At 44.5% G+C, this 52187-nt stretch carries 45 protein-coding genes; 21 read left to right on the forward strand and 24 right to left on the reverse strand.

Annotated elements, in window-relative coordinates; all coding sequences use genetic code 11:
• Positions 1–180: 180 nt before the first annotated feature.
• From Q4592_RS20290 to ubiE, 13 genes are all read right to left on the reverse strand, one after another.
• Positions 181–2406 carry an alkaline phosphatase gene (locus Q4592_RS20290; protein WP_303516522.1) on the reverse strand — a complete coding sequence of 742 codons (2226 nt, stop codon included), beginning with the start codon at positions 2404–2406 and terminating at the stop codon, positions 181–183.
• 381 nt (positions 2407–2787) lie between these two features.
• Complete coding sequence (locus Q4592_RS20295; RefSeq protein ID WP_303516524.1) at positions 2788–3636, reverse strand: hypothetical protein; 849 nt, start codon at positions 3634–3636, stop codon at positions 2788–2790.
• Between the two features lie 12 nt (positions 3637–3648).
• Positions 3649–5091: a GIY-YIG nuclease family protein gene (locus Q4592_RS20300; protein ID WP_303516526.1), complete on the reverse strand. Its 1443-nt coding sequence runs from the start codon at positions 5089–5091 to the stop codon at positions 3649–3651.
• A gap of 36 nt (positions 5092–5127) precedes the next feature.
• Positions 5128–6141 carry a YafY family protein gene (locus Q4592_RS20305; RefSeq protein WP_303516527.1) on the reverse strand — a complete coding sequence of 338 codons (1014 nt, stop codon included), beginning with the start codon at positions 6139–6141 and terminating at the stop codon, positions 5128–5130.
• 206 nt (positions 6142–6347) lie between these two features.
• Positions 6348–8291 carry a methyl-accepting chemotaxis protein gene (locus Q4592_RS20310; protein WP_303516528.1) on the reverse strand — a complete coding sequence of 648 codons (1944 nt, stop codon included), beginning with the start codon at positions 8289–8291 and terminating at the stop codon, positions 6348–6350.
• Positions 8288–9205 (reverse strand): hypothetical protein, encoded by a 918-nt coding sequence (locus Q4592_RS20315; protein WP_303516529.1) that lies wholly within the window; start codon positions 9203–9205, stop codon positions 8288–8290. The genes Q4592_RS20310 and Q4592_RS20315 overlap by 4 nt, the downstream gene beginning before the upstream one ends.
• Before the next feature lie 178 nt (positions 9206–9383).
• On the reverse strand, positions 9384–10163 hold the full coding sequence (locus Q4592_RS20320; protein WP_303516530.1) for a TatD family hydrolase: 780 nt from the start codon (positions 10161–10163) through the stop codon (positions 9384–9386).
• 11 nt (positions 10164–10174) lie between these two features.
• A complete protein-coding gene (gene tatC / locus Q4592_RS20325; protein WP_137672552.1) occupies positions 10175–10918 on the reverse strand; it encodes a twin-arginine translocase subunit TatC in 744 nt (247 codons plus the stop codon).
• A gap of 3 nt (positions 10919–10921) precedes the next feature.
• Positions 10922–11335, reverse strand: a complete 414-nt coding sequence (gene tatB / locus Q4592_RS20330) for a Sec-independent protein translocase protein TatB (protein WP_303516533.1) — start codon at positions 11333–11335, stop codon at positions 10922–10924.
• 2 nt (positions 11336–11337) lie between these two features.
• Positions 11338–11574: a twin-arginine translocase subunit TatE gene (gene tatE / locus Q4592_RS20335; RefSeq protein ID WP_137672554.1), complete on the reverse strand. Its 237-nt coding sequence runs from the start codon at positions 11572–11574 to the stop codon at positions 11338–11340.
• 45 nt (positions 11575–11619) lie between these two features.
• Positions 11620–13248 (reverse strand): ubiquinone biosynthesis regulatory protein kinase UbiB, encoded by a 1629-nt coding sequence (ubiB, locus tag Q4592_RS20340; protein WP_303516535.1) that lies wholly within the window; start codon positions 13246–13248, stop codon positions 11620–11622.
• Positions 13245–13844 carry an SCP2 domain-containing protein gene (locus tag Q4592_RS20345; protein ID WP_303516537.1) on the reverse strand — a complete coding sequence of 200 codons (600 nt, stop codon included), beginning with the start codon at positions 13842–13844 and terminating at the stop codon, positions 13245–13247. The genes ubiB and Q4592_RS20345 overlap by 4 nt, the downstream gene beginning before the upstream one ends.
• A 9-nt stretch (positions 13845–13853) precedes the next feature.
• Positions 13854–14606 (reverse strand): bifunctional demethylmenaquinone methyltransferase/2-methoxy-6-polyprenyl-1,4-benzoquinol methylase UbiE, encoded by a 753-nt coding sequence (ubiE, locus tag Q4592_RS20350; RefSeq protein ID WP_303516539.1) that lies wholly within the window; start codon positions 14604–14606, stop codon positions 13854–13856.
• A 306-nt stretch (positions 14607–14912) separates the two neighbouring features.
• On the opposite strand from ubiE, the gene Q4592_RS20355 reads away from it, so the two are divergent.
• Positions 14913–17006, forward strand: coding sequence for a hypothetical protein (locus tag Q4592_RS20355; RefSeq protein WP_303516540.1), 2094 nt, complete (start codon positions 14913–14915; stop codon positions 17004–17006).
• 79 nt (positions 17007–17085) lie between these two features.
• On the opposite strand, the gene Q4592_RS20360 is transcribed toward Q4592_RS20355, so the two are convergent.
• Complete coding sequence (locus Q4592_RS20360; RefSeq protein WP_303516542.1) at positions 17086–17370, reverse strand: hypothetical protein; 285 nt, start codon at positions 17368–17370, stop codon at positions 17086–17088.
• Between the two features lie 520 nt (positions 17371–17890).
• On the opposite strand from Q4592_RS20360, the gene Q4592_RS20365 reads away from it, so the two are divergent.
• The 7 genes from Q4592_RS20365 (at position 17891) to Q4592_RS20395 (ending at position 27267) form a co-directional block, all read left to right on the forward strand.
• Positions 17891–18325 (forward strand): hypothetical protein, encoded by a 435-nt coding sequence (locus Q4592_RS20365; RefSeq protein ID WP_303516544.1) that lies wholly within the window; start codon positions 17891–17893, stop codon positions 18323–18325.
• A 194-nt stretch (positions 18326–18519) separates the two neighbouring features.
• Positions 18520–19266 carry a GntR family transcriptional regulator gene (locus Q4592_RS20370; RefSeq protein ID WP_303516546.1) on the forward strand — a complete coding sequence of 249 codons (747 nt, stop codon included), beginning with the start codon at positions 18520–18522 and terminating at the stop codon, positions 19264–19266.
• Positions 19263–20147, forward strand: coding sequence for a methylisocitrate lyase (prpB, locus tag Q4592_RS20375; protein ID WP_303516547.1), 885 nt, complete (start codon positions 19263–19265; stop codon positions 20145–20147). The genes Q4592_RS20370 and prpB overlap by 4 nt, the downstream gene beginning before the upstream one ends.
• Positions 20148–20319: 172 nt before the next feature.
• Positions 20320–21447, forward strand: a complete 1128-nt coding sequence (prpC, locus tag Q4592_RS20380; protein ID WP_303516548.1) for a 2-methylcitrate synthase — start codon at positions 20320–20322, stop codon at positions 21445–21447.
• Between the two features lie 55 nt (positions 21448–21502).
• On the forward strand, positions 21503–24112 hold the full coding sequence (gene acnD / locus Q4592_RS20385; protein ID WP_303516550.1) for a Fe/S-dependent 2-methylisocitrate dehydratase AcnD: 2610 nt from the start codon (positions 21503–21505) through the stop codon (positions 24110–24112).
• A 9-nt stretch (positions 24113–24121) separates the two neighbouring features.
• Positions 24122–25300: a 2-methylaconitate cis-trans isomerase PrpF gene (prpF, locus tag Q4592_RS20390; protein ID WP_303516552.1), complete on the forward strand. Its 1179-nt coding sequence runs from the start codon at positions 24122–24124 to the stop codon at positions 25298–25300.
• Between the two features lie 80 nt (positions 25301–25380).
• The gene (locus Q4592_RS20395) at positions 25381–27267 is read left to right on the forward strand and encodes a propionyl-CoA synthetase (protein WP_303516554.1); all 1887 of its coding nucleotides are present in this window, start codon (positions 25381–25383) and stop codon (positions 27265–27267) included.
• Positions 27268–27369: 102 nt separating this feature from the next.
• On the opposite strand, the gene Q4592_RS20400 is transcribed toward Q4592_RS20395, so the two are convergent.
• Together Q4592_RS20400 and yeiP are read right to left on the reverse strand one after the other, a co-directional pair.
• Complete coding sequence (locus Q4592_RS20400) at positions 27370–29325, reverse strand: RNA-binding domain-containing protein (RefSeq protein WP_303516556.1); 1956 nt, start codon at positions 29323–29325, stop codon at positions 27370–27372.
• A 111-nt stretch (positions 29326–29436) separates the two neighbouring features.
• Positions 29437–30009, reverse strand: coding sequence for an elongation factor P-like protein YeiP (yeiP, locus tag Q4592_RS20405; protein WP_303516557.1), 573 nt, complete (start codon positions 30007–30009; stop codon positions 29437–29439).
• 261 nt (positions 30010–30270) lie between these two features.
• On the opposite strand from yeiP, the gene Q4592_RS20410 reads away from it, so the two are divergent.
• Both Q4592_RS20410 and Q4592_RS20415 read left to right on the forward strand, forming a co-directional pair.
• The gene (locus Q4592_RS20410) at positions 30271–30789 is read left to right on the forward strand and encodes a hypothetical protein (RefSeq protein WP_137672567.1); all 519 of its coding nucleotides are present in this window, start codon (positions 30271–30273) and stop codon (positions 30787–30789) included.
• A gap of 88 nt (positions 30790–30877) precedes the next feature.
• On the forward strand, positions 30878–31387 hold the full coding sequence (locus tag Q4592_RS20415) for a hypothetical protein (RefSeq protein WP_303516559.1): 510 nt from the start codon (positions 30878–30880) through the stop codon (positions 31385–31387).
• A 3-nt stretch (positions 31388–31390) separates the two neighbouring features.
• Here Q4592_RS20415 and Q4592_RS20420 read toward each other — a convergent pair whose 3' ends face one another.
• Positions 31391–32674 carry a leucine-rich repeat-containing protein kinase family protein gene (locus Q4592_RS20420; RefSeq protein WP_368509306.1) on the reverse strand — a complete coding sequence of 428 codons (1284 nt, stop codon included), beginning with the start codon at positions 32672–32674 and terminating at the stop codon, positions 31391–31393.
• Between the two features lie 214 nt (positions 32675–32888).
• Between Q4592_RS20420 and Q4592_RS20425 the strand changes: the two genes are divergently transcribed.
• Complete coding sequence (locus Q4592_RS20425) at positions 32889–34112, forward strand: dicarboxylate/amino acid:cation symporter (RefSeq protein ID WP_137672568.1); 1224 nt, start codon at positions 32889–32891, stop codon at positions 34110–34112.
• Here the strand turns inward: Q4592_RS20425 and Q4592_RS20430 are convergent.
• The 3 genes from Q4592_RS20430 to Q4592_RS20440 are packed head-to-tail and all read right to left on the reverse strand — an operon-like array spanning position 34109 to position 37398.
• Positions 34109–35470 (reverse strand): sigma 54-interacting transcriptional regulator, encoded by a 1362-nt coding sequence (locus tag Q4592_RS20430; protein ID WP_274595105.1) that lies wholly within the window; start codon positions 35468–35470, stop codon positions 34109–34111. The two genes, Q4592_RS20425 and Q4592_RS20430, sit on opposite strands and share 4 nt — an antisense overlap.
• Positions 35457–35972 (reverse strand): hypothetical protein, encoded by a 516-nt coding sequence (locus tag Q4592_RS20435; RefSeq protein WP_303516564.1) that lies wholly within the window; start codon positions 35970–35972, stop codon positions 35457–35459. The genes Q4592_RS20430 and Q4592_RS20435 overlap by 14 nt, the downstream gene beginning before the upstream one ends.
• Positions 35962–37398 carry a HAMP domain-containing sensor histidine kinase gene (locus Q4592_RS20440; RefSeq protein ID WP_303516566.1) on the reverse strand — a complete coding sequence of 479 codons (1437 nt, stop codon included), beginning with the start codon at positions 37396–37398 and terminating at the stop codon, positions 35962–35964. The genes Q4592_RS20435 and Q4592_RS20440 overlap by 11 nt, the downstream gene beginning before the upstream one ends.
• Before the next feature lie 347 nt (positions 37399–37745).
• Here Q4592_RS20440 and Q4592_RS20445 point away from each other — a divergent pair, with 347 nt between their 5' ends.
• The 10 genes from Q4592_RS20445 (at position 37746) to Q4592_RS20490 (ending at position 48393) form a co-directional block, all read left to right on the forward strand.
• The gene (locus tag Q4592_RS20445) at positions 37746–38090 is read left to right on the forward strand and encodes a hypothetical protein (RefSeq protein WP_303516568.1); all 345 of its coding nucleotides are present in this window, start codon (positions 37746–37748) and stop codon (positions 38088–38090) included.
• Positions 38091–38259: 169 nt separating this feature from the next.
• Positions 38260–39369 carry an aspartate-semialdehyde dehydrogenase gene (gene asd, locus Q4592_RS20450; protein ID WP_303516570.1) on the forward strand — a complete coding sequence of 370 codons (1110 nt, stop codon included), beginning with the start codon at positions 38260–38262 and terminating at the stop codon, positions 39367–39369.
• Positions 39370–39600: 231 nt separating this feature from the next.
• On the forward strand, positions 39601–39897 hold the full coding sequence (locus tag Q4592_RS20455; RefSeq protein ID WP_303516572.1) for a lipoprotein: 297 nt from the start codon (positions 39601–39603) through the stop codon (positions 39895–39897).
• 109 nt (positions 39898–40006) lie between these two features.
• Positions 40007–41032 carry a GGDEF domain-containing protein gene (locus Q4592_RS20460; protein WP_137672574.1) on the forward strand — a complete coding sequence of 342 codons (1026 nt, stop codon included), beginning with the start codon at positions 40007–40009 and terminating at the stop codon, positions 41030–41032.
• 145 nt (positions 41033–41177) lie between these two features.
• Positions 41178–43292, forward strand: a complete 2115-nt coding sequence (locus Q4592_RS20465) for a substrate-binding domain-containing protein (RefSeq protein WP_303516574.1) — start codon at positions 41178–41180, stop codon at positions 43290–43292.
• 285 nt (positions 43293–43577) lie between these two features.
• Positions 43578–44186 carry a TetR/AcrR family transcriptional regulator gene (locus Q4592_RS20470; RefSeq protein WP_303516577.1) on the forward strand — a complete coding sequence of 203 codons (609 nt, stop codon included), beginning with the start codon at positions 43578–43580 and terminating at the stop codon, positions 44184–44186.
• A gap of 46 nt (positions 44187–44232) precedes the next feature.
• Complete coding sequence (locus Q4592_RS20475) at positions 44233–45063, forward strand: hypothetical protein (protein WP_303516579.1); 831 nt, start codon at positions 44233–44235, stop codon at positions 45061–45063.
• A gap of 17 nt (positions 45064–45080) precedes the next feature.
• Complete coding sequence (locus tag Q4592_RS20480; protein ID WP_303516580.1) at positions 45081–46100, forward strand: Gfo/Idh/MocA family oxidoreductase; 1020 nt, start codon at positions 45081–45083, stop codon at positions 46098–46100.
• Positions 46101–46166: 66 nt separating this feature from the next.
• A complete protein-coding gene (locus Q4592_RS20485) occupies positions 46167–46880 on the forward strand; it encodes a sulfite exporter TauE/SafE family protein (protein ID WP_303516581.1) in 714 nt (237 codons plus the stop codon).
• Positions 46881–47034: 154 nt separating this feature from the next.
• A complete protein-coding gene (locus tag Q4592_RS20490) occupies positions 47035–48393 on the forward strand; it encodes an MATE family efflux transporter (protein WP_303516583.1) in 1359 nt (452 codons plus the stop codon).
• Between the two features lie 270 nt (positions 48394–48663).
• Here Q4592_RS20490 and Q4592_RS20495 read toward each other — a convergent pair whose 3' ends face one another.
• From Q4592_RS20495 to Q4592_RS20510, 4 genes are all read right to left on the reverse strand, one after another.
• Complete coding sequence (locus Q4592_RS20495; RefSeq protein WP_303516585.1) at positions 48664–49515, reverse strand: HNH endonuclease; 852 nt, start codon at positions 49513–49515, stop codon at positions 48664–48666.
• A gap of 148 nt (positions 49516–49663) precedes the next feature.
• A complete protein-coding gene (locus Q4592_RS20500) occupies positions 49664–50140 on the reverse strand; it encodes a hypothetical protein (RefSeq protein ID WP_303516586.1) in 477 nt (158 codons plus the stop codon).
• 116 nt (positions 50141–50256) lie between these two features.
• Positions 50257–51204, reverse strand: coding sequence for a DUF6602 domain-containing protein (locus Q4592_RS20505; RefSeq protein WP_303516587.1), 948 nt, complete (start codon positions 51202–51204; stop codon positions 50257–50259).
• 127 nt (positions 51205–51331) lie between these two features.
• Positions 51332–51859, reverse strand: coding sequence for a hypothetical protein (locus Q4592_RS20510; protein ID WP_303516589.1), 528 nt, complete (start codon positions 51857–51859; stop codon positions 51332–51334).
• Positions 51860–52187 lie beyond the last annotated feature (328 nt).

A 52187-nucleotide genomic window follows, 5' to 3' on the forward strand; every position in this document is an offset into this window, starting at 1 on the left:
AATAGGATTTTGGTTTGGCTGATCTCTTTCTAACTCTGGCACCAGCGATAACCAAGGGTTTGGAGTCGCCAATACTAATGGGCTAATTAAGCCAGCAAAGACAAAACATAATATTCGTAACATAGTTCACCTGAAGTCCTCTGAACTATGCCAAGGCACAGTTCAGAGGTAATAGCTTATTTACTCAGCGTCTAAAGCGCCGCGCATTACATTGTAAATCGCAGTGTTGTCTACCGAACGGCCAACAAAGGCATGTGAATTTAAGCCCCAAGAAGCAATAGGTACATCAACGTTAGTATGGCTTCCCCACTTCCAACTGACTTCTGGTACTACACCTACACCGTTGGTTTTCTCAAGCTTCAAACCACCCGTTTCGTGATCGGCAGTTACAATGACCATTGAGTCACTGCGTAAATCAGCCCAGTTAGCGACTTCTTCAACCGTGGTATCAAAGGCAATGGTTTCATGAATCAAACGCTCTTCATCGTTAAGGTGACCAGCAAAATCAATTTGCGAACCTTCTACCATTAAGACAAAGCCATTAGGATTTTTAGACAGAATATCTATGGCTACTTGAGTCATTTCATTCAGCTGGGGAATGTCTTGCTCTTCGTAACTTTTCTGATCGCCAAGCGGTAATACATAAGGGATTTCGTCTTCACCAAAAATACCGGCAAATAAAATTTCTGCATCAGGGTCTGTTGCAGGTAACGCAGCTACCGCCGGGATCATGTCAGTTTTGTTTTTAACGATGGTGTAACCACCTAGCGCAGCCTGCTGGCTAATCACGTCTACGTCATCAACTTGCTTACTGCCACATAAGGCAACGTTTGGCTTTACGTCGCCAAACATACTTTTTGACAAGGTAACAAAGTCATTTCGGTTCGGACCGTGTGAAGCAAAAGCTGCAGGTGTAGCATGCACACAGTGCGACGTAGCAACAATACCTACTGATTTACCCTGTTTTTGAGCATATTCCAAAATGGTTTCTAAATCAGAACCATCACCCGGACGCGCTTGAGCAATGGTGCCAGAGATAGCTTTACGGCCTGTCGAAATAGCGGTTGCCGCGGCGGCTGAGTCGGTATAGTAATTCATGCCTAGCTCGGCAAGATTTTCGTAACCTAGAGTATCAGCGCTGGCGGTTTTAATATCACCACGATGCTTGCCAGATTCTAGGAATAAGGATTCACCTTGATAAGCACGAGTAATATCAATTTGCCCATAACCCATACCATCGCCAATCATCATTACAATGTTGTTCGCAGATACGACCTCAATAACATCTATGTCTTGGCTGTCGCTAGCTTGGCCTTTGTTAATGCTAAGGTTTACTTGATAACGGCCTAGAGAATCGGCGGTAGCTAACTGACGAATACCCTCAATGGTTTGAGCCTCGTCGTTGGCTAAACCAACTGTAATATCACCTTCCGTTTCCCACGTATAACTTTGAGCAAAGGTACTGCCATCGGCGGTAACACTGGTGGCTAAATCAGGTACGGTGATGGTGTCGTGACCCACTACCGCGCGCATTTTAGACAAGGTTAGTGGCACCGCTTGCTGGCCATCGCCCAAGGTTGATAAAGAGAATACATAAGTACCCGCTTCAACCTGCGCAGACATTTTTCCGCCAGGGTAAGTCGTTAATGACGACTCACCTTCGCTTAGGCTAATTGGTTGGTTATCTAAAGAACCGTAAACCAAAGGTTTATCTATACCTTGATGCAGGTTAAAGCTAATGGTGCCAGCTTCAGCAAATTTTACCTGTAATTGGTAGTTACCGGCACCCGCGTAGCTAAACTCGCTGCTGTCATTAGCAGTCCAATCGTTAAAGGTACCCACTAAGTACATCGCTTGGCTTAAGTTATCTACGTCGGTATCGGTGATGTTTTCAATTAATAAGGTGGGGTTGTTAATCGTGGCCGACGAATCTAAGGTAAAGCGATACACTTGGTCTTCATCGCTGGAAACTGTGATATCCATATTTTGGTTACCAAAGTCGTCATACTTGCGTTGCAGCTCCATTGGAATATCAAATACCACTTCGGCATCAGCGTCTTCACCAATGGCTAAGTCACGCTCAGCGCTCCAGCTTGGATCAGAGATTTTAAATGAGTACTCACCGGGCTGCATGCTGAACAAAGCTATGTACTCGCCTTCTCCCTGGTAATGCAGTTGTGCTTCTGGGCGCGACGACCAGCTATTCATAGAACCTTTAATGTACAAACGGCAATCTTTGTTGGCGTCTTCAGCGATCTCTTCTTCGCTACATTTAAATGGCCCTAAATCGATGCTGTCTGCGATTGGCGGATCAACATACACATATTCTGTGTCGTCAGAACATCCTGCTAAAGCAGAAGCAATTGATACCCCAGCCACTACTTTTAATACTTTCCCTAATTGCATTAGATTTCCTCAATAAGTACTAATTAACTTGCGAATACATCGAAATAAATACCGCGGGAAAACTAGACCCGTAACATTAAACTTTTATTAACCCATTGATATATAGAAAATAAATATGGCAAAAAACTACCAACAAAGATCATTTAAAGATGAAAAATAGGGGGATAACACTAACGATTGTTTAAGAAAGCCTTTTCATGGGGCGGTGAAAACATTTTCAAAAAGCGAAAAATAAATAATAAGAAATATATGTGACAAGCATAAACGGGCTTGCCAAAGTGAGCCTATTTACCGGGTTCTTATTTCCTTTTAGTAAACAAACACAGAAACCGCTATGTGGCCGCGGCCTCTGCATGTGAAACTCACCGAATTAACTTAGCCCTAAATGACTAATAAAAGGGCTGATACACCTACAACTACCCCAACAATGCTGAGCACACCATAGATATGAGTGAGCTTTTTAGAGTTCTGCACTTTTCCCCCCAAATCTTGCTGTAAGCTTATAATTTGTTGCTCAAGCTTATGAACTCTTTGCTCATGCTCTGCCAGCTGAATCGTTTGCTCTGCATCTAGCTTCTCTTTCTCGCTTAAAGATGAACTTAGAGCAGACAGTTGGCTTTTATTCTCATCGATATTCTGGAGGTTTTCTTTAATCGAAGAAGCATTAGTTTGAATGCTAGAGAAGTTATCTACGATTTTAGTTTGATTCGACTTAATGCTCGTTGAGTTGCTTTGCACACCAGCAGCATTTGACTCAATGCCTTGCTCAATGGCTAAACGAAGTTCTACTTGTTCTTTGATTTTTTCGACAATTTTACGTTCATTTTTTTGAGACTGTCCTAAATCTCCGGTAATAGTTTCTTGCTCTTGATCTAGCTCCACTAACTTATCAACTAAAGCACCATAAAAGCCTCGTAACACCTCATTCTTCACATGATTTAGCTCAATCAAAAACATCACGACTTTTTGAGTGGCATGCAGGTTTAAACCCAGAGACTTCACCTGACTGGCAATTTGTGCATCAGTTTTTCCTCTTAGATTACTTAACAGGCCGGTTTTAATCTCTTCACCATTTATGTCTTCAACATTGCTCATAGAATGCTGAAGCTGTTCTTTAAATTCACCCAAACGAGAGACTAATTCTTGTACATGCGTTTGATCTTGACGAGTCAGCTGATTAGATTGTGGCAAACTTATTGTTGTATCTTGATTGGTACCTGAATTTGTCATTTTGTTCTCCTATTAAAACTCAATATCTTCTCGTACAGCAATCTTTCGCGATGATACTGTTGTTAGCCTTTCCGTGTGACTTTCTACTTCTGTAACCAGCAATACGCTTGACTGAACATAGCTTTCTAATGAATTAACCATTTGTATGTTCATTCTGGATGACTCTATTAGTTGAGTTGCAGATTCTTGTAAATGCTGCTTGGTTTCGGTGTAGCCACCCACAATAAAATCTACAATTTTTGGCACAAACTCATTCAGGTAGTGACCTGTTATACCAAAGCCCATAGCCGAAATTATTGCAGCAATAAAGGGCGCCATTGGCCCTGCGATGGGGGTTAGTTGAGCTTCAAACACAAGATCCATGCTTCCCCAAAAAACAGTATTCGCACTCAGTACGATGGTCTGGGTAGCTTTCTCAATTAACTGCTCTTTAGTCATCGTGTTTCTGTTTTTATATAGATCCCAAGCTGCAGAGCCCAAGTCATAGAGATTTTTAGCCAACTGATACATTTGACTAATGGCTTTGCTAAAGGCGTTTACGACAAATTCAAATACCCCCTTCAGCATCTCAGAGATGTTGGTCAGCTGGTTTTTAAGGATCTGAAATATCTTTTTCAGCAACCGCTTAAGCCGTTCGATAAACATATGTTCACCCGACAAAAAGAAGTCCACCAGTTCGTCCTTAAAGGCTTGAATACTCTCTGTAATAGCCTTCTCCACCATTGACCAACCACCATTTTTAAGCGCTTCTTTACCTGCTCCCATGGCCAGTTCGGCTCTGCTCTCTAAACTGTCTTTTACTTTTTTTGCTTCTATATTCGATCGAGAACCTTGCTGGTTTAAGAGCTCTTCCTTGGCATTAACGACATCATAATCTTCAGAGCTTCTGGCCTCCTGAATCAACGATGCTTCCAAGGCTGCAGCAGCCTCAGGACTCTCGCATTCAATCACCTTTACAGTACAGCCTTCATCAAACTCAGCTTGTAACTTATATTTCTCACCATTTTTTTCTTTTTGTTTATTCTCATTAAGATGACCAGCCTGCCAGCGCTTTTTAACATTAACCGCATCGCCGATATAACGAACATTGCCTTGCTTGTCATACACTACGTACACACCCGGTTTATCAGTAGTGCTTGCCAACCCCTCAGCTTGCCCATTTTTAACGGTAAATTCACTATCGAACTTTAGCGATGCTAGGGAGAGGATCCCGTGCGAAAAGCTTTTGCTTATGACTTCTTTCCACACAGAGCCACGTTGTGCCACTTCGATAGCGTCTTTCGCCGATGCAGCTTTAATCGTATTTTTAAACGTAGATTTAATCCCAGGCTGCTGCCCAGAAGTAGGAGTGCGACTGCGATTACGGTAACCCGCGATGAGCTTACGATTAATATTTTCTATCGCCTTATTCACAACTTGATCCTGAACAGGACTTAACTTTCTGAGCTCTTCCATAGATTCTCACTTAATGTTTTTTCAAATTTGGTAGTACTACACTGCATATGCATCAGCGAGTTCTTCGATTGTTTTTTTAATCTCATTTACCCAACAATCTGGCTCTAAAACGTGTATCCGTGAATTAAGGCTAAACAGCCACCAGAGGGTTTCTTTATTGTTAGGGACTTTAGCCATCAACCTGTAAGGGCGTGGTTCTTGTTTATCACGCTGTATTTTTTGACTATCGCTGATGGGTGCTTCTTTGAGAGTGATTGCCAACTCACTGCTAATGTTGGCAATGAGCATTACATGAGCTTGAGGCGATTCACTCCAACCCAGCGCGCCAGATTGCAAATACTCGTCTAAATTGAAATCTGCTGGTGACGCGCAACTTTCGGCCTGTACTTGAGCTTTACGGAAACGGTGAAGTGCGTAAATAGTAGGTGTTTCATAGCCCTCTACAATGGCTACGAGGTACGAACATTTGGATTTATTAACAATACCGAGAGGGTTAAGAATGAGCTCTCGCTCTTTAGATTTCTTGCGGCTGTAATAACTTACCTTGACCTGCTGCTCATGAAGCAACGCGTCACTTAGTTGCTGCCATACTTGCTGATTTATCTCCGGGAGCACAAACTGGAGGCCATCAGGAATAGTTCTCACCTTACTTCGCCATTTGCTTAATTCGTTCTGCTGTAGCGCATTTAAGTGGCGCTTAGCTTGATTGGTTTCCCTCGTAATTAGCGATAGCGCTGCATTGGGTAATTGACGTTTAAGAAAGGGCTCGGCCAATGCAAAAGCGAGTGATGTAGCAGTATCAATGGCAGGCAGTGAAGATGAGTATTCAGCAGTTAAGCTCCAACGATAAGGCTTGCTAGATTCATCTACTATTAGCGGGAATATACTAGAAAGTTTTTGTAAATCTCTTTGTATGGTTCGCTCTGATACCTCGAAGCCTCGTTCTAACAAGCGTTCCATCAATGTAGTGCTTGCAATACGTCCCGGTGGCTTTGGGATCATTTGCAACATACTGAGTTGCCTTAACAGCGGATCCTTGGCTAGCGACATACAAATTCCTTAAACTACTGAGGTGTATGCATACGCTACAACCAATCTGCGACAAATCATGTCGCAAGACATTATCATTTTAAATCATACGTTTATATTACATAAAGCCAAGAGAACGGAGTCACACTTCCTGGCTCATTTTCCCCTTTAAATAAAAAAGGGAAGCATATGCTTCCCCTTGTATTGATCAGTGATAGTAAACAGTTTTATACCTTAAAATTGGCAATACTGGCTTGTATCAATCCACTCAATTGACCCACTTTTTCAGCCTGTTGAGCTGTGTGCTCGGTACCTTCTAAACTGCGTTGCGCAGCCGATTCAATATCTTGCATCTCGTTGACGACTGTTTCCGAGGTATTTAACTGTGCATCACAAGCAGCCGTTACGTCATCCAGCAAGTTAGTAATATCGCTAACTAACTGGTGAGTCGTTGCTACTGATTGCTGCATTTCCGACATCAGTTCAAAACTAGCGCTAGCTTGGCTGCGCCCTTGCCGCATTTGCCCTTCGGTTTTTTCTGCACCTTTGACTAATTCTCCCATCATTTGCTCAATTTGATCGGTAGAACCACGGGTTTGCTTGGCTAAGTTCCTTACCTCATCAGCCACTACCGCAAAGCCGCGACCATGCTCTCCTGCGCGAGCCGATTCAATGGCGGCATTTAACGCCAGCAAATTAGTTTGCTCTGCAATGCCATTAATCACTTCTAAGATCTTACTGGCATCTTTACTATTTTGCGCCAGCTCTCGCATATCTTCAGATGCGCTATCCACCTGCCCCACTAGCTGCTTTATTTCAGAGGTGGCGGATTGAGTCAGCTGATTGCCGTGTTCGGAGGCTTCATCAATCGCAATCGCAGAGGTATCAGCACTGCGTACATGATCAGCCACTTCGCTAAAACCTTGCGATAACTGACCAATATGGTGGCTAACTTCGCCAACCACTTGCTGCTGTTGGCCCATTTGGTCTTTAGATTGCTGAGCCAAATCATTTAGCTGCCCTGCTGCCAAATTAAGCTCCACCACGTTAGTATTAATAGTGGTTACAGTGGTTTGCAGTAATGCAATAAACTGGTTAAAGGCTTCGGCTAGCTGCGCTAACTCATCCTTGCCTTTTACTTTAAGCCGCTGAGTTAAATCACCATCTCCTTGAGCAATCGCTTGCATCGCTTCAACCATGGTCACAATAGGTTGGCGAATCAAACGGGTAATTATCCAGCCCATGAGTAGCGATATCACCACAATAGACAAACCAAAGGCCATATTAGTCCAGGCGGTTTGTTGTAATTGTTGGCTAATGGCTCGGCTAGAATTACTGAGCACTTGCCATTGATGTTGCTGGCTGTCACTCGCACCCTGCACCACTTGCTCAGCGGCAGGGTTTAATAGGTCTTCCATTAGCAATTGACGCTCTTGCAGTAACTCAAATAACCGAGAGGCCGAGGTAGCCAGCTCGGCAACGTCTTTAGCCACAAGCTTAATCCAGGCTTTGTGGTGCTCTCGGTTTAGCCCTTTTTGTAAATCTAACAAGGCATTTTCTGCACCAAATAGCTCTAAATAGAATTGGTCTTTACTGCGATCATCTTGGCGGTTTAAATGGCTCATTAAAGCAATAGCAGCGGCTTGAATATGATTCGCTAAATTAACGGTTAATCCCGGTAAACGGCCAGAGTTCAGAGGATCTAAGGTGGCATGAATATCAGCGCTATTGGCCAGCGCATGTGGTACTAACTGGCGTAACACAGCATTTTCAAGACGGCTCACTTCTGCTAATAAAGGAACCAATTCAGCGGCAAAATGTTGGTCTAGCAACTGGGAGTTACTGGTAATCTGTTCGGCGTTATCAAAACCAGCAAGGTGAGGACTCCCTCCTAGTTGCTCCGCCTGTTGCGATAACTGTTGGTAGCGCTGTAATAACTGAGGGTCTTCGCTTTGGCTAAAGCGTGATTGCACCACTAAACGCTGTAAAGCATTTACCGACAACTCACCCGCTAAGCGGGCTCGTGGCTCAACTTTTTGCGAAAACTCAACGGTTTGTTGCTCAACATTTTTTAGCGCTAACATGCTGCTCCACAGCATAATGCCCAGCAGCACCACAATACCAACAGGAATCAGGGCGATTTTTTGACTAAGGCTCAATTTGCCCATCATAAGGCTGGCGCTCCTACCATCTGTAACAAACCACTACGCAGTTGCACCAACTGCGCGTATAGCAAGTTCGCATTGCTAAGGTCTGCCATTGGTTCTGCAGGGCTGTCTTGTTCGATTTGTAAGATGGTTTTAGCTCGATGTAACTCGGCACGTAAATTAACGGTGCTATCCACCACTTGATAGAGGCTGGATTCCCCGGTAGGTAAACGCCCTGGCTTGCTGGGTTCTATCGCCAATTGGCGGAATAAACGTTCTAATAAATACAAACACTGAAAAGCCACAATATTAGCGTCTGTTAACTCGCGGTTTTGAAAATTGTCTAGTGATGCAAAGTTCAGTGGTAAGTCTTTTAACTGGCTTATCTGTTGTAGATCGCCCTTAATGATCGCGAGGTTCTTGGCTAACGCGGTGTTCCCTTCTCGATCAACTAAATCAACAAATAAGGCCTCAATAATCACCAATTGTTGGTAAACATCATTCACTGATTTCCCTAAGGGACGCTCTACGTCTGCGGGCTTACTCGCCGCTATTTTAGTCGCCACAGCATCAAGTTGTTGCTCTAACAACTCCAGATAAGGCATAACGCTACGTGGCCGAATGACACGATAAGCCACGTTTTTATTAGCACTAACAGGCACGCCATGCTTGCTTTGCAGCTTGGCAGCAAACTCACTTAACTGCTGGCTCTTAAATACCAAATGGATAGCCAGCTTATCGGCAAAAATTTGCGGTTCGGTACTAAGTGCTGGAAGCTTTTGCTGTTCACGAATCGCCACCAGCTGTTGAGTGATGACTTGGGTTTTCTGATAAAGGTGGTTGTTGTTTACAATCGCCGCCACGCTAACAGGGCTAAACACCAGCAAACAGCCAATGGCAAAACCGTATCGTTGAAGAAATAACACTAATCTAATCAAAGTATAATCTCGTCCTTGAGGCGGCTTTTTAAAGCCGTTTTGAAGCCTATTCGGGTTTATTTCCAGACTTATCTTTCAAGCATAGGAATCTTTTAAGCATATAGCCAAGCAAGAACTACACCCAAGGTGTGAATAATAAGACAAAACTCAAGGAAACATCAAAAAAGTGACAAGGTGATTACAGTTGGAATAATTGTTTGGCGTTTTGCTGTACTTGTTGTTGTAGCTCAAACACATCTTGCTGGCGTAAATCGGCTACCCGCTGGTAAATGTGCCCTAAATAACAAGGCTCGTTACGGCGGCTTTTAGGTTTGGGTTTAAGATCTCGTGGCAGCAGGTAAGGCGCGTCAGTTTCTAGCAGTAAACGATTATCGGGAATTTCGGTGACGCGTTGCTGTAAGTCTTGACCTCGGCGTTCGTCACACACCCAACCGGTTATGCCAATGTAGAGGTCTAAATCTAAGCAGGCTTTAAGCGCTGCTTGGTCGCTAGTAAAGCAATGCAACACTGCACCAGGCAGCTTATCGCGCCAAGGAGTAAGAATATCGATAAAGCGCTGATGGGCGTCTCGCTCATGCATTACCACCGGCATGTGTAACTCTGCCGCTAAGGCGAGCTGCGCTTCAAATATCGCTTCTTGCTGAGGACGAGGTGAAAAATCACGATTAAAGTCGAGGCCACACTCTCCCACAGCCACCACCTGCGATTGCGCCAATAAAGGTTTTAACTCGGCCAGCTGTTTTACACTTACCGATTTAGCATCGTGCGGATGCACTCCCGCAGTGGCGTAACACAGATTTGGCCATTGCAGTGCCAACTCACTGACTGCTTGGCTTTCTTGCATGTCGGAAGCAAGCAATAACATGCCATTAATGCCCGATTGTTGGGCACGCTCAACCACCTCGGTGCGGTCTTTATCAAACTGCGAACTGGTAAGATTAAGCGCGATATCAAACATGAGGCTTAGGCTTAGGCTTGTGCTTCTTCGTCATCATTCTTGCGTACATAAAAACGCGCAAAGAATAAACCGACTTCAAACAGCAGCCACATTGGCAAGGCTAATAAGGTTTGAGAAATCACATCTGGCGGGGTTAACAACATACCCACCACAAAGGCCCCTACAATCACATAAGGACGCTTGCTACGCAGCTTTTCCGGAGTAGTCGCACCCGACCAACACAGCAACATGGTGGCAATGGGGATTTCAAAGGCTAAACCAAAGGCAAAAAACAGCTTCAGTACAAAATCGAGGTAATTAGAAATATCGGTGGCAATGGTTACGCCTTCTGGCGCTACCGCAGTAAAAAATGCAAAAGCCAGCGGGAATACCACAAAGTAGGCGAAAGCCACTCCAGCATAAAACAATAAACCAGAGCCAAATACCAAAGGAATGAGTAACTTACGCTCGTGTTGATACAAACCCGGCGCGATAAAGCCCCAAGCTTGCGCCAATAAATAAGGCATCGCTATAAACGCCGACGCCACTAAAGTGAGCTTAATAGGCGTGAAAAACGGCGCGGCTACGTCGGTAGCAATCATACTGGCGTTATCGGGCAATACCGCTAACAAAGGATCGGCCACTAGCGAATAAATATCGTTAGCAAAATAGACTAGGCCAAGAAATACAATTAAACAGGCCAATACGCCACGCAGCAAGCGATTGCGTAACTCAACTAAATGCTCAATTAGGGGTTGCGCTGGGGCATCACTCATAGCTTATTTTTTATCTTCTTGGTTGGCTTCAGGTTGTGAATCTGCAGGCATTTCCACCGTGTCGGCTTGATGCTGAGTATTTGCAGGATCAGCCTTTTCAACATCAGGCTTATCGGATGTGGTCTTTTGATATGGGCGAGTGACAGACTCGGCGCGTGCCTTTAAGGTTTCAAAAGACTCACTCAAATCACCATTCAGTGATTCTAAGCCTTGTTGCTCGGCCTTTTTCAAGTTTTGATGCAGCTCATCCAGCTCAAGCTCTTGCTTTAGCTCGGTAGTCACAGACGATACCGACTGCTTCACTTTATTAACCACCGCCAATACACTGCGAATAGCACCCGGCAAACGCTCTGGGCCAAGAATAACCAAGCCCATAATCGAGATTAAAATTAACTCCCAAAAGCCAATATCAAACATGCTTAACCTTGCTGCTGGTCTTTGCTTTTAGTGGTTTCTTCAGTTTGCTCTTTATTTTGAGCGAGCTGTTCTGGCGTAGATTTTTCTGCAGACTTGGCATCATCGTCGTTCATGGCATTTTTAAAACCCTTCACCGCTGAGCCTAAATCTCCACCCATGTTACGTAGTTTTTTGGTGCCAAATAACAACACCACAATGACCGCTACGATCAACAGTTGCCAAATACTAATTCCACCCATCTGTTTTTCCTTTTACATTCTTGTTTGGCCACAATGGCCATAGTTCTATTTTAGTTGTCGCCAGCTAATTAACCCAGTTAAACCACTACATACCGCTAAGGCTGCAGCAACCATGGGTAGGCTTGAGTAAATGACCGCTGCCGAAATTAAGCTAGAAGCGGACACCAAAGCCAAAATTAAGCTACGCTGACGTTGCTTTTGTTGCTGCAAATACTGTGCAGTAAACTGTTGAAACTTAAGCTGCTGTTGCTTGGCCAATTGCAGGTTATCATAAACCAACTCTGGCAAATGCGGCAGCGTTTCTAACCAATAGGGTGCCTTTTCTTTAAACGCAGTAAACACTGCTTCTGGCCCCACTTGTTTGCGCATCCAGCGCTCTAAAAATGGTTTCGCTGTGGCCCACAAATCTAACTCTGGGTATAGCTGTCGTCCTAAACCTTCTATATACAGCAAGGTTTTTTGTAACAATACTAATTGCGGCTGCACTTCCATGTTAAAACGTCGCGCAGTGTTAAACAGGTTTAACAATACATGGCCAAAAGATATTTCTGATAAAGGCTTAGCAAATATTGGCTCGCACACCGTGCGAATCGCTGCTTCAAACTCTTCTACCTTGGTATCTGAAGGCACCCAACCGCTATCTACATGCAGTTGCGCCACTTTGCGGTAGTCACGATTAAAAAAGGCCAAAAAGTTTTCCGCTAAATAGCGTTGGTCTTCTTTGTTTAGCGTTCCTACAATGCCGCAATCAATACCTATGTATTGCGGATCTTCTGGGTGCTCACGCGAGACAAAAATATTACCCGGGTGCATATCTGCATGAAAGAAACTGTCGCGAAATACCTGAGTAAAAAACACTTCTACGCCACGTTCTGCCAACAATTTCATGTTGGTATTTTGCGCTTCTAACTCGTCAATATTGGCCACCGGAATACCGTAAATACGCTCCATCACCAACAAGGTTTTACGACAATGCTCACTATACACTTCAGGAACATACAGCTCTTTTGCGTCAGTAAAGTTACGGCGCAGTTGAATTGCATTCGATGCTTCGCGAGCGAGGTCTAATTCATCAACAATAGTTTTGCGATATTCTTCAACCACTTCTTTAGGACGCAAACGGCGACCGTCAGCGAAAAACAGCGCAAAAAACCCAGCTACGCGCTGCATTAGCGCGATATCAGACAAAATAGTGCGCTCAATGCCAGGGCGAATAACTTTAAGCACCACCTCTTGGCCATTTTCTTTTAAGCGAGCGGTATGCACCTGGGCGATAGACGCAGACGCCAAGGGCTGCATATCAAAATCATCAAACAGATTTTCAATAGGCTGTTCTAAGGCCAACTCAATTTGTTGTTTCGCTAGTTCACCAGAAAACGGCGACACTTGGTCTTGCAGTAAAGCGAGTTCGTCGGCAATGTCTGGCGGTAACAAATCACGGCGGGTAGACATCATTTGGCCAAATTTAATAAATACCGGCCCGAGTTCTTCCATCGCCATTCGAATACGCGCGCCAGGTGCGCTATTTTTATGCTGATTGCGCCACCAAAATACTAGGCTGCGTAAAAAACGTAGCGGCCACGGCCAAAAACGTTTGGGTAACAACTGGTCGATACCATACCGACATAAAGTACGATTGATTTGCCTAAAACGAGCGAACTCTTTGGGGGTCATTCACTCAATTCCTGTATTCTCACGGCCAAACTGTCTAGGTCTTTGGCAAGTGTCTGTACTTGCTGCTGCCACGTTTGGTATTCCAATTGCCCCACTAGCAATTTCCACTCTTCGCTAGCCAATTCGGTAAATTTTTCAGGGGTTTTGTTAAATAAACTTTTTAACGCTTCGGCGACCATACGGCCTTTAGAGACTATTTGGTAAGCCGCAACATCACCCACTCGTTGGGATAGTTTTTCTTCAAAATCTGGGTCTAGCTGCAAGAACAAATCGGCAAACTGCTGAGCAAGTTTAATATCGCCCTCTAGCTGCAATTTGTCTTGCTTAATTAAACTAGGAATTTTGTCTGCCTGTTTAAGCTCAGCTAAGGTGAACAAAGACAAATTCAAACTGCAATCTGCTTGGCCTTCAAACTGATTCAGCACATCTAACTGTTGCTCGCTAATCACAAAGTAAAAACACGGCAGAGGTTGGATTTTAATAGCCAACACTTTACCAGCCAGTTGGCTGCGGCGAGCTTGGCTGGTGTCATCTAAGGCTAATACTTGATTACTCAGCGCTTCTACACCAGCGGAGATTAATGAGGAAAAGGGCATAGCGGCCTCTTAAAACTTGTAACCGCGATGCAGAGCGACCACACCACCAGTTAGATTGTAGTAATCAACGCCTTCAAAACCGGCTTGTTGCATCATGCCTTTTAAAGTTTCTTGGTCTGGGTGCATACGGATAGATTCAGCCAAATATTGATAACTTTCAGCATCGTTGGCGATCAGTTGGCCCATTTTGGGCAACAAGTGAAATGAGTAAGCGTCATACACTTTGCTTACGGCCTCTATCTCTGGCTTAGAAAATTCTAATACCAACAAACGACCGCCCGGCTTAAGCACGCGATACATAGAACGCAGAGCGGCGTCTTTATCGGTCACGTTGCGTAAGCCAAAACTAATGGTTATCACATCGAAGGTATTGTCTGGAAAGGGCAGCGCTTCTGCATTGGCTTGAACATAACGCACATTGCCTACAATGCCTTTATCACGCAGTTTACTACGACCCATTTTAAGCATTGAGTCGTTAATGTCAGCCAATACCACTTCGCCAGTATTTCCCACAATACGAGAAAACTTAGCGGTTAAATCACCGGTACCGCCGGCTAAATCTAGCACCTTTTGGCCAGGGCGTACGCCACTGCAATCAATGGTGAATCGTTTCCACAAGCGATGAACCCCACCCGACATAAGATCGTTCATTACGTCATATTTAGCCGCTACCGAATGAAAAACATCGGCCACTAAGCCAACCTTTTCCTCGCGGTTTACCGTTTTATAACCAAAGTGGGTAGTGTCTTGCTCAACGCTCATATTTGTTTCCTACTAATGCGGTCTGCGGCTAGTGTACTGTAGCTGAGCTCATGCTCCAACACTTGCACCAAATCCACCCTTAGTTTTTTGTAGAAAGCATGAACTTCTAACTACTAAGCCTTTAAAGCGATAGCCAAAGCCCAGGTGAATGCGTCACGGTGCTTGCCTTTGGAATACATTAATACCGTTTCAAATTGATCACTTGAATCGTAATAGCGTTAAACCATAAAAACTAGTTCATCAATTAACTGATTTTTCACTCAATTTACTGGTATATTCGCGCTTCAGATAATTAAGGAATTATATATGACTCAAGGAATGAGTTTAGCTTTCTGTATGCTATCTATTACTACCGCAACAGCCTTTCTATTAGGTTGTGGTGGAAGCAGCTCTGATGTAATCGAGCCTCCCAAGCCAAATAGTCACTTATCAGACATATCACAAGAAAACTTAAACATAGTAGAACGGGTTAGTAGCATTAGCCTATATCCTACTGAGCTGAGTAAAATAGCCGTTAGTGGGTTAAACACCTTAGGCTTGAAAGATAGTTTCAACGGTAAATGCGATGACCCTCATGGATATTTCGATATAACTGCTAAACGAAAGGTAGAAGAGGAATTTAACGCAAACGATACAGTGACTATATCATGGTCCGACTGTTATTTACCTCAGCTAGATTTAAGTGATACAGAAGGCGACATTAGTATTTATATCGAAAGCGTTAGCTATCAGCAACAAATCACAGAGCTTTCGGCTGTGATTAAGTATTCCAATATCGTCGGAAATAAATATATAAAACTTGATGAAGGGTGGATACCCGAATCACAATCAATAAGTGGTGAGCACTCTATAAAGTATGTTTTTGAAAATGAAACACAACAAGTACATAGTTTTCATACACCAAATCAAACGACCCAAATTACTCCCTACTTTATTATAAATGATGTTTCAATCCATCAGTCTCATGACCTGTATAACAACTTAACGTCAATTGACATTGGCGCGTTAGTCAAATGGACGGATAAAGATACTCAACTGACATATGGCATCACAACTGAAAGCACTCTGGAAGGCATTTTAGGTTTAGGCTTTCAAAGTGGAGAGTTAGTGATTAATGGAAACGCCGAGCAATTTCTCAAATTGACCCCGAGCCTTGAAGAAACTGACTCTACGGTGGTTGAAAATACTGAAAAGCACTTCGAAGGCATAGATATAGATAGCACCTTTGTCGAAACAAAAGAATCTATCTTTGGAGAGGCTGGGGTCATCCAACCCATTTTACAAAACAACATATTCGAACTACAAACAATCAACTCGTTCGCGGGCTTACTCACGGGATTGCTCACTAGCGATCTACCTAGATCAGATTACTTTGATAGAAGCGGCTCAAATTATCGTCATTTACCTCACTTTACTGATTTTTCTTTAGGCGATAGCTTCAGTGTTTACACTTTCAATAAATCGCTAAGCAGCGAGCCTGAAGATGTAGTACTTACCTTAACCCATTCTGAATCTCTAGTTAATGCAGTTGACATTGCAACTGAGGTTTCTCGTTTGAACCATAAACTAACGATTACACCAATAGAAACTCAGCCTGGACAAGGTTTTATGCCTGGAGAGACTTATATTCTATATGCTGGAGAATATGAACCTATTGCCTTTGTAACTATGGCCGGAAGTTTTAAAACATCTGATGTAACAATAGAAGATATTGACGATTTATTTATCGAGCCTAAAGCAACTGTTTATTTGTCACCTAAAATCACCGGAAATTTTAATCAATCATACTGGAATGTGCTAACAGACCCAGAAAATGAGCTATCAGTTTCAAGTCCTCATTTTACAAGCACTTCAATATCCATAGATTCTAGTCCTCAAACTATTTTTCAACTGGATCTTACTTTATATATAACGAATATAAACGGCTCTCTTTATGATCCTTTAGCCACTTTTAAGCCTAAGTTCAAATGGACTGCAATTTACGTAGCAATGCAAGTCGCAAATAGTGACAAAGACAAAACTTATCTACAGATAAGCGAATACAGCAATGTTAAACCGCAAACCACTAAACAGCGGTTTATAGGTAGGATAGAAGACTGTATTGATTCCGAGTGGACAAGTTGCTACGAAGAAAGAAATATCTACTTAGGTAGAGACTTCTTAACTGGTGAGCTTTGGCTAACACTTTCAGGCGGCAGGAAAATATCGGAGACAATCACAGAATATACGGATGTTAATATGCACCGGAAAAATGTTAATTTTCTAGAAGATTGCTTGGTAGATCGAGTTGAAGTAGTAAATACACAGGGAGATATTTCAGGTACGCGTAGCGACTTTACTATCCACTGCAATCAAGAAACTGGGTATATAAAAGGTTTTATTCATAACCAATATCTATAGATGTTGGCCAGCATATACCTGATAACAAACCAGCATTCAAAAAACCTTCGCAAAAAAAGCGCCCCGTAGGGCGCTTGGTTCACGTTTTGATTTTCACCGTTTGCTGTCGAATACGCCATGCTTTATCGCTGCTCTGACGTTTAACATTCTTACTGGTGCCTTCTGGCTCAACTTTCTGCAATTTAACTCTAAATCGACCATCCGGATCAGCCCCAATATCTTTGGCAATGTGAGCACTAATACCCTCTACTCGCCAGCTTTGTTGGCGCTGCTGCTTAAGCCATTGCTGGGTTTCAAGATGCTGTTGATAACGCAGCAATAATTCTACGGTAAAAGTTAATAAGCGAATTTTAAGTGACATCATGTCTCGTTCTCCTTGATAGAGAGCGAAGTGATGCAGTATAGAGAGAATGGTCTAGCTATTTCCTTACTGCGACACTTCGCAGCTCGGATAAAATTGAAGGGGTCTCAATCTTAGTTTGCTGCTGGCCCTTTGGTTCGGCTGCCATGTTTATTATTTCGCATGGCAAGCGAGGCTGCGGGCACAAGTCGGGTTAAACGGTATGCTGAACATAAACAATGTTTCATGGTTCCCTCGACTTAAGCAGTAATTGATTGAATACGTAACATAACGTGAGCCTGCTCAAATAACAAGCAAGCAAGGTAACTAAATTGAAGCTTTTTTGTAAGCCTTGGTAACCCTAGTGTATTAGCACTAAATATCTGATTATTTTAGGCAAATATACTAATGACTTATTCACTTCAAACGCTTACAAACTAGTATTTGCAGTTAGCCTCAATTACGCGTTTAATAAACGACAGTTTAGGCAATACACACTAAGTGAACCTGACACCCCGTTTCAATGAGTAGATCTGAGGTTTGAATGCATCCAGCCAGCCATGGTTATTATGAATTACACTTTCACCAAGATTTCCTGTTGGCTCAGCTTTACGATAGTTGGAACGTCACCACCACCAATGAATATCGCAAAGATATAAAACACACGGTGGGTCAGCTTGAACAACAGCCTTGGGCGGCCATTTTTGATATCCGCGATTGGCAGTTTCTCACCCCAGAAAGTATCCCTGTGATGCAAAAGCAAATTGGCTGGTGTTTACAAAACCAGTTGAGCCACTGTATTTACTTAGCTCCAGATTCTGGAATTTTGGAGTATTTAAAACAGCAAGCTCACGCTCAAGTAACTGAACACAATTGCAAATTTGTTCAAGTGGCCACGGTAGAAGAATGCCTAACAACCTTAGAAAACTGGCAGGTGAACGTACCCAAGCCAATCTCTGCGCTATTACAACAAACCTGAATCATCCCCAGCTATAACTACATTGTCGACAATAACTAAACCCACTCATTCATTGTCGACAAAACTCCTAATTTAAACGCATATCTCGCTACTTAAACTAAAGTATAAGCACATATTGTCGACAATCATTTGATCAACCTGCAACAATCGATCTACACTGTGCAACATTCAAACAACCTGAATGTAACCTTGATATGTCACAACGTAGTCCCGCTAAATCGCTCAGCGAAAATCAAAATCTGTTATCACAGAACCTCAGTGATACCTTAATTGAAGCTATAGTGAGCGGCCAAATTGCTCAGGGCGAAAAGATCTCCGAGCCAGAGTTAGCCCGTCATTACGGGGTGAGTCGCGGCCCTCTTCGTGAAGCAATACTAAAACTGCAAGGCATGGGCTTAGTTGAAAGAGTGCCTCACGTTGGCGCTCGCGTAGTACAGCTTAACCAACAACAACTGTTAGACATTTACTCAGTGCGTGAAGCCTTAGAGGGCATGGCTTGTCGCTTAGCCGCCGAGCAATTGTCGACAATTCAGCTTGATGAATTAAAAAAGCTACTAGAACACCACCAAAGCTACTTACAACAACACCAAGGCAAAGCCTACTTTGAACAGCAAGGTGACTTCGATTTTCACTACCTCATTATTAAGGGCAGCGCTAACCAACGCCTAGTGAACCTGCTGTGTGACGAGCTTTACCACTTGTTGCGCATGTATCGCTACCAAGCCGCTAAACAAGTTTCTCGCCCAGAGCGAGCCTTAAAAGAACATTGGGCCATTTGGCAGGCACTGGCTGATCGCGATGGCGAACTGGCCGAAATGTTAATGCGTCGCCATATAGCGCGCGCCCGCAAAGCCATAGAACAACAACACCAAACTAATCTGACCGACCAAAGCTTAGAAGCTCAAGCTTCAGCAACTCACATTCAAGGAGTGAACGAATGAACAGCTCAAAACTCTCACCAGGAGCACGTTTTCGCCAAGCGGTAGCCGAACAGAACCCGCTACAGATAGTAGGCACTATTAATCCCTACTGCGCCATGATGGCCCAACGCGAAGGCCACCAAGCTATTTACCTTTCTGGCGGAGGCATCGCCAATGCGTCTTATGGTTTGCCTGACTTGGGCATCACCACCATGAACGATGTACTAGAAGATGTTCGCCGAATTACCGCAGCTTGCGACTTACCTCTACTGGTAGATATAGATGTGGGTTTTGGTGGCGCATTTAACATTGCCCGTACCGTAAAAGAAATGATCCGCTCCGATGCAGCAGCGGTGCATATGGAAGACCAAGTGGCACAAAAACGTTGTGGCCACCGCCCCAACAAAGCCATTGTCTCTAGCCAAGAAATGGTAGATCGCATTAAAGCAGCAGTAGATGCTCGCGTAGACCCTGATTTTGTCGTCATGGCGCGTACCGATGCTTTGCAAATCGAAGGTATGGGCGGCGCTATCGAACGTGCCTGTCAATATGTTGAAGCTGGCGCCGACATGATTTTCCCTGAAGCCATGCTCACGCTTGAGCAATACCAACAATTCGCCGACGCGGTAAAAGTGCCAATTTTGGCCAACATAACTGAGTTTGGTCAAACCCCATTGTTTAGTGGAGAAGAGTTAGCCGATGTTGGCGTAGACATGGTGTTATACCCGCTATCAGCCTTTCGCGCCATGAATCAAGCAGCTGTAAATGTTTATCGCAGCTTACGCAGTAACGGCCACCAGCGAGATGTTGTAGACAGCATGCAAACCCGCGCCGAGCTCTACGACTACTTGGGCTACCACGACTACGAACAAAAACTCGACCAGCTATTTAAACAAGAATAATACCAACCGAGATAGATGAACTGATATCTATGTCGATTGGTATACACCACTACGTGAACGGACTTAGCCAGCCAAACAAAGATTTAGCCGCTAAGCCCACCATTTAACAAGCCAAACAATGCGGCACAGCAGATGCCACGCTTGTTAACACCAAGGAATGAAGGAGAACATCATGGTACAGAAAGCTTTAGGAGGCGCAGGCTTACGAGGCCAAAGCGCAGGCGAAACCAAATTATGCACTGTAGGCCAAAGTGGCTCAGGCCTTACCTACTGCGGCTACGATATTAGCGAACTCGCCGACCAAGCCACCTTTGAAGAAGTGGCCTACCTACTATGCAATGGTGAATTGCCCAATCGCGAGCAACTGGCGGCCTATCACGATACGCTACATAACCTGCGTGAACTACCCGATGCACTAAAAGCAGTGTTAGAACTTATACCTGCAGATGCTCACCCTATGGATGTAATGCGCACTGGTGTTTCGATGCTAGGAAACCTAGAAACCGAAGCCAACTTTGCTGAGCAGCAACAGCATACCGATCGCCTGCTTGCGACCTTGCCGGGCATTATTTGTTATTGGTATCGCTTTAGTCATGACGGTGTGCGCATTTCGACCCAAAGCTCGGCTAAATCTATCGCCGGTCACTTCCTCGAATTATTGCATGACAAACCTGCCGATCCACTGCATGAACAAGTGATGCAATGTTCATTGATTCTCTATGCCGAGCATGAGTTTAATGCCTCTACCTTTACCGGCCGAGTCATTGCTTCCACCCTATCAGATATTCATTCCGCCGTTTCTGGTGCCATTGGCGCTCTGCGTGGCCCTTTGCATGGCGGCGCCAACGAAGCGGCCATGGCGATGATTGAAGACTGGACCAGCCCAGAGCAAGCCGAAAACGAAATCATGGGAATGCTAGCGCGCAAAGATAAAATCATGGGCTTTGGCCATGCTATTTATCGCACCAGCGACCCACGTAATGCCTTAATTAAGGCTTGGTCTAAAAAACTAAGCGACGCTAACGGCGACAAGCATTTGTATGCCGTATCAGAGCGAGTAGAAGCTGTAATGTGGCGTGAAAAAGAGTTGTTCTGCAACGCCGACTTCTTCCATGCCAGCGCCTATCATTTCATGAACATCCCTACTCCACTGTTCACCCCCATTTTTGTTTGTTCGCGGGTGAGTGGCTGGGCTGCTCACATCATGGAGCAACGCGCCAATAACCGCATTATTCGACCGAGCGCCGACTATACCGGCAGCGAACCGCGCAGTTACTTGCCAATAGAGCAACGCGGCTAGCTTTTTCAGTGGGGCGAATGCTCCACTGCCTTCTCCTTTTGCTGTGGAAACGTTTATGAATACCAATTACCGCTTACCCCTAGCAGGCAGCAACCTAGATTACTTTAATACTCGCGCCGCGGTTGAAGCGATTCAACCCGGTGCTTATGCCGGTTTGCCTTATACCTCGCGAGTGCTGGCTGAAAACCTGGTGCGCCGCTGCCCTGCCGACCAGCTAAACGCAGCGCTTAGCCAAATTATTCAGCGCAAGCGAGACCTAGATTTTCCTTGGTACCCCGCTCGTGTGGTGTGCCACGACATACTTGGCCAAACCGCCTTGGTTGATTTAGCCGGTTTACGCGACGCTATTGCCGATAAAGGCGGTGATCCCGCCAAGGTAAATCCGGTAGTGCCTACTCAACTGATTGTTGATCACTCTTTAGCCGTTGAGCATGCCGGTTTTGAAACTGATGCCTTTGAGAAAAACCGCGCCATTGAAGATCGACGCAACGAAGACCGCTTTCACTTTATTAATTGGTGCAAAACTGCCTTTGAAAACGTCGATGTAATCCCGCCGGGCAATGGCATCATGCATCAAATAAACTTAGAGAAAATGTCGCCAGTGATTCAAGCGCGCGATGGTGTGGCTTTTCCCGATACCTTAGTTGGCACCGATAGCCACACTCCACATGTTGACGCCTTAGGGGTCATTGCCATAGGCGTAGGCGGTTTAGAAGCCGAGAACGTAATGTTAGGTCGCGCCTCTTACATGCGCCTACCCGACATTATTGGAGTGGAACTAGTAGGCCAGCGCCAAGCGGGTATTACCGCCACCGATATAGTACTAGCCATCACAGAGTTTCTGCGCGAACAACGAGTAGTATCTAGCTACTTAGAGTTTTATGGCGAAGGCGCAGCTCAGCTTACTTTAGGCGACCGAGCCACCATCTCTAACATGACGCCAGAATTTGGCGCCACAGCGGCGATGTTCTACATTGACGATAACACCATTGATTACCTCAAGCTTACGGGTCGCGAAGCAGAACAAGTGGCCTTGGTAGAGAACTACGCCAAAACAACGGGCTTATGGGCCGATGATCTACAAGAAGTCGAATATGAGCGAGTGCTGCACTTTGATTTATCAAGCGTTGGCCGCAACATCGCAGGGCCATCAAACCCACATCGCCGCGTAGCCACTAAAGATTTAGCCAGCCAAGGCATCGCTGCTCCAGTTCCTAAACAAGAAGGCTTGATGCCAGATGGCGCTTGTATCATTGCTGCTATTACTAGCTGTACCAATACTTCTAACCCTCGCAATGTGATTGCAGCAGGTTTAATTGCTCGCAACGCTAACCAGCTAGGTTTAAACCGCAAGCCATGGGTTAAAACCTCGCTGGCTCCGGGCTCTAAAGCAGTACAACTCTACCTGGAAGAAGCCAATTTACTGCCTGAATTAGAGCAACTTGGTTTTGGCATTGTCGGTTTTGCCTGCACCACCTGTAACGGTATGAGTGGCGCTTTAGACCCTAAGATTCAGCAAGAAGTGATAGACCGAGATTTATATGCCACCGCAGTGTTGTCGGGTAACCGTAACTTTGATGGGCGCATTCATCCTTATGCCAAGCAAGCATTTCTTGCCTCCCCACCGCTGGTGGTAGCTTACGCCATTGCCGGCACCATGCGTTTCGATATTGAAAAAGACGCGCTAGGCCATGATACCCAAGGTAACCCCATTACTCTAAAAGACATTTGGCCAAGCGATGAAGAGATAGATGCGGTAGTGAGCCAAAGCGTGAAACCCGAGCATTTTCGTAAAGTGTATCAGCCTATGTTCGATATTAAGGTAGATTACGGCAGTAGTGCCTCACCACTTTATGAGTGGCGCCCGCAAAGCACATATATTCGTCGCCCGCCATACTGGGAAGGAGCCTTAGCAGGTGAGAGAACCTTGCGCGGTATGCGACCTTTAGCCGTGCTGGGTGACAACATCACTACCGATCACTTATCACCGTCTAACGCTATTATGCTCGACAGCGCCGCCGGTGCTTACTTAGACAAAATGGGCCTACCAGAAGTTGATTTTAACTCTTACGCGACCCATCGCGGCGACCACCTTACCGCACAACGCGCAACCTTCGCTAACCCCAAACTGTTTAACGAAATGGTTAAAGAAAGTGGCGAAGTGAAACAAGGCTCACTCGCCAGAGTAGAACCTGAAGGCGAAGTAATGCGCATGTGGGAGGCCATAGAAACCTATATGGATCGCAAACAGCCGCTGATTATTGTGGCTGGCGCAGACTATGGCCAAGGTTCGTCGCGAGATTGGGCAGCCAAAGGCGTGCGTTTAGCTGGCGTAGAGGTGATTGTAGCCGAAGGCTTTGAGCGTATTCACCGAACTAACCTAGTCGGCATGGGAGTATTACCCCTAGAGTTTACCAAGGGTAACAACCGCCATAGCTACCGCATAGACGGCAGCGAAACTTACGATGTAATTGGTACCCCCGCTCCCGGCGAGTTACTTACCTTGGTAATAACCCGAGCCAGCGGCGAGCGTATCGATTTACCCGTAGTGTGCCGCTTAGATACCGCTGAAGAAGTCTCGGTGTATCAAGCGGGCGGCGTATTACAACGCTTCGCTCAAGACTTTCTCGAAAGTGAAAGTCTTAAAAGTAAAAGCCAGCATTAGGAGGCAACGATGAGCACAGTAAAACAAGTTCGTATTCCTGCTACCTATATGCGCGGAGGCACCAGCAAGGGGGTATTTTTCAAGCTGAGTGACTTGCCAGAGCTTGCACAGCAACCCGGAGAAGCAAGAGACAAACTACTACTGCGAGTGATTGGTAGCCCCGATCCTTATGCCAAACAGATTGATGGCATGGGCGGCGCAACGTCTAGCACCAGTAAAACGGTTATTGTGTCGAAAAGCCAGCAAACCAATCACCATGTTGATTACCTGTTTGGCCAAGTATCAATTGATAAAGCCTTTGTTGATTGGAGTGGAAATTGTGGCAACCTTACCGCCGCAGTGGGCGCGTTTGCCATAAACAGTGGATTAGTTGACCCAGCTTTAATTCCACAAAATGGCTTTGCCAGTGTAAGGATATGGCAAGCCAACATTCAAAAAACCATTATCGCCCATGTGCCGATTAATGATGGGGAAGTGCAAGAATGCGGCGACTTTGAATTAGATGGCGTGACCTTTCCCGCCGCCGAGGTACAAATAGAATTTGTTGACCCAGCAGATAGTGACGGCGCGTTGTTTCCTACGGGTAACTTAGTTGATCAACTGGAAGTGCCGGAGATTGGCACCTTGCAAGCCACCATGATCAATGCGGGTATTCCTACTATTTTTCTGCAAGCCGAACAATTGGGCTACTCGGGCACTGAGTTACAAGACGACATCAACAACGACTCAAAAGCTCTCGCGATGTTTGAAAAAATCCGCGCTCATGGCGCGCTAAGAATGGGGCTGATTAGTCACCTCGATGAAGCAGCTCAGCGCCAACATACCCCAAAAGTGGCCTTTGTGGCTAAGCCTCAAGACTACCTAAGCGCTAGCGGCAAGCAGATAAAAACCGCCGATAACGACCTGTGTGTACGCGCCTTATCCATGGGCAAGCTACATCACGCCATGATGGGCACTGCCGCAGTGGCGATAGGCACTGCGGCCGCCATTCCCGGCACCTTGGTTAACTTAGCCGCTGGCGGAGGAGAACGAGAAGCAGTGAGCTTCGGCCATCCTTCGGGCAGCTTAAAAGTAGGCGCACAAGCACAGCAAGATAATCAACAATGGCAGGTGACCAAAGTGAGCATGAGTCGCAGCGCCAGAATACTAATGGAAGGGTGGATTCGGGTACCCAGTGATAGCTTTTAAGTTACTACTGGTATCAAAAATCGGAACCTAAATACATTCTCCCTACCAAGTGGTTATAGCTTAGGGACGAGGAGCACATTATGAGTTATCAGCAACAAGCAGATTTCGCCAAGCAGCAACCAGAACAGTTTTGGCTAGAACAAGCTCAACAATTAGCTTGGTTTAAACAGCCCGACGAAGCGCTAAGCCAAGACGAACATGGCAACTATCGTTGGTTTAAAGGCGGCAGCATGAACACAGCCTACTTAGCTTTAGATTATCATTGTGAAAATGGCCGCGGCGAGCAAACCGCGCTTATTTACGACTCACCCGTCGCGGAGCTACAGCAAAAATTTACCTACAGCCAACTACGTGACGAAGTGGCTACCACGGCCGGTATGTTAGCAGAGCACGGAGTGAATAAAGGTGATCGGGTGGTGCTGTACATGCCAATGATCCCACAAGCGGCGATTGCTATGCTGGCCTGCGCGCGCTTAGGGGCAATTCATTCGGTAGTATTTGGCGGTTTTGCAGCGCAAGAACTGGCCGTGCGAATAGACGATGCGCAGCCAAAAGTTGTTCTTACCGCCAGTTGCGGCCTTGAGGGCGCCAAAGTCATCAATTACATGCCCATGGTGAGTTTAGCCTTAGAGCAAAGCCAACAAATGGATACCCCCGTGCTAGTGTGGCAACGCCCGCAGCAAGCCGTTGAATTTAATGCTCAATACCAAGACTGGCAAAGTCAACAGCAGCAAGCAAAGCCGGCAAACTGCGTGCCAGTGGACGCCACCGATCCCTTGTACATACTGTATACCTCAGGCACCACTGGCAAACCCAAAGGTGTAGTGCGCGATAACGGCGGCCATGCGGTAGCCATGAACTACTCGATGCAAGCCGTGTACAACGTACAACCCGGCGACGTATTTTGGGCAGCTTCCGACGTGGGTTGGGTGGTAGGTCACTCCTACATCGTGTACGCCCCATTAATATATGGTTGCACCACCATTTTGTACGAGGGTAAACCGGTACGCACCCCAGATGCTGGGGCATTTTGGCGAGTCGCCAGCGAGCATAAAGTCAAAGTACTGTTTGCCGCGCCCACCGCCTTTAGAGCGATTAAGAAAGAAGACCCCGAAGGCGCTTTGGTAAAAGACTACGACCTTAGCCAACTGCGCGATATTTTCATGGCCGGTGAACGCCTAGACCCGCCCACGCTAGAATGGACCATCGCCAAAACCGACAAACCAGTGACCGACCACTGGTGGCAAACTGAAACCGGTTGGGCAATTGCAGGCAATCCGCTGGGTTTAGAACGCATGCCTGTAAAAGCCGGCAGCGCCACCAAAGCACTGCCCGGCTACCAAGTAAGTATACTGGATGAAATGGGTGAACCCAGCGCACCCATGGCGCAAGGCTTTATTGCCATCAAACTCCCGCTACCCCCAGGTTGTTTGCCTACCGTGTGGGGCGATCAAGCTCGATTTGAATCAGCCTACCTAAAACAGTTTCCTGGTTACTATGTGTCTGGAGATGGCGGCTATATAGACGAAGATGACTACTTATTTGTTATGGGTCGCATCGACGATGTGATTAACGTAGCAGGCCACCGCTTATCCACCGGCGAGATGGAAGAAGTGGTTGGTGCTCACCCAGCGGTAGCCGAATGCGCAGTTATTGGTAGCCACGACGACTTAAAAGGCCAAGTTCCTTTTGGCTTAGTGGTTCTCAAAGACGGTGTTCAACAAAGCGACCAAGAAGTATCCAAAGAGTTGATTCAAAAGGTACGTAATGAAATTGGCCCCTTGGCCTGCTTTAAACAAGCCATCATCGTGCAGCGCTTGCCAAAAACACGCTCAGGCAAAATACTGCGCCGCACCTTACGCCAACTAGCCGATGGCGAAGAATACGCGATACCGTCTACCATCGACGACCCGGCGAGTTTAGGTGAAATTGAAGAGCTGATGCGCCAAGGAAGGATGATGATTTAAGACAAATCATAACTAAGAGTAAGTAGCAGACAGGCTGCTTACTTACTAGTTACTAGGCCTCGCGCAGCCAGAAAAGAGAAAGAGCTTTAATATAAATCCCATTTAAGTCTTTATCTTAATAGTTTTAGTATATGCCTGCTTTGGGTGATTACGAGTTGTCGGGTACGCCAAACTCAGCCGTCCCTCAGAAACTAACAGATTAAGGTAGTTCTTTCTCAACGTATCTGGCTTTTTTTCAAGCAAGAAAGCCAAATCATTCAACGTAACGTACCGCTCACTGCACATATCAGTAATAGCCAAAAATAATGCTTCCTTACTTGGCCTTTTTGCACTGCTCTTAATCTCACCAGCTATTTTCTCTAGTTCCTCCCATCTATGTTTATCTAACTTAGTGTCCGGATGTAGGTCCGGATGTAGGTCCGGATGTAGGTCCGGATGTAGGTCCGGATGTAGGTCCGGATGTAGGTCCGGACCTACCGTGTTTTTATCTGGGTTAGCAACAAAGACATGCTCTGCGAGAAACTGCCCTGAAGCATTTTCTGGTGTCGGGATTTCTAGCTCAGGACGATGATAAACTTTACTTTTTTGTTCACCCGTAGACTTTATAATTCCGAGCTTCTCCAATTTAACAAGTGCCAATGTAACTTCTCTGGTATAACCTGATGTTTGTGCACAGATCTGGCTATGTGTAAGGTAATAATCAGAATAAACGGTTATGACAACTGTGCGTTCTAACTCTGTTAATAGAGAAAATTTATCAGCGAAATTCTTATTTAAGAAATCAATTATTTCGGGGGGATAAAGATCAATCATTTTCAATTCGAGCACAGTTTGCTCATTTGGTTCTCTAACTTCTCTAAGTAACGGAAGCTTCCAATGCTGACTCCTCCACCCATCTAATATCTGGGGGATACCTGACCCAGCTTGTTCACCAAACTTCACATAACGAAACATTTGAGCCAGAGATCGATTACGACAATCAGCCTCTCCTCCATTTAGCGCAATTTCAATTGGAATACGCATTAAACCGGGATTACGAAAGCCATACATATCAGGACGCTTCACAACCAATAGAGAAGCTCGTCCCGTATAATCTGAATGAACAATCGCATTCGCAAGAGCTTCTCGCAACGCGACATGTACAGGCGTATCTTCTTGACGTACACCCTGCTCGAGCTTAAAAGGAACTTTTAAGTCATTAACTAATTTACGATAGACTTTGCGAGAAAAATCGAACAGATTTCCTGACCATGAGCCATCAAGTGTAAGCCTATCAACCCACCTTAATTCAGTTTTTGCCTCCGGTCGCTCTTGATAATCCAGCATGTAATTAGGAAACTGTTCTTGGATAGATGTGTGTAAGCCGAACATCAGCAAGCCAGCAACAGTCAAGCCATGCTTCCCGTCCTCTCGGTTAACTCTCCAACCACCAATTCTATGTAAAAAAGCTGTATTATCTAACTCATTCCAAGGATGAGTCGGGTTTAAATTAGCGTAGGTTTGGCGGTAAACTCTCAAAGCTTCAATATCTAGATCTTCCATCCCATAATTATTTAGTATTTCACTATCACGAGATGTTTCAATTTGTTCAGCCAATAAACGTTTAACTTGTTCTTCTGACAATTTTAGATCTGACTCATGAGATCTAATGAACGAATTCCTTAGAGGATTTCCATTAAGGTAAACTGGACGTTCTTGTCTTTTTGCTCTTGGTACAGATATAACAAGTATTGTTTTACCATCGAACTCTACTTCTGAGAGAGAATTATTCGACAGCAAATTAATGCTAACTTTATGTTTATTATTTGCTGTGGTGAGTAATGCCGTTTTTATTTTTTCAATATTCTTGATGCCTACCACCGAGAATTTGTGCGCCTTTTCTTTTAAGCCAAGTACAATATAACCACCATCAGTATTAGCAAACGCACTATAGCTTTCCCATAAATCTTTAGGTACTTCACCATTACCGTCTTTGCCAAGACCAAGTTTACACTCGACCTCTGAAGATTCTCTCAAGAGAGCTATATCATCCAAACTGCTTAAAGAAAAATTAGTCACCAAACTCAAACCTTATAATTTATGTCTTTTTAAACTATACACTTTTCACTATTGAATAAGAAAAAAGCAGCCCTTAGGCTGCTTTATAAATCCACCTCTCACCACTAAAACTTACTTGTCTGCACGACTCATAAATTTCTTCTCGGTGGTGCTGATCTTAATCTTCTCACCACTGGCAATGTATTCAGGTACTTGTACCGACAAGCCAGTGCTTAAAATAGCGGGCTTAGTGCGGGCACTGGCCGAGGCTCCTTTAATCGATGGGTCAGTCTCTACAATCACTAACTCAACGCTGGCTGGTAGCTCTACTGCCACTGGTGCACCGTCTACAGTAACCACTTGGATACCAGCGGTATCTTCGGTGATAAATGGCACTTCTTCTGCAATGGTTTCTTTATTTAGATTAAACGGCGTGTAGTCTTCGTTATCCATAAACACGTATTCATCACTGTCGATGTAAGAGAACATCACTTGATGGCGGCTTACGTCTGCCAAGGTAATCATTTCGTCTGCTTTAAAGCTCTCATCTGCTTTAGCGCCTGTGGCTACATCATATAAACGCATGCGGTATAAACTGGCACCGGCTCGGCCACTTGGCGTGAGCTTAGCGATGTCTTTTACAAAGTAAACTTTATCGTTATGTTCAATAGCGGCATTCTTTTTTATTTCACTGGCCTTTGGCATGGCTTGAGGTCCTTAAATAATTCGTGCAATGAAAATATCATGTACAGAATTTTAGGCAACCGTTAGCGCATTTAGACGCTGCAGATTAGTAAGTTTTATGTTATTAATCCCGCAGAAAACGAATAAAATACCGATAGTTAGCTCAATATTAGAACTTTAACTTGCTTAGTTTTACCGCTTTCTGTAAAAAGCTGGGTTACTTATTTAGGGATGATGATAGCTGACAGGAAAGTTAGCCTTGTTGCTGTATTAGGAGTTGGAATGTTATCCCCGCGTATTGTTGCCGTTGCGCTGTTATCTGGTTTGTTATTGGCCTGTTCTGTAGAAGATGAGCAGCCACGTAGTCAAATTGCTGTTACCTTTTATCCCCCTGCTGTTTCCTTCCCTGGCTCTGCCGGTGATACCGAAACTATTACTCAAATACGCCATTTTAGAGCAGACGGTAGTTCCCCCTCTCAAAGTATTACCATTAACCAACGCCGTGACGGTGAACAACCCCGAATTAATGGTGAAGACGCTAGCCAAAACGCGACCTTCTTAATCGACTTTATGAGTAGCACGACCCTAGATGTTTACTCTGAAGGTGGAGAGTTTCTATACAACGTAGATATCTTTTCAGATATGACGCAAAAACACTTATGCCTGCCGAGCATTCATTTGAGCAAGTTTGAAATATTGGTCGATTCACCAGTAAAAATTGCCGAAACCAAAAAAGAAGCACATGAATTTATTTTGGCCTGCCGCACGGCAAATGAAGGCATAGAAGAAAAAGCGGAGTAAACCAGTATCGCATCTCAGCGCTAGCTGAGATGCTTCTATATCTAGGGAAGACTACGCACAGGATGTGACCTAAAACCAAGGAAAGCACATGACCTGTAGACTTATTAGTATCCTGTTCCTCACGCTCAGCCTAAGTGCCTGTAATGATTCAGATGAATCAGATCCTTTAAGCCGAGTTTTTCTCACCTTCTATCCATCAGCTGAGTCATTCCCCAGCGAAGCTAGTGATCAGCAAGTGATAAACTTTAAGCGTTTATTGATCGCCAATGGCGTAGAGCGAGTGAATGTAACGGTGAATCAACGTAAAGATGCTCAAGCACCGTTAGATGAAGAGCAAAAGCCAGCTTATCAATATGCTGTGTTCAGGGTAAGCTTTAGCAACAGCAATACCTTTGATGTATATGATGAAAATGAAAACATTCTCTATACCTCTACGGTTTTTACTGAGGATAACGAGAAACACTTTTGCATCGCTATCGATGAGCAAGAACAGCAACTCATTGAGACAGATTTACCAATGAGCTTCCCAAGTGATAACAGTGAAGCCCACCAGTTTATTAAGCACTGCCGCGAACTCTATAGCCAGCGCAATACCTAAACCTTAAGCGCCGAGCAGCTCGCTGCTTTGGCGCTTTAAGTTTTGATAAGTATCTGAACCCTGCTCGTCTGCCTGACAAATACTTAGCATGTCTTCGATAAAGAACGCTAACGCGCGCTGTTCTACTCGCATGAGTTTGGCTTGTACTTCCTGCGGTAAGTACTCGTAATGCGACGCCGCGCCAAAGTCACCCAATACAATGTTATGCGCGCTGTCTACCAACACATTGTGTGCGTATAAATCGCCATGACACATATGATGATCGGCTAGGTGGGCTACTAAACTTTCCATTTGTTTCACAATGCCGCTGATTGCTTCAACGCTTAATTGCTGTTCTGGCAAAAAAGTATCGCGTGTACAAGTGGCTAAACTTGGCGGCTGGCCAAGGTTAGTGAAATGCTCTGGGATTAACGCCATAACTACTGCTGAACAATTAGCGTGTTGGATTTGACCGATAAAGTTAACCAATGCTGGGTGTTGATCTACATGTAAGCAAGCATCTAGCTCGTCACTGGGGTACCCATCACTGGTCACTTCACCCTTAAATACTTTAATCGCCACGCTCGCAGGTAAGTTAGTGCTAGCATTAGGGTGAGCCAAAGAGATTACTCCAGAAGCCCCCTGGCCAAGCACTTTATCCATTTCAAAGTCCGTTAATTGGTACTTAGGCAAACTGGAACCATGATCAAAGGCTTGGCAAAACGGATTGCCCGCAAACGCCAACCACGCTAACCGTGGTAGCTCTAATAGCTGAGCAGGAAAGTGTAGTAATTGGTTAGCCGAAATACGCAGCAATTCTAACTTGGTGCATTGGCTCATCGATTGCGGCAAAGCGCGTAGCTTGTTCCCCGCTAAGGCACATTTTTGTAGCAATGCAGCCTCGCCTAACTGTTCAGGCAACACCTCAATCTGATTATCGGTAAGAATCAACCAGCGCAAATTTTTAGGTAATGCGGCAGCCGGTACTTCGCGAATAAGGTTTGATTTAAAACCTACCATTTCTAACTTAGCACAACGCCCCAGTACTTCCGGTAGCACCTCAAAACGATTATTTGAAGCAAACACGATGCGCAGGTTTGGTAACTGTTCTAGGGTGTCCGGTAAGCTATTTAGCTGATTATCGCTAACATCAAGCACTTCTACTTGTGGACAAAACTGGACGAAATTTGCCGGTAAGTACTGTAAGTTGTCTTTGATATTAATACGCGTTTGCTGGCGTAATTCACCAGAGAGAAGTTGTTCGAGAGTATGCATGCTTATACGGGCGAGTAGAAAAAGATGCGACATAATAACGTGTTGTTTATGGCTTTTCTTCATGTTTTAACGGGCTTAGCGTCACTCAAAGCCTTTTCAGTACTAAGCACAAACATTCACTACCAATAAAACATAAAAAACCACTATAAAAATAAATATCGGTATAATTGATGCTCAAAATCAGTTTATACAGTACAATGCGCGACCATCAAAAGCACTGATAACACTATTCATAACAGGAAAATTGATGGACGCAACACAACCGCTTTATAAAAACATTGGCGTGCAAGTCATCGTCGCGATGATCATAGGTACTATCGTTGGTGCCATCATGGGCGAACAAGCCGCCATATTTGCCCCGCTAGGTGCAATCTTCATCCACCTGATCAAAATGCTAGTTATTCCACTGATTGGCGTATCGATTATTGCCGGTGCGGCAAACCTAGGTAATAGCCCAGCAGCGGGTAAAATTGGTATTTCTACCTTTGGCTTCTTTATGGCGACTTCAGCAGTAGCGGTATTACTCGCCTTAGTCATGGGCTCTATTTTCCAGCCGGGTACAGGTTTAGATTTAAGCCAAGCCAGCGATATGTTCTCTAATGAATATGCCGACCAAGGCGGCGTACCAGGTGTAATGGAAACCATTATTGGCATGATTCCAGAAAACATCTTTGCCTCATTAATGGACGCTAACATCCTACAAATCATGGTGTTTTGTTTGTTCTTTGGTATTGCTTTATCTAAGCAACCTAGTGATAAAACCGCGCCGATAATGGGTGGCCTAGACACCATCATTCGTGCCTTTATTTGGATGATTAACATTGTAATGTTAATTGCGCCACTGGGTGTATTTGGCCTAATGGCTGAATCGGTAGGTACCTTCGGCTTTGCTATGTTGGGCTTAGTCGCGAAGTTATTTGGCGTATATGTTGCGGCCATTCTTATCTATGGCTTCATCTTTTACCCACTGACCATCAAGCTATTCTCAAAAATGCCAGTGCGCGAGTTTATGAGCGCCATGAAAAAGCCACAGGCAGTAGCACTATCTACCTCATCGTCTATGGCAACACTGCCAGTCACCATGGAAGTGGTAGAAGAAGAGCTCAAAATCTCTAAAGCAACGGCCTCGTTTGTGCTGCCTTTAGGCGCCACCATTAACATGAGCGGAAACGCGATTTACTATGGTTTAGTGGCGGTATTTTTTGCCCAAATGTTCCAAGTAGATTTAGGCATTGCCGCCTATGCAGCGATTATTTTCACTGCAACTTTGGGCGCTATTGGACAAGCTGGCGTACCAGGCCCTTCATTTTTGGTGGTAGCGGTACTGCTAGCAGCAGGCATTCCTATTGAAGGCCTACCTCTGCTATTTGCTTTAGACCGTATTTTCGACATGATTCGTACCGCACTGAATATCACTGGCGATGCAGCCTGTGCAGTCATTGTGGATCGTTTTAACGAAAAGCACGTTTAAGCGCGAAACGACTCGGGGCGCAGATGATGGCGCTCCAATAGTTTGTAGAACTCGGTGCGATTTCGCATCGCTAAGCGCGCTGCCTGGCTCACATTACCTTGAGTTAGGCGCAACAAGCGCGCTAAATAGCCTCGCTCAAATTCGTCTCTGGCTTGCGAAAAGCTCACTAGTTCGGCTTTTTCACGCAGGGCTTGTTGTACCAATTGCTGCGGAATTAACGGCCCAGTAGACAGCGCATTGGTCTGCTCTACTACATTCATTAACTGCCTCACGTTACCTGGCCAACGCGCCGCCACTAAGCTCGCCATGGCTTCTGGAGAGTAAGTTTTAATCGTCATTTCTTGGCGTTCAGCTATTTGTTGGCTGAAGTGATGCACTAACAAAGGGATGTCTTCTCTGCGCTTCACTAATGGCGGCAAACCCAGCTCAACCACGTTCAGGCGATAATACAAATCTTCGCGAAACTCTTGTTGCTGCACCGCTTGGTATAAGTCTTGGTGAGTGGCCGACACAATTCGCACATCCACCGGAATGTTTTTGGTTGAGCCCACCGGGCGAACTTCGCGCTCTTGCAAGGCGCGCAATAACTTAACTTGCACGCTTAGCGGGGTATCGGCAATTTCATCAAGGAATAAGGTGCCACCTTCAGCCGCCTGAAATAAGCCCTGATGCGCATGCGCGGCACCACTAAATGCCCCTTTGGCGTGACCAAATAGCTCTGACTCAAACAAACCTTCAGGGATAGCAGCACAGTTTACTGCCACAAATGGGCCCGAATTACGCATACTTGCTTGGTGAATAGCCTTAGCCAGCAACTCTTTACCCGAGCCGCTTTCACCTTGAATCATGATATTTACATCGCTCGGTGCCACTTGCTGAATTTGTTTAATCAGCACTTCCATCACTGGGCTACGGCTAATAATGTCGCTTCGCCAAGCGGCTTTATCACTGCTGCTATTATCTTCCGATACACTAGGCTGCAAACGCAGTGCATCAGCGACTTTAGCCAGCAGCTCTTGGCTATCAAAAGGTTTGGTTAAATAACCAAATACACCCTGTTGGGTAGCCGCAATGGCATCAGGAATATTGCCATGAGCGGTTAATAACATGACTGGCAGACTAGGATAAAGCTGCTTGATGGCATTAAACAAAGCCAAACCATCCATGCCATCCATGCGTACATCACTAATCACCAGTTGGGCTGGATAACTCTCTAATTCTGCTAAGGCTGCTTTGGCACTAGCCACTGCATGTACTTGATAACCTGCAGATTGCAGACGTAAGCTAATAAGGCGTAATAGGCTGGGATCATCGTCCACAACCAAAATATTGCCACCTTGGTGATTAATTTCGTTCATTTAATTGCTGCTCAATTCTGGTGAGTTCTTCCAACTGCATCTTTAATGCCGCAATTTGCTGCTGCAATAATATTTGTTGTTGCTCTTGGTTAGAGCCTAAATCTTCGTATTTATGCTGCCAACGCAAACCGTCTAAAATCTGGTCATTTAGCGCCACTATCATGCCGTGTTTTGCATAAGGGTTATTGGTGATTACCGCGCGATTAAAGGCCGCATGGGCGCGATGTGGATTTTTAACCGGCGACTTTTTATAGGCGTAAAGTAATCCTAGCTTTATACCGTTATTACCCAATTCAGGGTCTAAGTTCAGCAGCTCTAACTCATTAAATATTTGGTCTTCGCTTAGCTCATTTAAGCGTAAATAATAAGCGGCAGGGTCAAATTCACCTACCTTAATGGCTAGGGCGTCGTTAACTGGCACCACCTCATTATTAGGCTGTAATAGTTGGCAGCCAGACAAAGCTAAACAAAGCATCCAGCCTATATACATCTTAACTTTCATCTAATTCGCTTCCTTGTAATCCCTCTACAACAAATCGGCTGCCTTTATCTAATCGCTGATAGTTTAAGTTAGCATGTTGTCGTTCAACTAATTCTTTCGCAATAGTTAGCCCTAAGCCGCTGCCTTTAAGCCGTGGGTCTTTGGCAGACTTACCTTGCACAAAGGGCTGAAAAATTCGCTGTTGTAGCTCTTCATCAATGCCCTCGCCTTGGTCATCAATGTATACACTCACCCCACTCACCGTGGAAAACGCACCAAGTTTAATTAGCCCACCTTCTGGCGAAAACTTAATCGCATTGGATAACAGATTATCAATAATTACCCGCAGTTGCTCTTGATTGGCTAATACCGCGGCTTGACTAAGCTCTAATTTAACCTGTAGTTGACGGCTAGATAAACTCAAACGATGCGTCGCCAACACTTTTTCCATAAGCGGCTTTAAATCCACCGGATGATGAACTTGCTCACCAGGTGTATCGAGCAGTAAGTTAAAGTCGAGTAAGGCTTCAATCAGTTGTTGCAGGCGTAAGCTGCTTTCTCGAAGAATTTCGGTTATCTCTTGCTGTTGAGGATTGAGTGGCCCGGCACTGTTATCGTAAAGTAACTCATTCCCCTCACGAATAGCCGCTAACGGCGTTTTAAGCTCATGCGAAATATGCCGAATAAAGGCGGTTTTTTGCTGCTCTAAGCTCAGTAAACGCAAGCGCATATCGTCTAGTGCATCGGCAATTGCCATTACCTCAGTAGCGCCACTCACTTTAATTGCTTGATCAAACTCACCCGACTTAAGCCGAGCTATTTGCGGCCTTAGTTGCTGCAACGGACGAGTAATTACAAGTACTAACAACACTGCGGCGGCTAAGGCAAACGGTAAACTAATCATGCTAAGCAATAAACGCTGCTGAGCTTGCTGAGTATTGTTTTGTAGATCCATGGCCAGTTCATTAATCAACGTTTGGCTGCGCAGATCAAAATCACGGCTCAGCTCAGTAAAGCGCGAAAATTGCTGATTAAGCGCAATTTTTTGTAAGGGCTGAGGGCGCTCCATTAACTCTTGCAAGGACTGCAGTTGCTGCTGTAATTCGGCAACAATGGCCAATAAATCAGGATCTTCGGTGTTTTCTCTTTGTTCAATTAAGGCGCGAGATACTCGCTGCCACTGACGGCGATAAAGCTTGAGTAGGTTTTGGTCGGCCACCACCCGAAACTGCCTCGCACTGCGCTCTAAGTCCAGTAAAGACTCATCAATGCGTTTACTGCCAGAGACCACTTTTGCCGCCAAAAATGCGGTATGCTGCCCCTGCATAGACACTTGCTGCAAGTAATAAGAAGCCAATGATAGGCTGAGTAATAAAGGCAAACCTAAGGTTGCCAAAGCCCAAAAGCTCAGTCGCCTAATTGACACTAGCGCGCGAAAATTAATCAAACACCTATCCCTAGCATGGTTCTTAATAAAACAGCCGCCTATAATGCCAGAGATGGACAAAAATCCCACTGTCGCCAATTAGAGACAGCCCACCCAGCTCACACAAAAGGTCACTAAATCCTTGTTTTTATGTGACACCGTAAACATTTATTGCTAGCAACCAACAAATAAAATACGTTTTTTTAGTCACCTGTCGCCTATTGGCGACAAACAAATACCTTTTGTCTTACTAAGATATTGATCTTTAAAGCCTTAAATATCTGGCTCAGTTTGTGCTGTAAGGCACTAAGCCTTGATAGCGAGCGATTTCCCCTATCTCGCAACGGCATTCATTTAAGGAAGTAAAAATGGAACAGTTTGATCAACGTTGTATTCGAGTCGGCGATTGGATATTTGAAATAAAAATGGTGCGTGCTATTCGTGTTAGTGAATACGGTCAACCCTACGACGCCTGCGCCAATATCAACTTTAATGGTACTCAAGCCTACATCGACAGCCAGCTTACCCGTGTAGACAATGCCTTTAGCGGCAAAGATTTTGCTGCCTTTGTAGAATTTTGCCAAGACATGGGCATTACCGACGCCACCTACGACCGCTATTCACAGGGCAAACGCCGCAGCCGCAATATTACGATTGGTGAAGACCAGCGACAATCACCCAAAGTGGTCAACTTTCCAGCAAGCAATATCTAATTATACTGAGTGGTATTTTGCTCAAGTAGTGGTCGAAAAGCGCTCAATTTAGTTTGATAAGCGCTAGTGTTAAGGGCTTGCCGATGGTAATCTCAAAGATTGGACAGACAAATTTGTTTAGTCCAAAAGCAAACACAAAAGATCATAAAATAAAGGATATAAACGGACCATGAAAGTAGGTTTGGTTGGTTGGCGCGGCATGGTGGGTTCCGTGTTAATGCAGCGTATGCGCGAAGAGAGCGATTTTGCCCACATAGCTCCGGTTTTTTTTAGTACATCTCAAGTAGGTATTGCTGGCCCAGATGTGGGCACCGGCGAAACCACCTTGCAAGATGCCTTCGATATCGACAGCCTAAAAGCCATGGATACCATTATCACCTGTCAAGGTGGTGATTATACCAAAGACGTTTACCCTAAATTGCGCGAAAGCGGTTGGGATGGTTACTGGATTGATGCCGCCTCGGCGCTGCGTATGGAAGATGACGCAATCATTGTTTTAGATCCAGTAAACCGTGACGTGATTGACAATGCCTTAAGTAATGGTGTGAAAACCTACGTAGGTGGTAACTGCACCGTTTCGTTACTGCTAATGGCGATTGGCGGCTTGTTCGAAAAAGACTTAATCGAATGGGTAAGCCCAATGACTTATCAAGCGGCTTCAGGTGCTGGTGCGCGCAATATGCGTGAGCTCATCAGCCAAATGGGCGACATTCGTGACGATGTAGCCACAGAACTTGCTGACCCAGCTTCAGCTATTCTCGACATTGATCGCAAAGTAGCTAACAAAATGCGCAGCGACGATTTCCCTACCGATCAATTCGGTGTGCCACTGGCGGGTAGCTTAATTCCTTGGATTGATGTGCCTCTGGCTAGCGGCCAAAGCAAGGAAGAATGGAAAGCTCAAGTTGAAGCCAACAAAATTTTGGGTACAAGTGATAGCCAAACACCTATCGACGGTATTTGTGTTCGTATTGGCGCCATGCGTTGTCATAGCCAAGCGCTTACCATTAAGCTGAAGAAAGACATTCCAGTGGCTGAAATTGAAGAAATTTTAGCCTCTCACAATGATTGGGTAAAAGTGATTCCGAATGACCGTGAATTATCGGCACAAGAACTTACTCCAACCAAAGTAACCGGTACCTTAAATGTACCTGTAGGCCGCATCCGCAAACTAACAATGGGCCCAGAATATATCTCGGCATTCACTGTTGGTGACCAATTACTTTGGGGCGCTGCAGAGCCACTTCGTCGCATGCTACGAATTTTAATCGGTAAGTAATTACTGGCATTCGACATTGCATACGCCCAGCCTCAAACGCTGGGCTTTTTTATGCCGTCTATTTAGTCTCTCTGCAGCATTCACTGTCTCTAAACGTTCTGCACAACATTCATTACAATGGCTGAGTTAAAATTAAGCGGTAAATTGTTTTCATAGCTGAGTAAAATTTACTAAGCTGTTGATAAGATAAAAATCCTCTGTTTACTTATTTTTGAAATTGTAGGAAGCGTAATGAAAAAAACCTTAATTGTAGCCAGCGCCATCGCCCTATTGAGCGCTTGTTCTAGCTCTGCTCCTGAGCAAAACCAAGGCGTAATGATTACCGAAAGTTCTACCGATGTAGTGGATTGCAATATTCTCGGAGTTTTTAACGTTGATCCACAAAGTTTAGAAAGCGATAACGGCAAACAAGAGCTAAGCCAACGCGTTCTTGATTTAAAAGGTAATGCTGTACAGTTGATTCCGTTAAGTACTGCTGAGCCAGAGTTAGTTAGCGCACATGTATATCAATGCCCAGAGGCTTCTTAAGCCGCCTCAAACTCGGATATATAAATATTTGATTAAGTAATGTTGTTTGCATGATCCAATACTGGAAACGCAAGGTAGCAGTAAACAACCCAGTATCGATGGAGCTCTTATGAGCGAGAAAATTTTAAAGAAAGCCACGCTAAATTTAAAGAAAGCAGTGCCTTTGATGATGAAACATCAAATTCCTGCCACACCCAGCAACTATGCTTTGTGGTATTTGTACGTTGATGATCAAAACCCTGAGCTTAACGCCGCCATCGACGAAATAATCAGTGAGTACGACACGGTACCTACCACCAGCAGCCAAGTCTTGTACCAAAATCATATCGCCAGCCAAGACGAGCTAGATATGAAAAGCATGCGCCAAAGCCTAGAAGCTATGGCGACCGAGCTCTCGCAGACCATGCAAGACACGGGTTCCGATGCCAATGCCTTTCAATCGAGCATTGATAAAAGCTTTGCTAAGTTAAACCGCATTGAAGAAGACGGCATTCCGCTTGAACAAGTACTTGGTCTAGTGCGCAACCTTATTGATGACGCCACCAACATTCGCCAAAGTACCGACTTTTTCAACTCTCAATTAGGTAAAGCTCAAGCTGAAATTGAGAACCTTAAGACTCAGTTAAAAGAAACAGAAAAAGAAGCCTTATACGATGCACTAACTGGCGTACTTAACCGCCGAGCCTTTGATGCCGACTTTAAAGATGTGATTGAATCCAGCCCGGAAGGTCTATGTATTATTATGACCGATATTGATCACTTTAAAGCCTTTAACGACAACTATGGCCACGTATTGGGTGATCAAGTGCTTAAAATTGTTGCAAAGCGAATCACCGAAGCCTGCCGAGAGGGAGCTAAAGCTTATCGCATTGGCGGTGAAGAATTTGCCATTATCTGCGCCAAATCGAACCTGCGCTCTGCGCGGCATTTAGCTGAATCAATACGCAGAGCAATAGAGAAGTTAAGCCTTAAAGATAGGCGTTCTAATCAGCGGATCGACAATATTACCTGTTCTTTTGGCGTGGCAGAATACAACGTAGTGAGTAAATCAAAAGCTATTGTAGATGCCGCAGATACTCAGCTCTACGAAGCCAAACGCTTAGGCCGTAACCGTGTAATGCCAATTGTAAGTTAATGATTAGCCGAGCGACTTAACAGTGAGCTCGGCTATGCTTTGCCATTTACAATACAATTTAATAACAATTCTCCTAGCTAAATCACAGCAAAATCACAAACACTTGATACATTGAATAGCATAACTAGAAAAATCGTTAATATTCATGAAAAAACGTATTGCCATCATATTGCCTACGCTGTCGCAAACTATCGATCAACAAGTGATTCGAGGCATTCAGGCAAGTTTAGATCCCCAGCACTATAGTTGTTTATTCATGCCCATTGGTTATTTACCGGTGGCAGAGCAGTTTTCCGATAACGACTTGTGGCTTATCAAACAAATTCCTAGCCTAGCGATAGACGGCGTGATTCTTTATGGTGGCGGCGTAGGTTACAAAACCTCAGCTGAGATAATGCAAACCTTACTCGAGGCTTTGGATACCCTTCCGATCATCAATATAGGCTCTGTATTAGACAATATTCCCTCAGTATTAGTTGATAACTACAGCGGTATGTATCAACTAACCCAACACGTACTAGAACGAGGCTGTAAAGACATTGTTTATCTTGATGGACCCAAGGTTAATTTTGATTCACAACAACGCTTCAATGCCTTTAAAGACGCCTTAACCGAACATGGATTAAGCCTGCCCGAGCAACAACACTTGGTAGGCGATATGACGCCAGTTTGCGCAGCTGCTTTGTGCAAGCAATGGCTACAACAACACAAGCGTATTCCCGATGCGATTATGTGTGTAAACGACCTGAGCGCCAAAGGCGTAATTGAAGAATTAGATAGACAACAAATCGCCATTCCAGAACAAGTTTTGGTGACCGGATTTGATGACTTTGAATATGCTGATGCCATTCGCCCCAGCTTAAGCACCGCTATTTACCCAGCGCAACGAGCAGGAGCTTTAGCCGCCCAGCTTATCTCAGACCGCCTTCAGGGCACCCAATTAGAACTGCAATATCAACTAGAAACCATGGCAAGGTTTCGTGCGAGTACTGGTGCCCCAGTTAAAGATTCGGCCTTACACAGCAACGATGAACAACGCCGGCTGTTAATCCAACAGCGAGACAGCAATGCGCAACGCTTGGCGGTAACCCGTTTATTACACCAACGACAAGGGCTAGATAACATTCTTAGCGCAGCGCAAGACACGCTTAACGAATTAGGCATTCCCGAAGTATATATATACCAACATCAACGCTCCGAGCAGGGTAAAAGCCTAAACTATTTAGCCCATAGCCTACATCCACACCATTTGAACATTGAAGAATCACATCAAACACTACCTGCCGCTTTTAACCGGGCGATAAGCCCAGACGTACACCGTGGTTTATGGGTCATTAGTGAACTAAAAAACGACCAACAGAGCTTTGGGTATTTGGTGGCGCTTACCGAAGAGGTGCATGCCGAGTTTATAGAATTTATGGCGCCGCAAATCGCCGATATTATCGACCATCAGCGCTTACTGGATGATACAAAGCAGTACCAAGAGCAGGTCGAACTCAGCGAGAAAATGGCGGCCCTAGGTAGTTTAGTTAGCGGCGTAGCACATGAAATTAACACCCCGCTGGGTAATAGCTTATTGGCCGCTAGCCACCTTAAAGAGCAAATTGCTCAGCTGGCTCAATTGATGGCCAACCAAAAGCTCACCAAATCAAATTTTGAGAAGTTTATAGAAGATGCCGGTAATACCAGCGAAATCATCATCAGTAGCGCCCAGCGCGCCGCCGAGCTAATAACCAGCTTTAAACAAGTCGCCGTAGACCAAAGCTACGAAGAACAACGTAATATCAACTTAGCCGATTATATTGAAAAAGTACTGCGTAGCTTGCAGCATCAATTGAAAGGGACTCCCGTTGAGCTACACACTGATTTAGACAGAAATATCGTCTTGTTTACCTACCCCGGCGCCATCGCCCAAGTGATGACCAATTTATTTGCTAACGCCTTACTGCATGGCTTTGAGTCTGGACGTCGTAAAGGGGCGATTCTCATCAGCCTTAAAAAACTAAGTAACGGCGCACAGCTTTGTATTAAAGACGACGGTAAAGGTGCTAGCCAGGAAACTTTAAGCCACATTTTTGAACCCTTTTACACCACCGCCCGAAGTGATGGAGGCTGCGGCTTAGGCATGCACATTGTGTATAACCTCATCACTCAAAAACTACAGTGGCAACTGCAGGTTGAAACGCAAATTGAACAAGGTTTTAGTTTCAACATTACTATTCCGCGACCAGCACTAAACCAGGCTGCGGAGCAGCATTAAATACCAAATAATAACAATGCAATGTCGGTGGAAGTCGGTTTTTTCGTGCCGATAATCGTCGATTATTGCTTACCCATTTAGCTAACGGTAGATCGGTAAAATTATTCATAACCGCTCTTTTATCTTGTTAATCACCCAACTATTTTGGCGTAGGCCCCATTCGCGGCCGTGAAACTTTAATGAATATTCTGTACTCGTAAATTGCTTTTTCTCACCCCACCTATTCAGCAAATTTGATAGAATAAGCTCGCGGCAATGTTGCCAAGGTAATACAACGAATTATTGATGACTCTTAGCCAGAAAAAGCGCACTCAAATTATTGATGCTGCGATTAGCGAATTTAAAGCAGCCGGTTATGCTGCCACCAGCATGGATCGCGTGGCTCAAGTTGCCCAAGTGAGCAAACGTACGGTGTACAATCACTTTCCCAGTAAACAAGCACTGTTTGTGGGTATAGTGAGCTTAATGCTAGAGCTCATTTCTGCGGCAACTCAGATGGAATTCGCTAGTCAGCGAAGTTTAAGCGAACAGTTGAGAGAACTCGCCAATAAAGAGCTGGCCTTATTTGCCGACCAAGAGTTTATTGCCTTAGCACGTTTAGTAATTGCAGAAGCGATTCATATGCCCGAGCAAATGGTGGCCACCATGCAGCAAATGTCGACTTTAGAAAACAGTATTAACAACTGGTTTGAAAGCGCCGCAAAAGAGGGTTTATTAAGCACCGACAATCCTTCACTGGCATGTACTCAGTTTATGTCATTGATTAAAGGACAGTGCTTTTGGCCGCAAATAATTAGTCGCTCACCGATGCCGTCACCCGAGCAAATTGAAGAAATTGTCGATAGCGCTATTACGATGTTTTTAAGCCATTATCAGGCAAAAGCTGCCCACTAAAATGGCCAATATTCACCCTTTTATTACCCGCCAAGGTTGGCTCTAGATGCTTAAAGTTATTGGCTTAATTGCCTTATTGATGATCGGAACCCTTGTGGGTTTAGTCATGTTCCCGCCGCCAAGCAGCCAGTTTCAAGACAGTCCATTGGCAAGCAAAACACTAACACCAGAGCCTCAAGCGCAAATTGATGGTATCGCCAATGCTGCTAGTCTTTTATGGCTACCGAATCAACAACGCTGGTTGGTTGGCACACTGGCCCCGCAAACTGTTTTGGTGAATGGCTCAGCACAACTCGCTTATCTTAATCAGCAATTAACCAGTGCAGAATTAGAGCCGCTGCCTGCCAGCGGCGATATCGCCGATCTAGCCTTGCTTGATGAACACTTAATTGGTATTTCTGGTGATGGCCGCTTACTCTATTTTGAAGCTCACCAGCAACGCTGGAAGTTTGTTGATAAACGTAAATGGCTACGCGGAGGTTTGCACCATAAAACCGCGGGTTTAGTATGGGATCCCAAGGCGGGGCTATTTTATACCTGTGAGCGCGAAGGCTTAAAACGTTGCTACCGCGCAGATCGTGATGGCCAGCAGCAAGACGAATTTGATTTACAGATTACAGAACAACAGCAAGCTAGCTTGGCTCAATATCAAATTGGCAGCATGACCTGGCACCAAGGCCAATGGTACGCCTTGAGTTCTCGCTATAGCAGTTTATTGCAGATAGAGCCTGAATCTGGGCAAGTACTTAATGTGATTGCATTAGCCCAAGAGGATACCGCTCAAGCCATTGCCAGCGACGGTGACAAACTTTGGTTACTCTCGGTAATACGCCAGCAACCTGAGACCATTAAGCTGGCTACCATTCCTTTACCTTAAAGCGACTAGGAGCAAGTATGTTAAACGTTGGTATTATTGGATTTGGTTTATCTGGACGGGTATTTCATGCCCCGTTAATTACCGCCTGCGAACAACTTTCATTATTTGCCATTGCTAGCTCAAGAAAACAGGAAATTGCCGACAGTTACCCACATGCGCAGTGCTTAAGCCCAGATGAGGTATTGGCTCACCCTGAGATTGATGTAGTGGTTATTGCTAGCCCCAACACGCTGCACGCTCAACAAGCCGAGCAAGCAATGAAAGCCGGCAAACATGTGATTGTAGAAAAACCCTTAGCCATTGATAGCGAACAGTGTTTGCAGCTGCAACAAGTTGCCGACGAAACAGGTAAATGCCTAAGTGTGTTCCACAACCGCCGTTGGGATAGCGATTTTCTAACCATTCAACAACTCATCGCTAATCAAAGCTTAGGCAGCATTCATAGCTATGCGGCACACTTTCATCGCTACCGCCCAGTGGTAAAGCAGCGCTGGAAAGAGTTAGACCCACAGGGTGGTGGAGTACTTTACGATTTAGGCGCTCACCTTATTGACCAAAGCTTGTGCTTATTTGGAAAACCGGAAAAGCTTTGGGCACACATCGCCACGCAGCGAGAGGGGGCGGTAACTCCAGATTGTTTTGATTTACACCTCATCTATCCCTACAAAAAAGTACAGCTTAGTTGTAACTCTTTAATGGTAGAACCAGGGCCACGCTTTCAACTACATGGCAGCAAAGGCTCTTATGCCAAATGGGGCATGGATCCACAAGAGCAACAGCTGGCAGCAGGTTTGTCGGCCAAGGCGCGTATTTTTGGCCAAGACGCCAATCGCAGCGAAATTCATTTAGCGGATCAAGCTATTGTGCATAAGCCTTTAATAAAAGGTAATTATTTGGCTTTTTATGATAACTTTGTAGCAGCAGTGACTAAGGGTGAAACCTTGGCAGTAAACGCTCAGCAAGCCAGTGAGGTAATAGCCTTAATTGAGCTCGCCACACTTAGCCACCAGCAACAAACGATATGTTCAGTTAACTAAACACCGAACAGCATTTATCAATATTGCCCACTTTGCTCCCTCAAAGCGGGAATAAGAGGTGGCAAAGTGGTCACAGCTATAGCTTGTTTACTTATCTTTGTTGGTGCGTTGGTGCAATACACCATTGGCTTTGGTTTAGCGGTCATTGCCGCTCCTCTGTTATTTTTGCTCTCACCAATTTATGTACCAGGTCCCGTGGTCATTGTAGCGTTGGTTGTATCTACCCTAAGTGCTTTTGAACACCGAGCCAGTATCTCTTTTAAAGGCTTAACCGCCGCCCTATTAGGTCGAATTCCTGGATCAATTGCAGGCGGCGCGCTGCTGTTATGGGCTGACCTTAGTAAGCTGTCTTTTTGGCTAGGCTTATCGGTACTGATTGCCGTTGCGATTAGTTTGTTCCCCATACGTTTAACCCCAAGCCCAAAGCGTTTGGCTTTAGCGGGATTTATGTCTGGATTTATGGGTACCAGTAGCTCGATTGGCGGGCCGCCAATGGCCCTGCTTTTACAGCATCAACAAGCCAGTTATTTACGGGCAAACTTATCGGCGTTTTTTGTCACTAGCTGCATAATGTCTTTGATAGTGCAGCTCTCTATTGGTTTTATGTCGCTAGCACATTTCCAAGCAAGCTTGCCGCTAATCCCCGCAGCGCTATGCGGAGCATGGGTGGGTCGCCGTTATGGCAAACGATTACCACAACAGTGGATGCGGGCTTTTTCTTTAAGCTTATGTGCCATATCTGGCGGTAGCGCAATGGTTAGCTACTTTTTATTGGCCTAAATCTCAAAATCATTATTAACCAATATATTTGTCATACAAATATTGTATAATCGCTCATCATAATCAAACAATTACCTGTATTAGCTGACAAACGCCCTATTCTTAGTTACCTCCAGTAACTCAAATATTCTTGTGCGGCTAGGTAAGGAATAGCGTGTCTTCTCAAACATACCTTAGAAAAAACATTGCCTTAGCCTGGCCATTAGCGCTAAACGGCTTGTTGATGCAGTCCATGTTAATGGTGGATACCCTGCTGGTATCCCCTCTTGGTGAAATCCCTTTAGCTGCAATGGGGATAGCCGCAACACTGGTAGCGTTTATTTTGGGTATTCAAATGGCCTTAGCCAATGGCTCGCAGCTAGTGCTTAGCCGCGCAGTGGGCTCGGGCAATAGCGCGTCTGTCGCAAAAGGCTTTTGGGCTGGGCTTATTATCAACTTCACTGTTGCCTTAGTCTTTTGGCTGATTTTGTCCTTTGGCAACCAGCCTATTGTGGCAGCACTGACCGATGATGGTTTACTGCAGCAGCAAATCATCAGCTACTTATCGTATTCTAAATACCTAGTGCTTTTTACCGCCATGACTCAGGTGATAATTGCCCTGCTAAATAGCCAAGGTAAAAGCAAAATACCGCTCAAAGGCTACTTGATAGAGATGCCTATCAACGCGGTGTTGTCGTACTTTTTAATCTATGGTTTTTCCAATACCCAAGGCATGGGACTAGAGGGTGCTGCCTTAGGTAGCTTGGTGGCCATAATGATTAGAATGAGCTATTTAACGATTTGCGTTAAAGCCGATCCCAGCCTCGATCTAAGGTTTAATCAAAACCTTAAGTCTCTGCTTAACAGCCTTCGTTCACATGCTAACGAAATATTCCCGGTTGCCGCCAACGTCACCATTCTGCAAATTGGCATTAGCATTTACCAACTGCTCTACTCACAGCTTAATATTAACGCTTATGTGGCTATTACCTTGGTCACGCCATGGCTAAGAGCTGGCACTCAGTTTATCGCCGCCTGGGCACATTCTTCAGCAATTAGTATTAGCCAAGCCATTGGTTCTAAAAACCTGAATAACCTAGGAAAGAACGTTGATAAAAGCATCGATGTATCCGTAGGCATCTCAGTGCTATGCGCCATAGCTTTTGCTGGCTTAAGCTTTATATTGCCTAACATTTACCCCGACTTAGATGCTGAAACTTACCAAGCCTTAAGCCTTATTGCCCCACTATATATCTTCTTACCAATAGTTCGTGGTTACAATACCGTGCATGGTCACGCACTAAGAGCCTTAGGTAAAACCACCTCAGTATTCAAAATTAACTTCATCGGGCAATGGCTTATCGCTATTCCATTATGTGCCGTGTTAATTTTGCATTATGAAGTGTCGATATTCTGGGCCTTTGCGATTCAACCCTTTGAAGAAATCGTTAAAGCGCTGCCATTTAGAATGTTGGCAAGAAAGTCCTTGAAAGAGTTCGATCATCAAAAAGCGGAAAAGCTGATGTATGACTAAGATGTGGTCGCTCATACTCGATCTTACGCATACATTGGAAAGTCCCGACAAGAGCGTACAGTTATCTCGTAGTGTGGCGTAACTCAAAATTGGACATCAACGCGTTAGGAAAGTAATTTATGCTGTAATGTTTTGGCTAACCCTAAGCTATGCATACTCAGTATTAACGCCTCGTTAAGAGGCAATAAAATTGTTGGCTAAAATTAGCGACGAAGGAGCAAAAGCCAACTGTTTTTTGTCCTTTTAAACGACTTGTTAGCGAGATTTTGGCTATTCTTCGTTTTGCGTTGTAGTAGGAAAACCTACTAAATTCGCTTTTCCAGGCACATCTTGAAAAATAAACCCAAACTTTTTTTGCTGCCAAACTAAAAAGCCGCCCTCGGATTGACCACATTCAGGGCAATGAAGGTTTTGAGCGTTATGCTTTTCGCTATGCCATGTACACAATATAAAATGTAAACCACAAGAAATACATTTTGCCTTCTTTTCTATGAATGTCTCTGTAGTGGGAACTATGCTTTCTATATATTCATTACCTTTTTTAGAAACAAATAATTCATCACCTTTGGATTCTAGAAAACCATGAGAAAGGAGTTCAATTATAAATGACGGGTACTGCCCTGATATTTTTTCATTAGAAAAAAATGGGCTACCACCGATGACTATTCCATAAAATTCAAGAGGTTCTACATTTATTATTGTAACTGATGATTCCTCTAGGATGCACCTAGTGAGAATATCCATTGCGTAGGCACTAATAACATTTTCAGGATCTTTTTCTAGTAGGCTTATACTCAGCGCTGAAGATAAAGAATCAATTTCACTTTTAGTTAGTTGAGCTTTAGCTGGCAACTTGCCGCAAGCCACAAGATCATAAACGTTATTTCTCGATTTTATTAACTCTTTATTGGAAAAACCTTTCGTCATTTTAGTGTCAGTATGAACACAAGAGTGACAAGTTATGCAAACTGGAATCAAATTATCGATGTCATTCGTACCACCATTAGACTTTTCTAAAATATGGTGGACTTGAATTTGAAGAGGCATAAACTGCCTACAAATACAGCAATGCCTTGCAGATTTAGATAATACTTCTGCTACGGTTTCTTCAGGGATACTCATTATGATACGACTTCCATCTCGCTAACGCCGCAATCAGCGACAGACTAGTTGTTGATTGTTTTGTGTAACAATGGCGAAGCCATTCACAAAACGAGCGACGGCTAGGCTGTCCAAACCGCGTAGCGGTTGATGCTGGATTGCCTTGTTATCACATATCAGCTTCATCAATTAAGCCATTCAATCCTGCTTCTTCGATATAGCCATTACTTTTTACTTTTTGATGAAATACAGTGAGAAATTCGGTCAGAGTTTTTTCAAAAACCGGCTCTACACCTAAATCAAGCTCACAAAAAATCCATCTACCATCGATCTTTGCGTAACCAAACTGCTGTCTTCCAGGCGACTGAAAAATCGGAACAAAAAGGTCTGCAATCTTATCAAGTTTGTACGACTTTAAGTATTCAGGTTCAGTAACTATCGAACTTGAGTCAACTGGCAATAGGCGATTCAATCCAAAAACACCATCTGACCTTTCTGACTCAAAGGAAATTAAATTGTAGAAAGCGACATAATCATCAGGAACACCTATCTCTAATAGCTCATCGAGCCCCTCAGATTCTGAAAAATTAAGCAGTTTGTAAGCGCTGGGATAATTAGCCTTCAAGTCCTTAAATATTTCGTCCATAGCTAGTTCCTAATGAGTGATAACGCCCACTTAAGCGGACAAAAATTGTTGGCTAAAATGTTGAGGAACGAAAACAGCCAACTGTTTTTAGTCCCGCTTAATTGGCTTGTTAGTGCTCATTGCCACTCAGTCCATTCTGACCAACGCCCTTCAACAGTACCTGTTTTTCGAAGTTTATCTAAAACTTCTTCAGATAAGTACTCGGCATCGCATAAGTATGGTTTAGATATACCACCAGTATCTAAACTACCAAGAGTGTAATATTCAGCCATAGGGCGTATTGATGTATCTTGATGCGCTAAACGAATAAATAAATCACCAATTAGTGTTCCTAAAATTGTATCAAAAGGGTCTGTTTCTTCTTGTTGCCAAGTACAGTTATACCCAACTGAAACACCTTCTTTAACCTCAGGTCCTGATAACATCCCTTCAGTAAATTCTTCTTTGGAAATATTTGGACCCACAAGTATAGATTTAAATATTCTAAAGACTGCTGTATCAGCTATACACATAATATCTAACATTTCTCTTGGATGATTCACGCCCTCAAACTGAAGATCTTGGAATTTTTCCATAATATCAAAAGCGTAATATTCTTTTTCCGTACTCCATTCATGAGAATGAGCCAGAACCCCTGTGATAATAGGTTGATTTAACTCTTTGTATGGAGAACCAGTCCGTTCAGGAACTAAGTTTTTGATAGCGAAAGCTGTGCTTATAATTTTTTTGAGATGTCTTCTTCTTAATGTCAGTTTACATTCAAAAACTGCTAACACCGCACCTGCTAAATAGTATTTTTTATTGATAAGGTGTTTAGGATACGCAGGATGGAGAACTAAAATATCAACTTGAGGACTTGCCTCTCCATCGTGGCTTAAAATCCTGCCTTTAGTTACGATGTGATAGTTAGAAGGGAGCCAATTTCTTAAAAGTGCAGCCCAATTTTCCTCACCTTCATCACCAGCTGTACCCGGATCTTCTATACTTCGCGCAGAAATTCGCTTATATTCGGAAGATAGTTCGTGCTGTAATTGCTGCATAAATTGATTTAATTCTGAACGCATAAATATGACAACTCCATTTGAGCACTAACGCCGCAATTTGCGGCCGCAGTGTAGGTGCGAAGCACCGAAACGGAGGTCCAGTGAGCACAGCGAACGATGCAAGATTGCCTTGTTAGTTGCTCGTAGTTTATTCACAGTACGAATATACCTTACTTGGCCAATCGCTAGATTTCTTTTTGTATTTAGCTACTAGCCTATCAAAGTAAGGGTAATGCTTAGGTATCAATGAATTATTTCCGCCAAGCCATTTGTGAGTTGTATTTATAAGCTGGCCAATTTGAGAATATATAAACCTAACATCGGCGGTTCCCCTAAGCACTTCGTAGGCGACAAGATCAATTTGATGAACAATTCGATCAGTGGCTCCATTGTCATCTGGCCCCTCACTAAAAAGGCTGCCAAATGGTATTTCTTGGTTGTTTTTGGAGAAGAAAAAGCCCTTCTTTGATCCAGAAGATTCGGAGCTGCTCATAAATATTCGCTTCCACTCAGAGATGTCGTCTTCTTCTAAGTGCGAAAAGAAAATCTCAAGAAGCTTTATACTATTGTCTAGACGTCGCTGCCTTTGCGAAACAATATACGTCCTCAATGCAATAGCTCCGCCAATAATGATGACAAAGAACTTTATCCATTCCCTGATTTCTTCCGACGTCATTATTTCTCCATAGTTCGAATATTGTTGCAACTAACGCTAAGTATGCCGCACGTGCGGCCTATCCCATTCAATGAGCGCGCGGCCTATCACAAAAAGCATGACCTATATCACATTCGCTCATCAATTAATGATTTGATATTAACCCTTTGTCTACCTTAGTTTTTTACTCGGCATCAACCAATCGTCGAGCCATTTCTTTCATTGATCGCTTTGACAAATGACGCAAACGAAACCAGAAATACTGTGCGAATACGGCTCTTCACCGTTCTTGGTGGAAAGTCATATCAAGCCCTCCAAAGTGAAATAAAATGGCTCGCTTAAAGCGTTC

It is taken from the genome of Agarivorans sp. 1_MG-2023 (genome assembly GCF_030548385.1).
Lineage (GTDB): Bacteria > Pseudomonadota > Gammaproteobacteria > Enterobacterales > Celerinatantimonadaceae > Agarivorans.

What these genes read in the sequence shown, in the direction of transcription:
- Q4592_RS20290 (WP_303516522.1), bottom strand. Translation starts at nt 2,406, where the DNA reads ATGCAATTAGGGAAAGTATTAAAAGTAGTGGCTGGGGTATCAATTGCT.
- Q4592_RS20295 (WP_303516524.1), bottom strand. Translation starts at nt 3,636, where the DNA reads ATGACAAATTCAGGTACCAATCAAGATACAACAATAAGTTTGCCACAA.
- Q4592_RS20300 (WP_303516526.1), bottom strand. Translation starts at nt 5,091, where the DNA reads ATGGAAGAGCTCAGAAAGTTAAGTCCTGTTCAGGATCAAGTTGTGAAT.
- Q4592_RS20305 (WP_303516527.1), bottom strand. Translation starts at nt 6,141, where the DNA reads ATGTCGCTAGCCAAGGATCCGCTGTTAAGGCAACTCAGTATGTTGCAA.
- Q4592_RS20310 (WP_303516528.1), bottom strand. Translation starts at nt 8,291, where the DNA reads ATGATGGGCAAATTGAGCCTTAGTCAAAAAATCGCCCTGATTCCTGTT.
- Q4592_RS20320 (WP_303516530.1), bottom strand. Translation starts at nt 10,163, where the DNA reads ATGTTTGATATCGCGCTTAATCTTACCAGTTCGCAGTTTGATAAAGAC.
- tatC (WP_137672552.1), bottom strand. Translation starts at nt 10,918, where the DNA reads ATGAGTGATGCCCCAGCGCAACCCCTAATTGAGCATTTAGTTGAGTTA.
- tatB (WP_303516533.1), bottom strand. Translation starts at nt 11,335, where the DNA reads ATGTTTGATATTGGCTTTTGGGAGTTAATTTTAATCTCGATTATGGGC.
- tatE (WP_137672554.1), bottom strand. Translation starts at nt 11,574, where the DNA reads ATGGGTGGAATTAGTATTTGGCAACTGTTGATCGTAGCGGTCATTGTG.
- ubiB (WP_303516535.1), bottom strand. Translation starts at nt 13,248, where the DNA reads ATGACCCCCAAAGAGTTCGCTCGTTTTAGGCAAATCAATCGTACTTTA.
- Q4592_RS20345 (WP_303516537.1), bottom strand. Translation starts at nt 13,844, where the DNA reads ATGCCCTTTTCCTCATTAATCTCCGCTGGTGTAGAAGCGCTGAGTAAT.
- ubiE (WP_303516539.1), bottom strand. Translation starts at nt 14,606, where the DNA reads ATGAGCGTTGAGCAAGACACTACCCACTTTGGTTATAAAACGGTAAAC.
- Q4592_RS20355 (WP_303516540.1), top strand. Translation starts at nt 14,913, where the DNA reads ATGACTCAAGGAATGAGTTTAGCTTTCTGTATGCTATCTATTACTACC.
- Q4592_RS20360 (WP_303516542.1), bottom strand. Translation starts at nt 17,370, where the DNA reads ATGATGTCACTTAAAATTCGCTTATTAACTTTTACCGTAGAATTATTG.
- Q4592_RS20365 (WP_303516544.1), top strand. Translation starts at nt 17,891, where the DNA reads ATGCATCCAGCCAGCCATGGTTATTATGAATTACACTTTCACCAAGAT.
- Q4592_RS20370 (WP_303516546.1), top strand. Translation starts at nt 18,520, where the DNA reads ATGTCACAACGTAGTCCCGCTAAATCGCTCAGCGAAAATCAAAATCTG.
- prpB (WP_303516547.1), top strand. Translation starts at nt 19,263, where the DNA reads ATGAACAGCTCAAAACTCTCACCAGGAGCACGTTTTCGCCAAGCGGTA.
- prpC (WP_303516548.1), top strand. Translation starts at nt 20,320, where the DNA reads ATGGTACAGAAAGCTTTAGGAGGCGCAGGCTTACGAGGCCAAAGCGCA.
- acnD (WP_303516550.1), top strand. Translation starts at nt 21,503, where the DNA reads ATGAATACCAATTACCGCTTACCCCTAGCAGGCAGCAACCTAGATTAC.
- prpF (WP_303516552.1), top strand. Translation starts at nt 24,122, where the DNA reads ATGAGCACAGTAAAACAAGTTCGTATTCCTGCTACCTATATGCGCGGA.
- Q4592_RS20395 (WP_303516554.1), top strand. Translation starts at nt 25,381, where the DNA reads ATGAGTTATCAGCAACAAGCAGATTTCGCCAAGCAGCAACCAGAACAG.
- yeiP (WP_303516557.1), bottom strand. Translation starts at nt 30,009, where the DNA reads ATGCCAAAGGCCAGTGAAATAAAAAAGAATGCCGCTATTGAACATAAC.
- Q4592_RS20410 (WP_137672567.1), top strand. Translation starts at nt 30,271, where the DNA reads ATGTTATCCCCGCGTATTGTTGCCGTTGCGCTGTTATCTGGTTTGTTA.
- Q4592_RS20415 (WP_303516559.1), top strand. Translation starts at nt 30,878, where the DNA reads ATGACCTGTAGACTTATTAGTATCCTGTTCCTCACGCTCAGCCTAAGT.
- Q4592_RS20420 (WP_368509306.1), bottom strand. Translation starts at nt 32,674, where the DNA reads ATGTCGCATCTTTTTCTACTCGCCCGTATAAGCATGCATACTCTCGAA.
- Q4592_RS20425 (WP_137672568.1), top strand. Translation starts at nt 32,889, where the DNA reads ATGGACGCAACACAACCGCTTTATAAAAACATTGGCGTGCAAGTCATC.
- Q4592_RS20430 (WP_274595105.1), bottom strand. Translation starts at nt 35,470, where the DNA reads ATGAACGAAATTAATCACCAAGGTGGCAATATTTTGGTTGTGGACGAT.
- Q4592_RS20435 (WP_303516564.1), bottom strand. Translation starts at nt 35,972, where the DNA reads ATGAAAGTTAAGATGTATATAGGCTGGATGCTTTGTTTAGCTTTGTCT.
- Q4592_RS20445 (WP_303516568.1), top strand. Translation starts at nt 37,746, where the DNA reads ATGGAACAGTTTGATCAACGTTGTATTCGAGTCGGCGATTGGATATTT.
- asd (WP_303516570.1), top strand. Translation starts at nt 38,260, where the DNA reads ATGAAAGTAGGTTTGGTTGGTTGGCGCGGCATGGTGGGTTCCGTGTTA.
- Q4592_RS20455 (WP_303516572.1), top strand. Translation starts at nt 39,601, where the DNA reads ATGAAAAAAACCTTAATTGTAGCCAGCGCCATCGCCCTATTGAGCGCT.
- Q4592_RS20460 (WP_137672574.1), top strand. Translation starts at nt 40,007, where the DNA reads ATGAGCGAGAAAATTTTAAAGAAAGCCACGCTAAATTTAAAGAAAGCA.
- Q4592_RS20465 (WP_303516574.1), top strand. Translation starts at nt 41,178, where the DNA reads ATGAAAAAACGTATTGCCATCATATTGCCTACGCTGTCGCAAACTATC.
- Q4592_RS20470 (WP_303516577.1), top strand. Translation starts at nt 43,578, where the DNA reads ATGACTCTTAGCCAGAAAAAGCGCACTCAAATTATTGATGCTGCGATT.
- Q4592_RS20475 (WP_303516579.1), top strand. Translation starts at nt 44,233, where the DNA reads ATGCTTAAAGTTATTGGCTTAATTGCCTTATTGATGATCGGAACCCTT.
- Q4592_RS20480 (WP_303516580.1), top strand. Translation starts at nt 45,081, where the DNA reads ATGTTAAACGTTGGTATTATTGGATTTGGTTTATCTGGACGGGTATTT.
- Q4592_RS20495 (WP_303516585.1), bottom strand. Translation starts at nt 49,515, where the DNA reads ATGAGTATCCCTGAAGAAACCGTAGCAGAAGTATTATCTAAATCTGCA.
- Q4592_RS20500 (WP_303516586.1), bottom strand. Translation starts at nt 50,140, where the DNA reads ATGGACGAAATATTTAAGGACTTGAAGGCTAATTATCCCAGCGCTTAC.
- Q4592_RS20505 (WP_303516587.1), bottom strand. Translation starts at nt 51,204, where the DNA reads ATGCGTTCAGAATTAAATCAATTTATGCAGCAATTACAGCACGAACTA.
- Q4592_RS20510 (WP_303516589.1), bottom strand. Translation starts at nt 51,859, where the DNA reads ATGACGTCGGAAGAAATCAGGGAATGGATAAAGTTCTTTGTCATCATT.